This is a genomic window from Vibrio sp. 14N.309.X.WAT.E.F5 (genome assembly GCF_030397615.1).
GTDB lineage: Bacteria > Pseudomonadota > Gammaproteobacteria > Enterobacterales > Vibrionaceae > Vibrio > Vibrio lentus.
In genome coordinates, this window is sequence record NZ_JAPNXR010000003.1 from 1 (window position 1) to 57,671 (window position 57,671).

Annotated in this window: 55 protein-coding genes, 1 pseudogene and 1 riboswitch (1 of these 57 running past the window's edge); of the genes and pseudogenes, 26 read left to right on the forward strand and 30 right to left on the reverse strand. The window is 44.3% G+C overall.

The window, feature by feature from the left end; translation table 11 throughout:
• Window positions 1-492: 492 nt before the first annotated feature.
• Complete coding sequence (locus OW495_RS04355; protein WP_102339923.1) at window positions 493-1,017, reverse strand: DUF3087 family protein; 525 nt, start codon at window positions 1,015-1,017, stop codon at window positions 493-495.
• A 256-nt stretch (window positions 1,018-1,273) separates the two neighbouring features.
• Between OW495_RS04355 and trmY the strand changes: the two genes are divergently transcribed.
• Both trmY and OW495_RS04365 read left to right on the forward strand, forming a co-directional pair.
• Complete coding sequence (trmY, locus tag OW495_RS04360; protein ID WP_017083166.1) at window positions 1,274-1,873, forward strand: tRNA (pseudouridine(54)-N(1))-methyltransferase TrmY; 600 nt, start codon at window positions 1,274-1,276, stop codon at window positions 1,871-1,873.
• Between the two features lie 258 nt (window positions 1,874-2,131).
• On the forward strand, window positions 2,132-3,334 hold the full coding sequence (locus OW495_RS04365) for a hypothetical protein (protein ID WP_289885200.1): 1,203 nt from the start codon (window positions 2,132-2,134) through the stop codon (window positions 3,332-3,334).
• A gap of 100 nt (window positions 3,335-3,434) precedes the next feature.
• Here OW495_RS04365 and OW495_RS04370 read toward each other — a convergent pair whose 3' ends face one another.
• Complete coding sequence (locus tag OW495_RS04370) at window positions 3,435-4,535, reverse strand: permease (RefSeq protein WP_289885202.1); 1,101 nt, start codon at window positions 4,533-4,535, stop codon at window positions 3,435-3,437.
• Between the two features lie 233 nt (window positions 4,536-4,768).
• Here OW495_RS04370 and OW495_RS04375 point away from each other — a divergent pair, with 233 nt between their 5' ends.
• A complete protein-coding gene (locus tag OW495_RS04375; RefSeq protein ID WP_004733042.1) occupies window positions 4,769-5,065 on the forward strand; it encodes a metalloregulator ArsR/SmtB family transcription factor in 297 nt (98 codons plus the stop codon).
• Window positions 5,049-5,663 (forward strand): RNA polymerase sigma factor SigZ, encoded by a 615-nt coding sequence (sigZ, locus tag OW495_RS04380; RefSeq protein ID WP_289885204.1) that lies wholly within the window; start codon window positions 5,049-5,051, stop codon window positions 5,661-5,663. The genes OW495_RS04375 and sigZ overlap by 17 nt, the downstream gene beginning before the upstream one ends.
• 108 nt (window positions 5,664-5,771) lie before the next feature.
• Here sigZ and OW495_RS04385 read toward each other — a convergent pair whose 3' ends face one another.
• Window positions 5,772-6,386, reverse strand: a complete 615-nt coding sequence (locus tag OW495_RS04385) for a YitT family protein (protein ID WP_017065874.1) — start codon at window positions 6,384-6,386, stop codon at window positions 5,772-5,774.
• 397 nt (window positions 6,387-6,783) lie between these two features.
• On the opposite strand from OW495_RS04385, the gene OW495_RS04390 reads away from it, so the two are divergent.
• From OW495_RS04390 to OW495_RS04405, 4 genes are all read left to right on the forward strand, one after another.
• Entirely contained in the window at window positions 6,784-7,011 is a 228-nt protein-coding gene (locus tag OW495_RS04390; RefSeq protein ID WP_198600246.1) for a hypothetical protein, read from the forward strand.
• 15 nt (window positions 7,012-7,026) lie between these two features.
• Complete coding sequence (locus OW495_RS04395) at window positions 7,027-8,232, forward strand: MFS transporter (protein ID WP_102279739.1); 1,206 nt, start codon at window positions 7,027-7,029, stop codon at window positions 8,230-8,232.
• A 223-nt stretch (window positions 8,233-8,455) separates the two neighbouring features.
• Window positions 8,456-9,181 carry a sulfite exporter TauE/SafE family protein gene (locus tag OW495_RS04400; RefSeq protein WP_289885205.1) on the forward strand — a complete coding sequence of 242 codons (726 nt, stop codon included), beginning with the start codon at window positions 8,456-8,458 and terminating at the stop codon, window positions 9,179-9,181.
• Between the two features lie 78 nt (window positions 9,182-9,259).
• A complete protein-coding gene (locus OW495_RS04405; protein WP_065111929.1) occupies window positions 9,260-9,622 on the forward strand; it encodes an MmcQ/YjbR family DNA-binding protein in 363 nt (120 codons plus the stop codon).
• A gap of 90 nt (window positions 9,623-9,712) precedes the next feature.
• Here OW495_RS04405 and OW495_RS04410 read toward each other — a convergent pair whose 3' ends face one another.
• Window positions 9,713-10,456: a phosphatase PAP2 family protein gene (locus tag OW495_RS04410; protein ID WP_102279742.1), complete on the reverse strand. Its 744-nt coding sequence runs from the start codon at window positions 10,454-10,456 to the stop codon at window positions 9,713-9,715.
• A 385-nt stretch (window positions 10,457-10,841) separates the two neighbouring features.
• Window positions 10,842-10,992, forward strand: a riboswitch (FMN riboswitch).
• Window positions 10,993-11,177: 185 nt separating this feature from the next.
• On the opposite strand from OW495_RS04410, the gene ribB reads away from it, so the two are divergent.
• Entirely contained in the window at window positions 11,178-11,834 is a 657-nt protein-coding gene (gene ribB / locus OW495_RS04415) for a 3,4-dihydroxy-2-butanone-4-phosphate synthase (RefSeq protein ID WP_102382843.1), read from the forward strand.
• Between the two features lie 406 nt (window positions 11,835-12,240).
• Complete coding sequence (locus OW495_RS04420) at window positions 12,241-13,104, forward strand: hypothetical protein (RefSeq protein ID WP_289885210.1); 864 nt, start codon at window positions 12,241-12,243, stop codon at window positions 13,102-13,104.
• Window positions 13,105-13,249: 145 nt separating this feature from the next.
• Here the strand turns inward: OW495_RS04420 and OW495_RS04425 are convergent, their stop codons facing one another.
• Complete coding sequence (locus tag OW495_RS04425; protein WP_289885211.1) at window positions 13,250-14,146, reverse strand: LysR family transcriptional regulator; 897 nt, start codon at window positions 14,144-14,146, stop codon at window positions 13,250-13,252.
• A 162-nt stretch (window positions 14,147-14,308) separates the two neighbouring features.
• Between OW495_RS04425 and OW495_RS04430 the strand changes: the two genes are divergently transcribed.
• On the forward strand, window positions 14,309-14,947 hold the full coding sequence (locus OW495_RS04430) for an NAD(P)-dependent oxidoreductase (protein ID WP_289885213.1): 639 nt from the start codon (window positions 14,309-14,311) through the stop codon (window positions 14,945-14,947).
• 77 nt (window positions 14,948-15,024) lie between these two features.
• On the opposite strand, the gene OW495_RS04435 is transcribed toward OW495_RS04430, so the two are convergent.
• Window positions 15,025-15,678, reverse strand: a complete 654-nt coding sequence (locus tag OW495_RS04435) for a cupin domain-containing protein (protein ID WP_289885215.1) — start codon at window positions 15,676-15,678, stop codon at window positions 15,025-15,027.
• 134 nt (window positions 15,679-15,812) lie between these two features.
• Window positions 15,813-16,580 (reverse strand): SDR family oxidoreductase, encoded by a 768-nt coding sequence (locus OW495_RS04440; RefSeq protein ID WP_029222233.1) that lies wholly within the window; start codon window positions 16,578-16,580, stop codon window positions 15,813-15,815.
• Window positions 16,581-16,685: 105 nt separating this feature from the next.
• Here OW495_RS04440 and OW495_RS04445 point away from each other — a divergent pair, with 105 nt between their 5' ends.
• A complete protein-coding gene (locus OW495_RS04445; RefSeq protein WP_004733017.1) occupies window positions 16,686-17,024 on the forward strand; it encodes a helix-turn-helix domain-containing protein in 339 nt (112 codons plus the stop codon).
• Window positions 17,025-17,071: 47 nt separating this feature from the next.
• On the opposite strand, the gene OW495_RS04450 is transcribed toward OW495_RS04445, so the two are convergent.
• Window positions 17,072-17,977, reverse strand: coding sequence for a LysR family transcriptional regulator (locus OW495_RS04450; protein ID WP_017061687.1), 906 nt, complete (start codon window positions 17,975-17,977; stop codon window positions 17,072-17,074).
• Between the two features lie 210 nt (window positions 17,978-18,187).
• Here OW495_RS04450 and OW495_RS04455 point away from each other — a divergent pair, with 210 nt between their 5' ends.
• The gene (locus OW495_RS04455; RefSeq protein ID WP_004733012.1) at window positions 18,188-18,907 is read left to right on the forward strand and encodes an SDR family oxidoreductase; all 720 of its coding nucleotides are present in this window, start codon (window positions 18,188-18,190) and stop codon (window positions 18,905-18,907) included.
• A 107-nt stretch (window positions 18,908-19,014) separates the two neighbouring features.
• On the opposite strand, the gene OW495_RS04460 is transcribed toward OW495_RS04455, so the two are convergent.
• A complete protein-coding gene (locus tag OW495_RS04460; protein ID WP_289885220.1) occupies window positions 19,015-20,823 on the reverse strand; it encodes a choice-of-anchor I family protein in 1,809 nt (602 codons plus the stop codon).
• Between the two features lie 202 nt (window positions 20,824-21,025).
• Window positions 21,026-21,679 carry an outer membrane protein OmpW gene (gene ompW, locus OW495_RS04465; protein ID WP_289885221.1) on the reverse strand — a complete coding sequence of 218 codons (654 nt, stop codon included), beginning with the start codon at window positions 21,677-21,679 and terminating at the stop codon, window positions 21,026-21,028.
• Between the two features lie 402 nt (window positions 21,680-22,081).
• Here ompW and glgC point away from each other — a divergent pair, with 402 nt between their 5' ends.
• Entirely contained in the window at window positions 22,082-23,305 is a 1,224-nt protein-coding gene (gene glgC, locus OW495_RS04470) for a glucose-1-phosphate adenylyltransferase (protein ID WP_289885222.1), read from the forward strand.
• Window positions 23,306-23,403: 98 nt separating this feature from the next.
• On the opposite strand, the gene OW495_RS04475 is transcribed toward glgC, so the two are convergent.
• Window positions 23,404-23,988 (reverse strand): hypothetical protein, encoded by a 585-nt coding sequence (locus tag OW495_RS04475; RefSeq protein WP_289885224.1) that lies wholly within the window; start codon window positions 23,986-23,988, stop codon window positions 23,404-23,406.
• A 418-nt stretch (window positions 23,989-24,406) separates the two neighbouring features.
• Here OW495_RS04475 and raiA point away from each other — a divergent pair, with 418 nt between their 5' ends.
• Both raiA and OW495_RS04485 read left to right on the forward strand, forming a co-directional pair.
• A complete protein-coding gene (gene raiA / locus OW495_RS04480) occupies window positions 24,407-24,763 on the forward strand; it encodes a ribosome-associated translation inhibitor RaiA (RefSeq protein WP_017106206.1) in 357 nt (118 codons plus the stop codon).
• Window positions 24,764-24,993: 230 nt separating this feature from the next.
• Window positions 24,994-25,149, forward strand: coding sequence for a DUF3012 domain-containing protein (locus OW495_RS04485; RefSeq protein ID WP_017111529.1), 156 nt, complete (start codon window positions 24,994-24,996; stop codon window positions 25,147-25,149).
• A 129-nt stretch (window positions 25,150-25,278) separates the two neighbouring features.
• Here OW495_RS04485 and phnE (OW495_RS04490) read toward each other — a convergent pair whose 3' ends face one another.
• The 12 genes from phnE (OW495_RS04490) to OW495_RS04545 form a co-directional block, all read right to left on the reverse strand.
• A complete protein-coding gene (phnE, locus tag OW495_RS04490) occupies window positions 25,279-26,082 on the reverse strand; it encodes a phosphonate ABC transporter, permease protein PhnE (protein ID WP_009846258.1) in 804 nt (267 codons plus the stop codon).
• Window positions 26,082-26,906 (reverse strand): phosphonate ABC transporter, permease protein PhnE, encoded by an 825-nt coding sequence (gene phnE, locus OW495_RS04495; RefSeq protein WP_102559794.1) that lies wholly within the window; start codon window positions 26,904-26,906, stop codon window positions 26,082-26,084. Before phnE (OW495_RS04495) ends, phnE (OW495_RS04490) begins: the two co-directional genes overlap by 1 nt.
• The gene (gene phnC / locus OW495_RS04500; protein ID WP_289885231.1) at window positions 26,894-27,664 is read right to left on the reverse strand and encodes a phosphonate ABC transporter ATP-binding protein; all 771 of its coding nucleotides are present in this window, start codon (window positions 27,662-27,664) and stop codon (window positions 26,894-26,896) included. The genes phnE (OW495_RS04495) and phnC overlap by 13 nt, the downstream gene beginning before the upstream one ends.
• Before the next feature lie 129 nt (window positions 27,665-27,793).
• Window positions 27,794-28,834, reverse strand: a complete 1,041-nt coding sequence (phnD, locus tag OW495_RS04505; protein ID WP_004732989.1) for a phosphate/phosphite/phosphonate ABC transporter substrate-binding protein — start codon at window positions 28,832-28,834, stop codon at window positions 27,794-27,796.
• 299 nt (window positions 28,835-29,133) lie between these two features.
• A complete protein-coding gene (locus OW495_RS04510; protein ID WP_029222231.1) occupies window positions 29,134-30,354 on the reverse strand; it encodes a glycerophosphodiester phosphodiesterase family protein in 1,221 nt (406 codons plus the stop codon).
• Window positions 30,355-30,673: 319 nt separating this feature from the next.
• On the reverse strand, window positions 30,674-32,026 hold the full coding sequence (locus tag OW495_RS04515; RefSeq protein WP_289885235.1) for a sigma-54 dependent transcriptional regulator: 1,353 nt from the start codon (window positions 32,024-32,026) through the stop codon (window positions 30,674-30,676).
• Window positions 32,023-33,996: an ATP-binding protein gene (locus OW495_RS04520; RefSeq protein ID WP_289885237.1), complete on the reverse strand. Its 1,974-nt coding sequence runs from the start codon at window positions 33,994-33,996 to the stop codon at window positions 32,023-32,025. Before OW495_RS04520 ends, OW495_RS04515 begins: the two co-directional genes overlap by 4 nt.
• A 382-nt stretch (window positions 33,997-34,378) precedes the next feature.
• On the reverse strand, window positions 34,379-35,365 hold the full coding sequence (gene dgcA / locus OW495_RS04525) for an N-acetyl-D-Glu racemase DgcA (RefSeq protein WP_289885238.1): 987 nt from the start codon (window positions 35,363-35,365) through the stop codon (window positions 34,379-34,381).
• A gap of 57 nt (window positions 35,366-35,422) precedes the next feature.
• Complete coding sequence (dgcN, locus tag OW495_RS04530) at window positions 35,423-36,430, reverse strand: N-acetyltransferase DgcN (protein ID WP_289885239.1); 1,008 nt, start codon at window positions 36,428-36,430, stop codon at window positions 35,423-35,425.
• Window positions 36,431-36,521: 91 nt separating this feature from the next.
• Complete coding sequence (locus tag OW495_RS04535; RefSeq protein WP_289885241.1) at window positions 36,522-37,412, reverse strand: LysR family transcriptional regulator; 891 nt, start codon at window positions 37,410-37,412, stop codon at window positions 36,522-36,524.
• 103 nt (window positions 37,413-37,515) lie between these two features.
• Entirely contained in the window at window positions 37,516-38,352 is an 837-nt protein-coding gene (locus OW495_RS04540; RefSeq protein WP_289885243.1) for an SGNH/GDSL hydrolase family protein, read from the reverse strand.
• Between the two features lie 87 nt (window positions 38,353-38,439).
• Window positions 38,440-38,952, reverse strand: a complete 513-nt coding sequence (locus tag OW495_RS04545) for an RNA methyltransferase (protein ID WP_102513005.1) — start codon at window positions 38,950-38,952, stop codon at window positions 38,440-38,442.
• A gap of 275 nt (window positions 38,953-39,227) precedes the next feature.
• Here OW495_RS04545 and OW495_RS04550 point away from each other — a divergent pair, with 275 nt between their 5' ends.
• Entirely contained in the window at window positions 39,228-40,889 is a 1,662-nt protein-coding gene (locus OW495_RS04550) for a methyl-accepting chemotaxis protein (protein ID WP_017111518.1), read from the forward strand.
• A gap of 149 nt (window positions 40,890-41,038) precedes the next feature.
• On the opposite strand, the pseudogene OW495_RS04555 reads toward OW495_RS04550, so the two are convergent.
• Window positions 41,039-41,677, reverse strand: a pseudogene (locus tag OW495_RS04555) (endonuclease).
• A 42-nt stretch (window positions 41,678-41,719) separates the two neighbouring features.
• Entirely contained in the window at window positions 41,720-42,589 is an 870-nt protein-coding gene (locus OW495_RS04560; protein ID WP_102513004.1) for a LysR family transcriptional regulator, read from the reverse strand.
• A 262-nt stretch (window positions 42,590-42,851) separates the two neighbouring features.
• Between OW495_RS04560 and OW495_RS04565 the strand changes: the two genes are divergently transcribed.
• A complete protein-coding gene (locus OW495_RS04565) occupies window positions 42,852-43,199 on the forward strand; it encodes a DUF3316 domain-containing protein (RefSeq protein ID WP_102513003.1) in 348 nt (115 codons plus the stop codon).
• A 153-nt stretch (window positions 43,200-43,352) separates the two neighbouring features.
• On the opposite strand, the gene OW495_RS04570 is transcribed toward OW495_RS04565, so the two are convergent.
• Complete coding sequence (locus OW495_RS04570) at window positions 43,353-44,990, reverse strand: methyl-accepting chemotaxis protein (protein WP_102513002.1); 1,638 nt, start codon at window positions 44,988-44,990, stop codon at window positions 43,353-43,355.
• A 260-nt stretch (window positions 44,991-45,250) separates the two neighbouring features.
• On the opposite strand from OW495_RS04570, the gene OW495_RS04575 reads away from it, so the two are divergent.
• The gene (locus OW495_RS04575; protein ID WP_017088295.1) at window positions 45,251-45,676 is read left to right on the forward strand and encodes a DUF3010 family protein; all 426 of its coding nucleotides are present in this window, start codon (window positions 45,251-45,253) and stop codon (window positions 45,674-45,676) included.
• Between the two features lie 79 nt (window positions 45,677-45,755).
• Here the strand turns inward: OW495_RS04575 and OW495_RS04580 are convergent, their stop codons facing one another.
• From OW495_RS04580 to OW495_RS04590, 3 genes are all read right to left on the reverse strand, one after another.
• Window positions 45,756-46,886: a TMEM43 family protein gene (locus OW495_RS04580; RefSeq protein WP_289885245.1), complete on the reverse strand. Its 1,131-nt coding sequence runs from the start codon at window positions 46,884-46,886 to the stop codon at window positions 45,756-45,758.
• A gap of 153 nt (window positions 46,887-47,039) precedes the next feature.
• Window positions 47,040-47,510 carry a TetR family transcriptional regulator gene (locus tag OW495_RS04585; RefSeq protein WP_289885246.1) on the reverse strand — a complete coding sequence of 157 codons (471 nt, stop codon included), beginning with the start codon at window positions 47,508-47,510 and terminating at the stop codon, window positions 47,040-47,042.
• Window positions 47,511-47,584: 74 nt separating this feature from the next.
• Window positions 47,585-48,490, reverse strand: a complete 906-nt coding sequence (locus OW495_RS04590; RefSeq protein ID WP_289885247.1) for a DMT family transporter — start codon at window positions 48,488-48,490, stop codon at window positions 47,585-47,587.
• A gap of 124 nt (window positions 48,491-48,614) precedes the next feature.
• On the opposite strand from OW495_RS04590, the gene OW495_RS04595 reads away from it, so the two are divergent.
• The 4 genes from OW495_RS04595 to OW495_RS04610 all read left to right on the forward strand — a co-directional run bounded on the left by OW495_RS04595 (window position 48,615) and on the right by OW495_RS04610 (window position 53,963).
• Complete coding sequence (locus OW495_RS04595) at window positions 48,615-50,042, forward strand: PLP-dependent aminotransferase family protein (RefSeq protein WP_289885248.1); 1,428 nt, start codon at window positions 48,615-48,617, stop codon at window positions 50,040-50,042.
• A gap of 119 nt (window positions 50,043-50,161) precedes the next feature.
• Window positions 50,162-51,166: a LacI family DNA-binding transcriptional regulator gene (locus OW495_RS04600; protein ID WP_017083131.1), complete on the forward strand. Its 1,005-nt coding sequence runs from the start codon at window positions 50,162-50,164 to the stop codon at window positions 51,164-51,166.
• Window positions 51,167-51,311: 145 nt separating this feature from the next.
• Window positions 51,312-52,775 (forward strand): Na+/H+ antiporter NhaC, encoded by a 1,464-nt coding sequence (gene nhaC / locus OW495_RS04605; protein WP_289885249.1) that lies wholly within the window; start codon window positions 51,312-51,314, stop codon window positions 52,773-52,775.
• Window positions 52,776-52,787: 12 nt separating this feature from the next.
• Entirely contained in the window at window positions 52,788-53,963 is a 1,176-nt protein-coding gene (locus OW495_RS04610; RefSeq protein WP_102512996.1) for a MalY/PatB family protein, read from the forward strand.
• A 94-nt stretch (window positions 53,964-54,057) separates the two neighbouring features.
• On the opposite strand, the gene OW495_RS04615 is transcribed toward OW495_RS04610, so the two are convergent.
• Window positions 54,058-54,606, reverse strand: coding sequence for a carboxymuconolactone decarboxylase family protein (locus OW495_RS04615; RefSeq protein WP_102512995.1), 549 nt, complete (start codon window positions 54,604-54,606; stop codon window positions 54,058-54,060).
• A gap of 462 nt (window positions 54,607-55,068) precedes the next feature.
• Here OW495_RS04615 and OW495_RS04620 point away from each other — a divergent pair, with 462 nt between their 5' ends.
• The 3 genes in view from OW495_RS04620 to OW495_RS04630 are tightly spaced (at most 6 nt apart) and all read left to right on the forward strand, a layout consistent with a single transcriptional unit that may run on beyond the window.
• Entirely contained in the window at window positions 55,069-55,617 is a 549-nt protein-coding gene (locus OW495_RS04620) for an ECF-type riboflavin transporter substrate-binding protein (protein ID WP_029223272.1), read from the forward strand.
• Between the two features lie 6 nt (window positions 55,618-55,623).
• On the forward strand, window positions 55,624-57,318 hold the full coding sequence (locus tag OW495_RS04625; RefSeq protein WP_289885250.1) for an ABC transporter ATP-binding protein: 1,695 nt from the start codon (window positions 55,624-55,626) through the stop codon (window positions 57,316-57,318).
• A protein-coding gene (locus tag OW495_RS04630) for an energy-coupling factor transporter transmembrane component T (RefSeq protein WP_289885252.1) crosses the window boundary here: on the forward strand, window positions 57,315-57,671 show its 5' end (the start). It continues 483 nt past the right edge of the window; 357 of the gene's 840 nt are visible here — the first part of the coding sequence; its start codon is at window positions 57,315-57,317; its stop codon lies off the right edge, out of view. Before OW495_RS04625 ends, OW495_RS04630 begins: the two co-directional genes overlap by 4 nt.

Consider the following 57,671-nt stretch of genomic DNA (forward strand, 5'->3'; position numbering starts at 1 on the left):
TAAAGCTATTACCATTCCAACAGAATGGTAATGAATTGACTGTGCCGAATAACTACAAGTAGTTAAACGTATTGGTCACTCAGTTCATTGAAATCAATTTTGTTACCGAAGTAACGGTTATTACCTAAGTAATAACGTTTTGATATTCATCAACGAGTGCCCACACAGATTGATAGGTTTAAATTGTTAAAGAGCTTTGCTTGTCGAAACTTTCTTTTTACAAAGAAACCTTTGAAAGCGGACGTGAATTCTAGCGATTTAATTTTAAGTGTCAAACACTTTTTAAAATTAATTCCTTTCGAACTTTCCGTCTTACTGGTTACCGCTGAAGCCTTGTAGCGTCTGCCGTGTCAGTGAGGCGGCATTATAGAGATCATCGGAAACATGGCAACCCCTTTTTTGATAAAAATTCAAAAAAATTGCTTAAGCGTCTACTTTTACGTCAAAACCCGCTTTCACAGGCTAAAGCTCATACAATCAAGAGCATATAACTTAGAATTTCGCGACTAGATCTTTCGAGAATGTCTCTATATCCAGTTCTATACTCCACTTTTCACTCAGCGCCACTATGTTATCTAACGATTTCTGAACCGTTTTTATCGTCAATGTATTGTTATCTAGGTCGTATACCTGTTTTTGCGTAGTGTAATAGAAGTAAAGGATAGTTAATGCTTCTCGGTCACCTTGCTCAGCTTTTGGTTGAATACGTTTAAGCTTACGATAGATTTGATTGTGAATTTGTTTCAGGTTCCACACATAAAGCGCTTCTTTAAAGTAATCATGCCCTTTCACACGGCTCGCAATAAACGCATTCAAGGCGACTGATAAAATCACCCCGAGTACATTCAAATGGAAATTACCCGTCGCCTCCCCAGTAACGGAGCCAGCTGAACCAAAAAGTTCAATCAGAATGCTACCGAATACAATGGCAAACAATGCGAGTGACCCAACCAATGAAACCAACAGCAGGTTCATTTTCTTTCTATATTCTTCTTTATTAATCTTCTGTAACTTCATCGACTACTTCCTTATGTAAGTCACCTAATAATTTGCGCATACTATCTATGTAAACCTTGGTTATCTTCAACCTTTACCATCTTGTAATGTGGTCACTCTCTATTTAATACGTTTAGTTCTTCTGGTCAGTACTATACATAACTCCATTTGACTTCATTAATAGAAAAGAGTTACATACCGCCATAATTTTGGTTATTCATCAATTCATGTTGATAAAGTCTGTTTCGCTTTATCACATACTGACAAGGTACATTCCATGCGTTCATTTGTATTACGCGCTCGCGCAGCCCCTACAGAGAGCAAACTTATCTTAGAAGGTGTTGGGCAAGACGCTCATACTGAGATTCTGGCTCATACTCTGATGAACACGATCTTCGTTGCTCAGTCTCACCGTGAGAATGTCACCGTGCACCTTGTGTTAGAAAGTACTAAAGACTTTTCACGTACCATTACATTCGATTCAAACGAGATCACTAACATTGGCGGCTTCCATGAGTCTGCATTGTTATCTGCGGTAGTAAGAGCGGTTGATGCATCTCAAGGTATGACAAAAGAACAGACACGTCAGGTTGAACCGGGCATCACTGTTCGTACTATGAGTTTTGAAAAGCTGGTTAAAGAGCTAGCAGAAGACCACCAGCTGTACATGATGGATAAGAAAGGCGACTTTATCCGTGATGCAGAGATTGCTGAAAACCCATGTTTCCTTCTAACTGACCACATCCCTATGCCAAAGAAAAGCTACAACAGCTTAAAGCGTCTAGGGACAGAGAAAATCAGCTTAGGTCCAAACATGTTGTTTGCTTCTCAGTGTGTTGTGTTGATCAACAATGAGCTTGATTTAAGAGATTTCTGATTCTCTGACACCAACTTATTAAGTGACATCCCTTAAAACCCAGCCTTCCGTTGGGTTTTTTATTGCTTTACCCTCCGCATGCCAGCCCTTTCGTTACTTCTTCTTTACTACATAGTGACCTGTAATCATTTCGCTATTTTCAGCTTTGTTGCATTAAACCTCGGAGCAATGCCTCTCTCTAACTCATTCAATCTTATAAATTTCTCATATCACTTCTATACTGATTCCAATCTTAATTAATCGTGTTAAAGGCAAAGGATGAGCGTATTAACCGTATTCTTCTGTGGCACAGGCTCAAACTCAGAAGACAACAATCACAAAAACTATGTTTCTGGCGAATTGATTTCGACGCTAGCGAAGAATGCAACGGGCAGAGACATGATTGACTACATTCAAGTGGATGGGGTTGGTAGTGGGAATCAGAATGAATGGTTGAAGCAAGGTAAGGACGACACCTATTCTGGAGTTAAGGGAACATTACTAGGCAAAGGCATCGACAGCAATATGCGTCATGTACTGAATATCTTGCGCGGAAGCCAACAAGATAAGAATGACTACATGAAGCGAGCCAAAGGACTGCTTAGTGAATCGCGTCCAGCAAAATCAGCTTGGCCTTTTGCGACCAACCAGAGATATCAAGATTGGTTGAAAGATTCACAAGCACTCGCTGCAGATTTAAAACAAGGGATTGCCGCTCGCCAGCAGAACATCGCGATTGAACGCCAAACTAAACCGATTAGCCAAGTTAACATCGTCGGTTGGAGCCGAGGTGGTGTCAGTTGCTTTGAACTGGCGAACCGAATGCTCAAAGACCCTAAGCTAAGCCATATTCCAGTCAACATTTTTGCGTGTGACCCCGTTCCCGGTGGGATGAACGCATTCAAGGATTACAAATTACTGGGCAAAAACGTCAAACAGATCGTGTGTGTTTTTGCTGAAGACGAACGTTCATTGGCTTTCAAAGCGAGAATGCCACGCTTGTCCCCATCCACTAAATATTACACAACCTACATGCCAGGCCGACACGGTACTTTGGTAGGAAATGCGAATACATCAGGCGGAAGTAAAGGTGCGGGTTTACTTACTGGCCCCGGGCTAGTGACTCGTGATTTCATGGAAAAAGTGTTAACTGGTTGGGGAACGCAACTCAAGGCAAACTCGACGTTGAACTTTTCTAGGCAGCGCATCATCGAGTTATACGAGCAAATGCGCAGTAATGAAGAATACTTCAACAAAATGCACGGCATGACTTACACGGCAAAAAACCGACTGTTATGGACAAGCAAAGATCGAATCGGTCAGCAGAGAGAGCGTCGCTATGGGATTCCAATGTATCGCTTTCAGTTCCCCGGAATCACTAACAATTACGGCGATGCAATTAATCGTCATCACTGTGATGTGTTAGCCACCAATGCTTTCGCTGCATACGGAACTTCGGCTGCGCTGCCAAACCCAGTCTGATATGCATGGTTTGTTAAACACAAAAAGAGCTCAACTAAGTGAGCTCTTTTTTATTATCTATATCTTGCTATCAATGGAGTTATCTAGGAATCAGACCTGATTAACCAAAGATAAAGCTGTATAGGAAGCCTGCACCCATCGCCATGCTTAGGATAACGAATAGGAATGCTGCAATCATTTGGTTCTTGAAGATTGATTTAAGCAGGATAACTTCTGTCAAACTTGCACCTGCACTACCAATGATCAATGCCATTACCGAACCTAACGCCATACCTTTTTGTACCAGAGCTGCACTTAATGGGATTACCGCTTCAGCACGAATGTACAATGGGATACCAATCACAGCTGCTACTGGAATCGCATACCACATACCTTCGCCAGCATACTGTGCAATTAGGTCTGTAGGAATGAAGCCGTAGATGAATGAACCAATCGCAATACCCATCATTAGGTAAGGGAAAACTTGTTTGAAGTCTTTCCAAGTTGAGAACCAAATTCTCATCCAACGGCTAGGCTCTTTCTTCTCTACGATTTCAGCTGTTGCGCTTCCATCCGCTGAACAGCATGAAACGGTCACTTTTGGCTCTTCTTTTTTCAAATCACAGCAAGACGTTTCTTTTGCCATTACTGGTGCAGGTTCACCACATGCACTTGTACCACATGAAGACTCTACCTTCGCTGGCGCTGCTTTCTTAGGAGCAGAATCACCACAGCTAGTGCCACAGTTTGAAGCAGAACCTGTCGATTCATACGCTTCAGGTTTTACGTAACGCTCAAAGCCAAGCTTCTCAAGTGCGTAACCTGCCACTACAGATACTGTCATTGCGACTAGGAAGTAGAACACAGCCACTTGCCAGCCGAACGTAATCACGAACAAACCAATGATCACTGGGTTCAATAGTGGGCTACCGAATAGGAACACCATCATTGGACCAAAACCTGCTCGTGCACGAAGTAACCCTTTAAGGAAAGGAATGGTCGAACATGAACAGAAAGGCGTAATTGCACCCAATAGTGCTGCAACCACATAGCCCTTACCATTACGTGAGCTCAAGATAGATTGAATCTTTTCTGGCGTAAGAAACTCTTGCAGAATCCCAACAATGTAGCTGATCGCTAAGAAAAGGATGATTAGCTCTACTGCTAAGAAGGCGAACATATCAAGTGCGTCTTTTAGCATTGTTAACATTTCATTGCTCATAATTAACTCCAAACTGGATTGAAGGCCGGACTCTATGAGAAAAGTAACCAACCCTTAATTTCGAATATTCTCGAATTATAGAAATATCTCGTAACAGATCAAGTTTTATTTCGATAAAAATCGAAATAATTTTCAAAAAGTTTATTTTTCAATGACTTAATAAATTACGGTCTTTACATTTGTATTTGGGTTACATTTCGACTAATATCGAAATTAAATCTTGAGGAGTTAATATGAACTTAGAAGTCGTTGCGAAAGCACTTAAAGAGTTGGGTCACCCTATTCGCCTAACTATTTATAAGAGTGTCGTTAAAGCTGGCTACCAAGGCATTGCAGTTGGCGGCCTACAAGAAGAACTAGGTATCCCTGGTTCCACCTTGTCTCACCACATTTCAAGCCTAGCGTCTGCAGGCCTCATCAGCCAAAGACGAGAAGGAAGAACCCTATTCTGTGTAGCAGAATATGAGTGCCTAGAAGGTGTGATTGATTTCTTACAAGACGAGTGTTGCGTAAATGAACAGTGTAACTGATGCACCTTTGAACGGGGCTCCTTTGAATAAGGCATCTTTGAACTTAGAACAGGTTTGGGCTGAGTATCAGCAAGCGTTAAAGTCATTCTTGCATTCTAAGGTCAACAACACCGCCGATGTAGACGACCTGCTTCAAGAGATCTTGATTAAGACTTATCAGAACTTAGATAAGGTACAAGATGCGAGCAGCGTAAAGTCGTGGCTATTCCAATTAGCCAATCACACGATCATCGACTTTTACCGTAAGCACGCTCGACAACAACGTGATAGCCAAATTGATGCTGAAGATCTTTGGTTTACCGATTTAGACCACAATTCTGAGTTCAAGCAAAAGCTTTCATTATGTATTGAACCCTTTATTCAGGCGTTACCAGAACAAAGTTCATCATTACTGCTTGCTGTCGATATCAGAGGCCAAAGCCAAAAAGAGATCGCAGAGGCGCAAAATATCAGCTACTCAACTGTTAAGTCTCGTGTTCAGAAAAGTCGCGGGGATCTTAAGAATTTGTTTGAAGAATGCTGTAACCTGTCACTTGATCAACAAGGCAATGTGATTGACTGCGAGCTCAAACCAAACAACGATTGCAGTAAGTGCTAATAGCCATCCAAAAAATAGAACAAAGCCAGCAATTGATGCTGGCTTTGTTGTTTTCGTAATCTGCAAATCACTTTGATTAAGTGAACCTAACTACTCTGCTTCCACTTACTACGCCGCTTCCGCTTTTACGACCGGTTGATAGCGTCCCGGTTTATGGTTCATCGCCAGAATCAAGTTGGTTACTATCGCACCAAGTACAGACAGAAGAACCAGTGACACATCAACGATAAACAGTGAAAGCACAACAATCGTACAATCTAGTGCCATCTGAACCTTGCCCGCACGAATTCCAAAACGTTCTTGTAGGAACAGCGCCAGAATGTTGAAGCCACCTAAACTCATCTTATGACGGAAGATCACCAACATGCCGGTACCAATCAAGCCACCACCAAGTAAAGCTGCATACAATGCATGAATTTCGGCAATTTGAATCACGTGATACAAGTGATCCACGGCGAACGAAACAATCGAAACCGCGATAAACGTATTGATGGTGAAGCGCCAGCCCATGCGAGCAACCGACAAAATATAGAAAGGTAAGTTAAGTGCGAAGAACACTTGGCCAAAGCTCAAATCTGTCACTTTGGTAATGAAGATCGCTAGACCAGCCGTGCCTCCGGTGAGCAAACCGACTTGATTGAAAAAGATAACGCCGAGTGACACTAGCGCACTACCTAAGATCAGTGCCAGTAAGTTTTCGCGAAGGTTATGATCTTTATCCATGTGAATGACTCTCCCTGAATCTTTTAACATCGCGTTTCAGTAGTTTTGAAACGATTTACGCCCAAATTTACGATGTTTGACAGATAAGTCGAGTGAACGAGCAATGTTGCTTAGTGATTAGTTTGTATATTAGTTTTTACAGTTTTGTGAATTCTTCAATTAAACAGATAGTTAAAAACCTGTAGTTAGGCTTTCATTATTAACTGCATGCTTCTATCGCGGAATGAGTGAGCTTCGTGTTTTCCTATTTATTGGTCACATTTCGTCCTTGATTCTAGCGACGCTCAAATCTATGCATGAAACGCATAGACTAAATCACAAAAGGTCATTTGATACATACCCTACTCGTCATTATGATGCGCGACTTCTTACAACATTGAGCGCATGTAAACACCTTATGTTTTCACAATCTCTTTTTGCCCAACTGGCCAGAATGACGCTATTCCTCGTCATTAGCTTGGTTATTGTGCATCACAGTCAGCCATTGATTGATCTCTTGGCTCAGCATGCCGTGAGCAGTGGATGCCACCAGCAGTCAGGGCATGATCATTCTGGGCACGAGCATCACCATGATATGACAGACCAACACATGTCAGCGCAAAACCACTCACATCACCACCATTAATTTAAGAGTATTAGAATGAGCATTTTCCGTTTTCCTTTACTGGTATGGCTTGGGATCGGCACACTTATTATCAGTCTAGGGATCAGACAATCATTCGGCATTTTCATGATGCCAATTTCAGAGCATTTCGGCACTGGCCGTGAGTTTTTCAGCTTCGCCATTGCTCTACAAAACCTGCTGTTCGGTGTGTTCCAGCCTTTTGTTGGTATGGCCGCTGACAAATGGGGAGCAAGACGCATCATTATTGCGGGTGCATGTGCTTACGGTTTGGGTTTACTTCTTACCTCTATTTCTACCGAATCAAGCATGCTTTACGTTTCATTAGGCGCATTAGTTGGTCTTGGGTTGAGTGCGACGAGCTATGTGATCGTGTTGGGCGCGGTAGCAAAAGTTGTACCGGCAGAGCACGCAGCGAAGGCATTTGGTTTAACCACAGCAGCAGGTTCATTTGGTATGTTCGCGGTCATTCCGGGCGCGCAATACATGTTGAACGAATTTGATTGGCAAAGTGCGATGCAAGTATTTGGCGTGCTTTGTTGTTTGATGATCTCATTTGCACTGTTTATGCGAGCACCGAAGTCAGCAACCAATAAACAAGTAGAAGACACCCAGACACTGAAAGAAGCACTGTCTGAAGCATTTTCGAACAAAAGTTATTGGTTGATTCATGCAGGCTTCTTCGTGTGTGGTTTCCACGTGATGTTCATTGCAACGCACTTACCAAGTTACTTAGCAGACAAAAACTTACCGGCGAGTAGTGCTGCGATGGCACTGGCTTATGTGGGTATCTTCAATATCTTCGGATCTTACTTCTGGGGTGTGATGGGCGATAAGTTCAGCAAACGTCATGTAATGTCGGCACTGTACTTAGTGCGTACTGTGGTTATTGGTGCGTTTGTGACTTTGCCAGTGACTGAGTCAACCGCGGCTATCTTCGGTGCGGCGATTGGTTTCTGTTGGTTGGGTACGGTTCCGCTAACGTCTGGTTTAGTTCGTCAGATCTTCGGTGCTCGTTACCTGTCGACGTTGTACGGCTTGGTATTCTTTACTCATCAAGTGGGTAGCTTCTTAGGCGCTTGGGTTGGTGGTCGAATTTACGATTACTACGGATCTTACGAGCCAATCTGGTGGTCAACGGTGGTACTAGCATTTGCAGCAGCACTGATCCATTTGCCTATCAATGACAAGCCGATTGAGCGACTGAAATTGGCAATGGCTTAACGTTTTATGCTGACTCCCCCACTAGCGTAAGCAACAAGTCGTTCCAATACGCGAGTGAGTATTGAAAGGAAGTATCCTGATATGCTCACTCGCTTTTTTGTTGGTCGTTATTATCGAAATGATAATGAACGAAACTTGCATAAACCTCACTGAATAATAAGACTATTCTTTTCGTTTTAATTTATAGTATCCACTCGCTCCTTTAAAACTAATTCGCAGGCTTATGGAATACCTAGATCAGACCGCCCTTATCGCGATGGCACTCATTTTTGTCGGCTCGTTTGTACAAACCGCTATCGGCTTTGGCTTGGCTATTGTGGCAGCCCCGTTGTTGTTTTTAGTCTCACCCGATTATGTACCCGCGCCTATCTGTCTCGTTGGCCTGTTCATTTCTATATTCAATGCGTTTAAACACCGAGCAAATATTTCTATCGGCGGATTAAAAATCGCACTGCTTGGCCGTATTCCAGGTTCGCTCGCAGGTGGTGCTTTATTAGTAATGGTTTCAACGAGCGTGCTGTCTCTGTGGTTAGGCTTGTTGGTGGTGTTTGCGGTGATTGTCAGCTTGCTTCCGTTTAGGTTAGAGCCGACACCAACCAAAATGGGCATTGCGGGATTCTTCTCTGGATTCTTTGGCACCAGTTCAGGTATTGGTGGTCCACCGATGGCACTGCTGCTGCAACACCAAGATGCCAATCAGCTTCGTGGTAACCTTTCTGCGTTTTTCGTGTTTAGTTCCATCATTTCATTACTGGTACAGATCCCAATTGGCTTCTTCACTATGCACCATTTGATCATCACAATCCCGTTGCTGCCTGCGGCTTGGTTGGGTTACAAAGTGGCGTTAATGACGACGCAAAGCATTCCCAAAGAGAAAATACGCATTGGTTCTTTGTTGCTATGTTCTATCAGTGGTTTTACGGCAATCTGGCAGGGTTTAGCTGGCTAGTTATTGGCGATAAAGACGAGAAGAACAAAGACATCTTAGAAAACCAACACAAACACCCAATAGATAAAAGGACGTTCTATGACTTACGACGAATTCAATGCATTCTGCGAGTCACAACCTGCCACCAGCTATGTGATGCAGTGGAATAACTCGCATGTTTGGAAAGTGGGCGGTAAGGTGTTTGCGATTGGTGGCTGGGGGCCGAACGACGAGCCTGCATTTATCTTCAAGGCGTCCGATCAGAATTTCGATTTTCTCAAAGAAGAGCCAGGCTATAAACCTGCGCCCTACTTTGCTTCACGTGGTATGAAGTGGATTCAACTTTTTGAAAGCACACCAGAAAGGGACGAAGAGCTGAGATACTACCTCACTGAATCACACCGAATTGTGTCTTTAGGGCTAACCAAAAAGAAACAAGCAGAACTCGGGCTCAATCAGTAGCCAGAACTTCTGCTTGTTAAACGCTTACTTCAGATTCAAATGCAGCTTAAGAGCTAGGCAGATATTAAAACTAGTACTGCTCTTTGAAACTTAGGTCGATCTTAAGAACTTAGGCAGTAAAGGCTCTATTTTTTGCGTTGGAACCACAGGCACCAATAGATAGATAAGGCCTGCAAAGGCGATAGACGCCGCCAAGTCTTCAGGTCGATGCATGCCAAGCCAAACTCGGCTATAAGCAACGCCACCAGCCCAAACTAGTAAACCGCCGACTAAGTAAAAACGTTTCGCTTCTAGGAACAAGCCGCCAAAGAACGCCAGACACACGCCAACGAAAATCATATGCCCAGATGGGAAAGAATAGTCAGTTTCACCCAACCAGTGACGCGTTCGCCACTCACTCACCTTGTCTTGCACAGATGCAATCGCTGCGTTCTTTTCTACCAATGGCAGTTCGTAAAACAGCTCTGGCATTTCAACCACTTCTTGCGTCACCAAATACTCAGAATAAGGACGGGGGCTTTCTGTAGAATGCTTCAAGAAGGTTTTTGCTGCAAAGCTAAGAACCAACAGCAAGCCGAGCTGCAAACAAAGGCTGACCAGCTTAGCTTTGGAAAATTTCATCATGAGCAAAACTAAAGACAAAACAGCTAGCGTTACCAAGAAACCTTGATTACCTGCTGAGTAAGTCACGAACGTCATAAAGGCGCCATAGAAAGGCAAAACCGCACTTCCAAGGTCGAAGTCGGATCCAAAGATCAAAAATGGTACGAGGGAATACAAGCTTAGAACAAGCAGTAATAAGCCTTTGGATTTGTTAGAGAACAGAGAAGTCATGGCTAAAATCTTTTAGATGAAGTGGTCGGATGCTATCGCAGCTTAGCATCGCCAATATCAATTTTATGTCAAAACGGTCAGTCAGCCGTCATGGTGTAACAATATTCGATTGATGGACCTCTTGAGTATTGATTCGCTGAACAGACGCGCCAACACCAATAACATTCAACATCCACTTATGTTCATAGAAAAAGCAAAGGCCACTTAAACCAGACGAGACAAAGGCATCACCCCACTAAAGACTGACTGACGCGTTCTGCTGATAAAGTGAACACTTACCGGATTATCAGGCCAGAATCTTAAAAACTTTGCTGCCAGTCCTTTAAATCCACAATTGAAAGGATTACCATCTGGTCTGCTTTCAAAAGCAAAACAGATTATTAATTTTTATTCTCAGGGCGGGGCGAAATTCCCCACCGGCGGTATATCCTTAGCAAAATCTAAAGATAAGCCCGCGAGCGCTCGATTCGTCGAGGTCAGCAGATCTGGTGAGATGCCAGAGCCGACGGTCATAGTCCGGATGAGAGAGAATGAAAACACACTCGTTTACGTTGGAAAGGCGCGCCCATTTATTGGGTTCATGCCTCCAGCTTAGACGGGTGCATTTCGTTTTGGATAAAACCATAATGAGCTAAACCCTCTTGTAATGAGTAGGCTTTGTTGTGCTCGGTTGAGATCCCTCATACAGCCCTGATTCTGGTGATATTTTAGGAGTTTAACCATGAATCAGTCTTCACTACTTGCCGAATTTGGCGAACCAATCATTCGCGTTGAAAACGCACTGCAAGCTCTACGCGAAGGTCGTGGCGTACTTTTACTCGATGATGAAGATCGCGAGAACGAAGGCGACATCATCTACTCAGTAGAACACCTAACCAATGCTCAAATGGCGCTTATGATCCGCGAATGCAGCGGTATTGTGTGCCTATGTCTAACTGACGAGCAAGCAAACCAACTTGAACTTCCACCTATGGTTGTTGATAACAACAGCGCAAACCAAACTGCGTTTACTGTCACTATCGAAGCAAAAGTTGGCGTAACGACAGGTGTTTCTGCCGCTGACCGTGTAACAACGATCAAGACAGCTGCAAACCCAACAGCTAAGCCTACTGACCTTGCTCGCCCTGGCCACGTATTCCCACTGCGTGCTCGCAAAGGTGGTGTACTTGCTCGCCGCGGCCACACAGAAGGTACTGTAGATCTGATGCAAATGGCAGGCCTTCAATCGGCTGGTGTACTGTGTGAAGTAACCAACCCAGACGGCACAATGGCAAAAGCGCCAGAGATCGTTGCTTTCGGTAAACTACACAACATGCCAGTACTGACCATTGAAGATATGGTTATGTACCGCACTGAGTTCGACCTTAAGCTTGCATAACGTTTAGTTTATTCCTCAATGCTTAGCATTTAGCATTTAGCATTTAGCATTGAAGGTAACTAAACTTAGAAACGAACATTGAAAGGCTTCACTCTTACTGCTTTTTTTAACTAAAAGTATAAAGGGTGAGGCCTTTTTCATTTCCGTATTTTTAGACGAGCTAGAGATGGATCGCCGAAGTGCCTCTACCTATCGAAACCTCCCCAACCTAATCACAAGAAAAGCGTAACCTCTCAAAAAATCCTGCAAAAGATGAGAAACATTCACTCGAATGGTGAAGTCATGCACCATTATTGGTCATTCATAATTACAGAAAAAACATAACCAACTGAAATATAACACTTATCCATTTTGGCACGGCGTCTGCACTACCACTAAGTAGGTATGCAAATATTAGGAGTTGAATATGTTTGTAGTTATTTCAGTGGGTTTATCGATTGCAGTGCTTGCTGCACTGCTTCATTTTTCAAAAAAGAGACAAACAGCGCTATCACATAGGTTTGAAACCTTGGTTCTGCTCAGAGAGTTATTGTTGTTATCACGTAAACATCGCGCGGCAACGCATTACGCTCTGGCTTATAAATTATCTAGCGACTCGATTCGCAAAGTGAATAAGATTTACGACAACATACTTGAGGTGTCTGAATTACTTCAATCCCATGTGTCGTTCGATAGCCGCCCTATGTATCGCATCTATCACCTCAAGCTCATCGCCATGCACAGCGACTGGCAAAACCGTAGCTTGGTACGTAACCAATCAATTCATGGCAAAACGATTCGTCACAGCATGTTCTTGATGGATGAAGTGATGATCATCTGGCTGATTCAGTCTGAACGAGAAGACATGAGCCGTGAGTACCACATGAACTGGCAACAGATCTTAGACTGCATGGATATTCTGACCAAGCTTAGAATGTCTATCCCTGGAATAGAAAAGGCGGATATGGAGAAGCCTGAGGAGTATGCGAGATTCAAATTCTACGCCTCTCAAACACACAGAAAACTCAACCAATTATCGATTATCTGCCCTATTAGTAGTGGCTCTCCGATTTGTACACGTGCGATGCATGCACTCACAGAGATCGCATCAAGCAACGAAGCGACCCAACCGGCAGATAGTATGTACGAGTTAACCAGTGATATCTCTAGCGTCGTATCGCAAGTCTACGACCAAGTATTATCCGACATTACTAGAAGCTTGTATCAGCCTTTACCAGACACCAACGAAAAGGTGATAAATACCCGATTATCCGTACATCATTACATTTAAAGACTTCGTGAGAGGAGAGCGTGCTGGAACTCTGAATTATTGAGTTCAAATCCGATATCACCTTTGATATCGGATTTTTGTATTTATATGTTTATGCCTTGTGTACTTGTGTACTTGTGTACTTGTGTACTTAAGATATATGACCTCAAACATCCCCAGACTTAATATCGCTAGACCAAGCTTCTGCTGTAAAATCAATGAACTGACGAACAATAGGAAGCTGATAACTGCGAGATAGATACACTGCCCAAAGTACGCTACTCGGTGAAACAAAGTCATCCAAAACTCGTTTCAATTTACCATCCGCAATCAAAGGATTCGCTAAATCACAAGGTAAGCGAACAATCCCTTTTCCATGCTGTGCGGCGCGAGTTAATACCCCAACATCATTGGCCTTTATGGTGCCAGATACCTCAACCGAATAATGCTGGTTATCCCTAACGAAATCCCACTTAGAAACACTCAAATGGCGAAAGCAATTATGCTGTCGAAGTGCTTCGACCGTTTCAGGTTCACCATGTTTGTCTAGGTAGACTTGAGAGGCACACACCACTGAATCAATTTCCATGAGCTTTCGAGCAATCAAGCTATCGTCAGGTTGGTCAGTATAACGAAGCGCAATATCGATTCTTTCATCCACCAGCTGCGCAAAACGGTCTGAGGCAAACAACTCGACCGTGATATTAGGGTGAAGCTCAGTGAATTGCTCAACCACATCCAACAGCATGTTTTGAGTTAAACCAATCGGCGCTGCAATTCGAATTACCCCTGAAAGATCGTCGGTTTGATTGAGTGAAGTGACTTCTAGCTCTGCGGTTTCATGGAGAATTTTTTCGCAACGTTGCAACGCAATCTCTCCTGCCGCAGTCAAACTTACCTTACGAGTGGTCCTGTGCAGTAGCCTTTGTTTTAGCCACCCTTCGATCTCTTGAACATGGCGTGAAACCTGTAATCGGCTCATGTCCAAATGCTCAGCTGCCTGAGTGAAGCTGGCACAATTTGCGACTTCGACAAAACTGCGCATCGCCGTCAACCTATCCATCACACTCTCCTTGAACTGTTTAGCAGCTAATCGAATCTTATTAGATAACTATATAGATACAATCTACATCATTTTGCGATATTTATCGCAACCTAGTGAGCTATTAGACTGCAATGGCTGTCGAGAAAACGACTCAATAAATTAGATAATTGGAGAGACATTATGAAAATTGCAGTATTAGGCGCATCAGGTTGGATTGGTAATCACATTGCTCAAGAAGCTCAATCTCGTGGTCACGACGTGGTTGCTGTCGTAAGAGATGCAAGCCGTGTAGAAATGAACAATGTTGAGGTTCGTTCATTTGATTTACAAGATGAAGCAGCAAGCCTTGCAACCGCACTATCCGGCATTGATGCAGTAATCACTTCGATTGGCGGACGTGCTTTGGGTAATCACGACATCGTAAAAAGCACAGCAACTAAGCTGCTTGAGACACTGCCAAGCATTGGTATCGAGCGCCTACTTTGGGTTGGCGGTGCAGGTTCATTAGAAGTGGCGCCAAACGTACCGTTAGTGACCGTTCCGGACTTTCCAGCAGAACATAAAAACGAAGCGTTAGCACAAGGTGAAGCTCTTGAAGTGTTCAAGCAATCGAACAGCGAGGTTAACTGGACGTTTGTTAGCCCTGCAGCAGAAATTTTCCCGGGCGATAAGCTATCAACGTACCGCACAGGTGGTGACCAACTGCTCACCGACGAAGATGGCAACAGCAAAATATCAGTCAGCGACTACGCGATTGCGATGATTGATGAGCTCGAAGCTGGTAAGTTCCCACGTCAACGTATTGGTGTCGCTTACTAGTCAATTCATATATAAAAACTAAAAAAGCCGCTTGTTCAAAACAATGCGGCTTTCTCATCTTTATATTGAGCATTCCTTTAATCCAATGGCAAGTGACCCGTTTTCACTAGGATAACCGTCTCTTCTTCCACATAAGGGAAATGCTCGCTCATATGAGGGCTACGCATCCAAGTGTGTTTTGGATACACGCCATGTTCATCTTTAAAAGTGCCCGACAACACAAAGATCTCTTCACCACCAAAATGACGATGTGGCTGAAAGCGTTCGCCGACAGGCCACTTCACTAAAGCAACATGTTCGTGCTCAAACTCGTGCAGTGGCATGACTTGTAAGCCACCAATGCCCGGAAGCCATTCAGTTTCTAGAGTATTGATACGAACTTGAGTTAAGTCTCTCGCATCAAACTGATTGAGCTTCACCAAGATCGTGCAGCCATCTTTGCTTGATGGAGAATGCGCACTGCCCGGAGGATTACGGATATAAGTGCCTGCAGGGAAATCTCCAGTTTCATCTGAGAACACACCCTCTAATACGAATATCTCTTCGCCTTGCGGATGCGGGTGCTCAGAAAACGAAGATTCAGGATCGTACTTAACCACGCTAGTCGTGTGACCTGATTCTTTATCTTCTCTTTCAAGCGGCTTGCGCCATACCCCTTTGGCAGGGCTTGCAATCCAATCTAATGATTCGGTTTCAATAACCAGCTTTTTTGAAAAGTCCATGTTGAACATAATGGCGACCTTACTCTTGTTATCGTTTTAACTATTCTTATTATCTTTCTAGCTTTTATTCTACGCGAATACTCATCAAGGAGGCCATCTCGCCGCTATTTTCCTGCGCGACAGCCACCTAAAAAGAATCCTAATTAATTGCGACCAGCAATCACGCCGCCATCAACATCCCAGATTGCACCCGTTACCCAATCAGCACTGTCTGACAGTAAGAAAGAGATGCTATTGGCGATATCTTTCGGTAAACCGACTCGACCAATCGGGTGGAACGCATTGAAACCTTCTAGCGCTTGATCCACTTCTTCCGGTTTAATGAAAGATTCGTAAATCGGCGTTTTAACCACAGCCGGAGACACCGCATTTACACGAATGTTATGTTCAGCCAGTTCCATTGCCATGTGCTGTGTTAATGCGTGCAAGCCAGCTTTAGCCATTGAATAGGCGGAAGATGGCGTCGCTTTGATTGCCTGCTTACCCCACATAGAGCCAACGTTAACCACACTGCCACCGCCGTTCTTGATCATCAATTTACTTATCGCTTGAGTGATGAAGAAGGTTGCTTTATTGAGCTGCATGTATTGCTCGTAATCAGATTCTTGATGCTCGATAAACGCTTTAGGGTTGAAGTAGCCAGCCGCATTAACAAGGTAACCAATACCCTCTTCAAGCGACTCTAGATGCGCAATGAGATTAGCTACACTCGCATCATCATAAAGGTTAGCTTGCCAACCCGAAGCGTGACCGAGCGATTGTAGTTCTGACACCGCTTTATCTAACTTAGTTGGGTTATTGCCGACAACCAACACATGGATGTTTTGAGCGACTAACTGCTTCGCTGTTTCAAAGCCCATACCACTTGTGCCACCGATTACTACTGCAATACCATTTTTAGTGAAGTTCATTTTGTTATCTCCTAAGTCATATGAACGTGGTAATCTTAGGCCTTGAACTAACACTATGAATAGTAAGTACAAATCGGTTAGGTAGGTACTTATTGGTACATCTTTATGAAAAATCAGGAAAACTTTTTTTCAAGAAAATCAGCACCAGAGCGCTCAGCTCGCATGGTCGAAACCATCTACGGCTGTAAATGGTCGCTAACGGTTTACCAATTACTGGCAAATGGCATTAATCGCCCCGGTGAAATGGTGCGGTCAGTAGAAGGATTATCGACTAAGGTATTGAATGAATGTTTGAAGCGAAATGTAGAATTCGGGATTTTAGATAAGCAAATGTTCAACGAACTACCACCAAGAGTTGAATACCAAGTGACGCCGTTCGGCGAAAAGTTCTTGTTGATTCTAGACCAGCTGGAAAACCTACAAAACGAAATCGACGAGATGTAAGCCCACGCGAATTTGCTCTATTCCAAATAATGGCCAGCACGCACTATTTAGCTGACTGGCATTTGCTCAAAGCGACCTTTTACAAAATCAATGAAGGTTCGGATTCGGCTTGGTTGATAGCGATCTCGATGGTAGATCGCTGAAAAGTCCACTTTCGGTACCACCCACTCATCAAACACTTGCAGCAGTTGCCCGTCGTTGAGTTCTTGTAAGCAATAGATAGTTGGAACACGAATAATCCCATTACCCGACTTCGCGCCCTGCACCAACACTCGGCCATTTTTACATTGCAGTCTGCCCGTCACATGCACATCAACCGTTTTCTTGGTGTCGTCCAAAGCTTGAAAGCTCCACTTGCGCACTGACCCCGTTAAGCAGTCATGGTGAATAAGATCTTTGGGGTGATTAGGCTTTCCTTTACGAGCAAAATACTCAGGGCTCGCGAGTGTTCCCATCTCAATGTCTAAAAGCTTTCTTGCGATAAAGCCCGCATCTTCTAAGCTCCCCATGCGAAAGGCAATATCAAACGCATCTTCAATCAAGTCGACTCGGTTGCTACTGAAATCAAGGCTAATACTGATGTCTGGGTAGAGCTGCATAAACTCATTCACCAAATCCGCGATGATCACTTCACCAAGATAACCACCGACACAGTTTACTTTTATGTCGCCACGTACTTCTTCGACATCATCCACAGCAGCAATCAGAGCTTGGTCTATATTATCTAAGGCTTGTTCACATCTCGCGTACAGATCTTGCCCTGCATGCGTCAGTCTTAAGGTTCGAGTGGTGCGGATAAACAACGTCACGCCCATCTGCTTTTCTAGGCTACTCACTTGGCGTGATACGTGGGAGCGCGACACATCAAGCTCCTCTGCCGCTTTAGTGAAGTTACCTAAACGCGCGATAAGCACGAAAGAACGAATATCAGACAGGTTAATTTGATTGAGCATGGTCGCCAGCTTACTAATGAAGTTATGGGATAGACGCTTTTATTGTCGCACCACAGCAACAGTGTTTCAAGTAAAGCGCTATATATCAACAATGCTATTTTCCTTAATATACCTCCATCGCAACGAAGCAAGGCAACAAGCACTTGATTCGAATGCACTTAAACAATACGTCGTAACCACCCGACGCAATAAAAGTACAGAGGAAATAAAATGAAAAAACTAATCGTAATTACAGGTGCAAGCTCTGGTATTGGTGAAGCAATCGCTCGTCGTCTAAGCGATGAAGGTCACCCTCTGCTACTTTTAGCTCGTCGTGTTGACCGCCTTGAAGCGCTTAACCTACCAAACTCTCTATCTGTGAAAGTAGACGTAACAGACAAAGCGTCTTTTGATGCAGCAATCGCACAAGGTGAAGAGAAGTTTGGTCCTGTAGATGCACTTATCAACAACGCTGGTGCAATGCTTCTTGGTCAAATCGATACTCAAGACGCTCAAGAGTGGAAGACAATGTTCGACGTGAACGTGATTGGTCTTCTAAACGGCATGCAATCTGTACTTGCTCCTATGATGGAACGCAACACAGGTACTATCATCAACATCAGCTCTATCGCAGGTAAGAAAACATTCCCAAGCCACGCAGCTTACTGTGGTACTAAGTTCGCGGTACACGCTATCTCTGAAAACGTTCGTGAAGAAGTGGCTGCTTCAAATGTTCGTGTTACTACTATCGCACCGGGTGCTGTTGAGACTGAACTTCTGTCTCACACTACATCTCAAGAGATCAAAGACGGTTACGATTCTTGGAAAGAAGACATGGGCGGCGTATTGGCAGCTGACGATATCGCTCGCGCTGTATCATTCGCTTACCAACAACCACAGAACGTATGTATCCGTGAGATTGCTCTAGCACCAACTAAGCAACAGCCATAGGCCTTTGCTATCGCTACTAAATCAGCGATGAAATAAAAAAGCGCCACTACTGAATAAGTCGTGGCGCTTTTGTTTTGATTCGAGTTAATTGCTAATAATAAGCTTGATTAAAACTCTACGCGGTAAACTGATGTGCTACCACTTACTTCATTGCCGACCGCAATAAAGTGGTTACCTGAACGTGTGAAATACTTAATTGATTCAGGGCCTAAATCACCTGCTTTCGCGTTGTAAGTATCGTTATCGCAATCACCATCTTCATCAACCTTGGTACACACAGGCTGAGTAAAATCGCGGTTATTTAAGTAGCTGATGAAACTTGCGTTCTTAGGCTGTGTTACGTCGTAAACCATGATGCCACCTTGGCGTTCAAGACCAATAAAGGCATAGTGCTTACCGTTAATCTCAGCCACTTCGATAGCCTCAGGTTCTACCCCTTTGTCATCGCTGCGATCGTCACCACTTTGGTTGTTATCGTTGGTGCTGTTGAAGTTCGCAGGATCTTGATCAAGAACGATTCGAGCGAAATCATCACCGCTATCAAACACTAACTCGCCTGACTCATCCCAGATAGAGAAAGAACGGCTACCGAATGCTTGAACTTTTTGGTCAGCAGCAAGTGTTCCTTGTGGCTTAATCACTTTAAGACGAGCAAGTTGCTTATTGTCTTTGAGTGCGCCTGCCAATGGGTGGTTAGCGTCAACATCTAACTTCTTGCCGCGCACTTCATCGATATAAGCGATACAAAAGTCTTTTTCTGTTGTGTAGTTTTCAGTGCCTTTATAATCGTCACCATCCCACTCAAAGCCTTTGTCGTCACACACTTTTTGCGTGGTCTTGATGCCATACTCGCGGCCATCGCCTTCGTTCGCAGTTACGATGTAGGTGTTACCATCAACACTGTAGCTGGTGATGCTGTCTGGCATGTAAAGGCCTTCTAACATTGCGTAGCTTTGTAGGTTACCGATGTTTTTATCTTTGTTTGACGCATCCAACTGAGCGGTATCCCAAGGTTTGCCGCCTAGTCCCAGAATCGCATCGACTTCTGCACTCGCCACGTCAATCGCTGCTAATGCATTGTTCTCTTGAAGGGCTACGTAGAGTTTTCCGTTATCAGCAAACGTCAGGTATTCCGGTTCTAGATCTTGAGCAACAGCTGCATTAGGAGCCGAGATTCGAACCTTGTCGGTTAGCTCTGCGTGGCGAGGTTGACCTTGATTGAACGCCTTGAAATCGATCTGCGTGACTTTCGCTTGCAGAGGACCGTTGGTTAAATCAACCAGTGTGACTGAGCCTTCAGGGTCAATGCTGTAATCCGCATTCGGCTCACCTTCATTTGCAGATGCAATGTAACGGCCATCCTTAGAAAAGCTCACCATGTCTGGCAATGCGCCAGCTGTGTAAGTAGTGATCAGCTCTAATGTATCTGAGCGATAAAGTGCAATGATGCCATTTTGTTGCTTGTCGGCGTTTTCAATTGCGACCGCAACTAGGCCTTCATAGGTCGATACACTGTTTGCTGCACCGATATCAATACCAGAAGCTGTGGCGGCTGATTGAAGATCGATAGAGCCTTCAGATATTGGGGCGCTGTCAGCATCCATCGATAGCACATCAACTTTCTGTGCTTGAGCGTTTACCACATAAAGCTTATCGGTACATGAATCGTAGCTGACGATTTCGGCTGCAGAAGTATCAAACGGGGCATCAGCAATAGTACGACCAACCAGACTAATTCCGGTCACAGCAGCATCTGTTTTGTTCGGTTGTTGGATGGATTGGCATTGAAGGCTAAAAGCATCAAGCGATGTTTGAGATAATGCTGCAGTCGTTGAAGTTGACTGAGAGCATCCAGCCAGAGCAGAGCTTGCCGCGATAGGCAGTAATAAAGTCAGCTTATTAAATTTACGATTCATATATCCTCCATAATTAGAACCGCGATCATAGAGGGCTGTTATGACAGTTATCTTTCTCTTTTATTAACAATAAATGACGACAATCAGTTTGCTTTACCCATAACAACAGTAAGTTAGATTAAGTAATTCATTAACAAGCAAGCAAAAAAAAGCGCCCAAGCTGGCTGGTGCTTGAGCGCCTTTAGTAAACTAATAAGGAGGGTTAGAAGTTATAACCACCACCGATCATGAATACCCATGGGTCGATATCAACATCTGTTGAGTATTGTGTTGTCGTCCCATTAACAGTCTGCTTGTACTTAGCTGTAGTACCAATATCTGCATACCAAACTGATGCGTTTAGGAACCAATCTTCATTGAGCATGTAATCAATACCGATGTTAGCCGCCAAGCCCCAAGAATCGTCAAGAGATAGGTCACTTAAGCCTGCACTTTTACCCGTGCCATTCAAACTTTCATCGAAAAATACCGTGTAGTTGATACCCGCACCTACATAAGGACGGAAGTCGCTGCTCGCTTGACCGAAGTAGTACTGAACCATAAATGTTGGTGGAAGGTGCTTAGTGTCAGCAACTTTGCCTAAGCCATTTACAGAAATATTGTGTGAGAATGGGCTCGCTGCTAATACTTCAAAACTGATGTTGTCAGTAAACATGTAGCCGAAAGTAAGACCAAGTTGAGTATTTGAATCTACTGAAAACTCAAGGTCTGAGTTGTCTAGAACAGCGCCACTGCTATCGTTTGGAGAGACCGTTGCTGCACCTGCACGGATGATGAAATCACCTTCTTTATGAGCAAGAACATTGGTTGACATAAGAGCCGCAATAACCGCAATACCACATACTGTTTTTTTCATTATAATTTCCTTTTGAGGGCTTAATTCTTTATTGGTGAATGAGTAATCATTTCTTATTTTGCGTGCAAGGTAGCATACAATAACCCTACTTTATTGATGGAAATCAATTTGTGAAAAGTTGTGATTATTTATGTAAATTTATACCGACCTGATCACTTTATTCCTTCATTTTATTGACAGTTTTGTAATGCAACTTTTCCGTGCGTCATTTTGTTAAGCTAAGCCCCTCCACTTTGAACCGATCTCTTTGGATCAAAATAGAGCAAGCCAATATCCCGTACGCATCAATTTGGTGCATTCCCACAATAATCACCCTCTCCTCGTTTAATATTCAATGAGTTACATTTGGCTTAGTGCTTGCAAGTCTCTGTTCATAATCATAAATACATTGAGGTTCTGACTATGCAAGACACTCTAACAATCGTTCTGGCCGGCGGTGTTGGCTCTCGGCTTTCTCCCCTCACCGATAACCGTGCAAAACCTGCGGTACCCTTTGGTGGCAAATATCGAATTATCGACTTCACACTCGCGAACTGCCTGCACTCTGGGCTTCGCCAAATTCTGGTACTGACTCAGTACAAGTCGCACTCTTTGCAAAAACATTTACGTGATGGTTGGTCGGTGCTTAACCCCGAGCTCGGCGAATACATCACCAATGTTCCCCCACAAATGCGAACCGGTGATAGCTGGTATAGCGGTACAGCCGATGCGATTTATCAAAACTTGTATCTGCTTTCTCGTAGTGAAGCTAAGCATGTGGTGGTGTTATCAGGCGACCATATCTATCGCATGGATTACGCACCAATGCTCAAGCAACACAAACAGAATGAAGCCGATTTAACGGTAGCGTGCATGGAGGTTTCGATTGATGAAGCCAAAGAGTTTGGTGTGATGGAGATAAACGAAAATCTGCAGATCAATAACTTTACCGAGAAGCCACGTTACCCTGCGTGTGTACCCGGTAGGCCGACTCGAAGCATGGCTTCAATGGGGATTTACATCTTTGATAAAGAAGTACTGACACAGGCACTATTGGCAGACGCAGAAGATCCGGATTCAAGCCACGATTTTGGTAAAGACATTATTCCCAAGTTGGTCGGCAACAACAGCGTTTACGCGCATAAGTTTGGTGATGAAGAAGGACGCGTAACACAAGATGCGTACTGGAGAGATGTGGGTACTATCGACTCATATTACCAATCGAATATGGACTTGTTGAAACCAGCCTCACCTATTGATTTATACCAACCAGATTGGGCGATTCGCACCTATGATCAGCAACTGCCACCAGCACGAACCATCGCTTCAGTAGAAGGTAACCAAGGGATATTCATCAACTCTATGATCGCGAATGGGGTGGTGATTGAAGGCGGTTCAGCGCAAAACTCTATCTTCTTCCCTAAGGTCAAAGTCAGCAATGCCGCGATAGTGATTGATAGTATTCTGTTTGAGGACGTTGAGATTGGACGAAACTGCCATATTCAGAACTGCATCATAGATAAGAACGTTAAGGTGCCTGATGGAACTCAAATCGGCATTGATAGTCTTGCCGATGCCAAACGCTTCCACATATCAAAACAAGGCGTGATTGTGGTGCCATCTTCTTACGAGTTTAATGAGTCTTAACCTCTAATACTGGTCACTCAGTATTCATCAGTAACACCCTCTTTACTTACAAAAAAGCGCCCCATAAAAACAGGGCGCTTTTCTAAAATTGAATCAAATTACTTAGGTGCTAATTCGTAGTTCTCTTGCATTTCATGTGGGGCGATCCCGTATTCATAATCCGCTAAGTAACCATCCTTATAAACCTTCATCCCCTTCTCATCCCAGCTCACTTTGATCATCGCCGTGTTACCATCTTCACTGCCTAACAGCTCAAGCATTTCTGCATCAATCTTAATGGCTTTGATGGTTTTAATGCGCTTAAACGGCTTAAATTCAGTGGTCGACGTTGGCAATGATCCATAGCTGCTGATCCATGTCTCTTTTGGTACCAACCATTGATTGAAAATATCATCAACAATCGCTTTCGGCATGCTCGCAATAACTACATCGCCCGTCATTACGTTGTTTGTTTCTAAGCTGTAACCGCCCTTACCGTCTGAAACATAAGTAGGGAAATCAATGCCAATCTCAGACTCTGCTGGTAAACGACCTAGAGTGACTGACTTCTTAATGTACAGTTCTGCAGTTTCAAATTGCTGCATGATCTCAGGGATCTTCTGAAATTCCACAGGGGCTGCAAAGGCATTAAAAGCAAAAGAAAGGGAAGCTGCAATTGCAGCGAATTTAACAGGCATTTTCATGATAACGGATCCAAATAGAAGATAGCTGTTAGAGTATCCCGTACTAGACCGTATCTCAATCAGTCATTGTTCTTTATATCAGTAATTGTGATAACGAGGTAAAGATTGGAATTTGTAGGGAGTAACAGGCGATTTATAAATTTAAGACTAGAATAAGTCATTGAGGTGCGGCTTGATTAAGGCGATAAAATCTAAGTGAGCGAAGTCAACTGGAGCAATATTTCGAGAATGAGGTTTTTTTAAACACGTTTGAAATTCACGAAACATAATATGCGATCAGTTCATCGGACTTTCAAGGGAGTAACAAGAGAATATTTGATAACACTGAAGTGAATCACACATGTGCTAATTCTCAGTTGGTTAATCTATGCGATGTTTGCTACGTTTAAATGACACAGTCATTGGAAAGGTATGATTTATGAAAATAAATGTTCAAACACATCATGTATCAATTAACGACGAGTCACGCAAAGACATCGAAGGTAAATTCGAGAAGATATCTAACCATTTCCCATCACTGATTAGCTGCGACATCATCATTACTAAAGAACACGGTCAACATCAGGTTGAAGTATTCACAAACTACGAAGGTGTACGAGTAACAGCAAAATCTACAGACGATGTTATGTACCCAGCTATCGCAGCAGCGCTTAAGAAACTTGAAGCAGGCCTAAGTAACCGTAAGGGACAGTTGAAATCCGATCTACACGAGAAGCCAACCAGTACGAAGCCAGAAATCGCTTCAGATATCATCCAAGAGATGAAGTTGGTATAACTCCACAGTAGAAGCTCGCTAACGAATAGCAGCGCACAAGAATTGCAAAGCCAGCACATGTTGCTGGCTTTTTCGATCTTTAGACGGAGCAATCCCCTCTCGCTATCAAACCTCAGATTCGGCTCAAATTCATGTCTTCTTTAAATACCTTAAGTTTCTGGTTGCTATAACAATCACGGATAGTATTTGGTAGAGTTATCCGAAATCTAGACCAAAACGGAATATTTGTTATGAAGAAAGTCGCGTTGATACTTTTCCTAGCCACTCAGTTAATGGCTTGCACAGAAGTTGGCAGTGAAGCTTGGTGTACGGATATGAAAGAGAAGCCTAAAGGCGACTGGACGGCTAATGAAGCCGGTGATTTTGCCAAGCATTGTATTTTCTAAAAAAGCACTCACCACTCCAAGCATTTGTCTTTATAGATAAAAAAACGACCGCTAGGTAGACCGAAGTACCTAGGGTCGTTTGAGCTTCAAAATGCTAGATAAGCTCTTAACTTTCACACAACACATTGTCTATATGAGTTTATTACGGATGTGGATCACCACCGCCTCTGCAACGATAACCACTGCAAAAATACTCACCAACACCATTGATACTTTTTGCCACTCAAAAAGGTTCTGCGCATCGTTGAGCACCACGCCAATACCACCAGCGCCCACTAATCCCAATACCGCAGATTCACGTACATTGATGTCCCAACGGAACAACACAATGGAATAGAACGCGGGCATCACTTGTGGCCAATAACCTTTAAGTAAAACGCTCATCCAAGAAGCGCCTGTCGCGCGTAAAGCTTCAATAGGCCCCATGTTCACTTCGGCAATTGCTTCCGCCAACAGCTTCCCTACAAAGCCGATACTACGAATAGCAATTGCCATAATGCCTGCGAGAACACCGGGGCCAAACAGTGCGATGAACAACAATGCCCAAACCAATGAGTTCACAGAACGTGAAGACACGAGAAAGAATTGAGCAATCCAGTTCAAGGCTTTATTCGGAGTGATATTTGGCGCGTTCATAAGTGCTAAAGGGATCGCAAATACCAAGGTAAACAAGGTACCTAACGTTGCGATATGCAGTGTCTCAATCATCGCTGCGTGAATCGACTCAGGATAGAACGCGTAATCCATTGGCACCATACGCTCGAACATGTCGGCAAACTGGGCTGGCGCGTCGTATAGGAACTCAGGAATCACTTCCACCGTCTGCCAAGACCACACGATGGCGCACACAAGGCTAAGGTAAACAGCAAATCGAGCCACACGTTCGTTGGGTGTAAAACGCTGCCACTCTCTATCAATAGATGCAGTTGTCATTAGAAGATTCTCCTAACAATGTTGGAAAGAAATTCACCCACAAGAATCAATGCGATAATGGTGATCAAAATAGCGGCGACAAAGTCGTAATCAAAACGTTGGAATGCTGAGAAAAGCGTACCGCCAAGACCACCCGCACCCACGATGCCAACCATGGTTGAGTTACGCAAGTTTGAGTCCAATTGGTAGCTAGCAAAGCCAATGAAACGAGTAAATACCTGTGGCATCACCGCGTACAGAATGACGCTGACAAAGCTCGCCCCCGTTGCTTTAATCGCTTCAACTGGTTTAAAAGAGATCTCTTCAATGGCTTCAGCAAAAAGCTTGGCAATAAAACCAATCGATGCAAATACCAAGGTCAGGATCCCCGCAAGGGCACCAAAGCCGACCGCTTTCACGAATAGAATTGCGATGATCACTGGGTGGAAAGAACGACACAGTGCGATGAAGCCACGAATCGGTGTCGATACAATCGAAGGCATCATGTTTCTCGCAGCAAGTAAGCCAAGAAACAATGAGATGACGATGCCGAAGAAACTCGAAATGATCGCTATCTGCAAGCTCTCCGCTAAGCCACTTAGCAGTAGATTAGTACGCGAGAAATCTGGTGGGAACATTCTTGATAGTAACCGCTCACTTTCACCAAAACCGATGACCAAACGATCAAAGGTCAGTCCTAACGTCGCAAAGCTGTAAAACAGGTAGCCAATGATTGCAGCGATAATTGCACGGTTAGTCCATGAGGTTTTGAACGGATTTTCATGCTTCGCTGGCGATGTGCTTGATGAAACGCTTGGCGACGAGCTTGAATTTAATCCAGCCATGACTCACCCCCATAAATAATTTTTAGGTCTTCTTCTGAAATACCTTCAGGGCTGCCATCGTAATGCACCTTGCCATTACACATACCAATGATGCGCTTGGCATAACGCTTGGCTAAGTTCACATCGTGGATATTCACCAACACTGGAATGTTTTTCTGTTCTGCGAATGTCTCCATCAACTCCATGATCTCAACCGCGGTTTTTGGGTCGAGTGATGACGTTGGTTCATCCGCCAATAAGATATATGGGTCTTGCATAACGGCGCGAGCGATACCGACACGCTGTCTTTGGCCACCTGACAAGCTGTCGGCACGTTGGTTAGCAAAGTCTTGTAGGCCAACAAATTCAAGTAACTCGAACGCTTTTGCTAAATCTTGTGGAGAATAGTTACGACGCCACGCATTCCAAGCCGTCATGTAGCCTAAACGGCCACTCAACAGGTTCTCGATAACCGTTAAACGTTCCACGAGGTTATATTCTTGAAACACCATGCCGATGTGTCGACGCTGTTTACGTAGCGCTTGGCCTTTTAATTGAGTCAGGTCTGCGCCATCAAAAATGATTTCGCCTTGGCTTGGATCGTTGAGGCGGTTGATACAGCGCAGAAGCGTACTTTTACCGGTACCAGATGGACCAATGATCGCGATGATGCCTGGCTCATCGATATCAATATTAATGCCTTTAAGGATTGGCTTGCCTGCCACATATTCGTGGAAAAGGTTGTTTATCTTTATTCCTTCATAGCTTGCTACGGCCATACTGCATTTCCTTGTGCGAATTTTAGAATGATCTATGCCCTACCCGCGAGGGCATAGATTTTTAGTTAAGGTAGGTGTTTTTAAAGGGCTAAGTCTTTCTAAAACTTAGCCTTCCAACAGAGTGAAGAACTAGCCGTTGTTAGCTTGTTTTGCTAACTCAGCGGCTTTTTTCTTTGCACGTTTAGCCGCATCTTTTTCAGCTAACTTCTTAAGGCCAGTTTTGGTGTAAGCCGTACCTGTCGCATGAGCGATATCACGAATCACATCCCACTCTTCTTTGTAGCTGATTGGCGAGAAACGGTCGGCACCTTTAAACGATGCGCTCATTTCTGGTGTAAAGCGGTAGCTAAAGAAAGCCTCGTTGATCTTCTCAACTAGCTCTGGTTTTAGGTTGTAAGCATACCCAAATGCAGACGTTGGGAAGCGTGGGCTACGGTAGATGATCTTCAGTTCAGAATCGTCAACACGACCTGCTGCTACCATACGATCGTACACGTCCGATGCCACAGGTGCTGCGTCATAATCTCCATTGAAGACGCCTAGAATCGATTGGTCATGCTTACCTGAGTAAAGCACTTTGTAATCTTCATCTGGCACTAGGCCTTTCGCTGGGAATAACGCACGTGGAGCTAGGTTGCCAGAGTTGGAAGATGCAGAAGTGTGTGCAACCTTTTTACCTTTCAGATCAGACATTTTATTAATGCCGCTGTCTTTACGCACAATCGTGATTAGGTTGTAGCCTTGGAAGCCTGACTCGTCGCCTTTCACTGCGATTGGAACGTAACCCGCGAGGTTAACTGCGTAGCCAGTCGGGCCAGTCGAGAAACCTGCAACATGCAGTCGACCAGAACGCATCGCTTCTACTTGTGCAGAGTTTGAGTGAACCGTGTAGTAAATCACTCGCTTACCTGTAATTTTACTTAGGTGAGCTTGGAAGTCGGCGAATGCATCTTTGTATAACGCAGGGTCTTCTACTGGCGTGTAAGTAAACACAAGCGTACTTGGGTCATTCCACTCGTCTGGGTTCTTTGGTGAATCGGCCACCAAATCTTGGTTTTCATCACAGTATCGATCGTCTAACACACCACGGCTAGAGCAGTCGCTTGCCATAGCCATTGAAGGAAGTAGTAATGAGCTAGCGATTAACAGTCCTTTAACACTGATTTTCATATTCAAACCTTACTTTTACTTATTGTTGAAAGTCACCTTCACTATTGCAGCCTTTGTGCCACCTTTTTATATCTTTAATTTCAGCGACTTAAATAAAACCCCACACTTTCAAATTACTTTTGAGTCATAAGTGTCCAACTAAAAACTCATCATTTGGGTCATTTCTGTCCCGCCAATTTCAGTGGTAAAAAAAGAGCCCGAAGGCCCTTTGGTTCACTGCTTTTTCTCTTATTATTCTTTGGCTAAGTGCTCTCTATACAAACGCTATAATTAGCTATGCAAAGCGAGCTCACAACAGCCTAAGCGTCGCTGTCCATACAGTTAGCGTAGTAAGTTACCGTTGCAGGCCAATCGCTGAATACGCCCATAACACCGACATCTTGCGCCAGTACGTCAAGCATTTTCATCATATCGCCATCATTGTTGATGCCGTCTTTCACGCTCTTGTAATACCAACCACCGCCTTGCGCAAGCGGGCCAGAACGCTCCAGTGTCCATGCGATAATGTCGAGGTCTGCATCCTTAGCCAGTTTCGCGTAGTTAGACGCCACTAATTCGTTGTTCTTATCAAGTTCAACCAAAGCAAACAGAGGTGGTGCGATGATATTCACGCCCGCATCGTGTAGCTCTTTCATGTTTTCAACAGACGCGACAAAGTCCGCTTGCTCATAAACACGGTCATCAAGATAAACCGCTTGTTTGCCGAACTTCGGCGTTTCATTGATCCAATACTTCACATCATCCAAGTTGAATGACTGGAGGTAAGTCTCAGAAGGCTTGAAACCCGCTTCTTTCAGTTCATCCACCAACTTCTGTGCATACATCTCTTGGCTAAATCCATTGAAAGGCATATCTACCGCGGCTGATTTCAATTCAGGAGTCACTTTCACGCCGTGCTCTTTAAACAGTGCTGCACTTTCTGCGTGCGTCATCAGTGTGCCACTTTGGCTGTAAAGATCGGTTCTCCAACCAGGAGTGCCATTCATGTACTCTTCGACAGTGGTTGCTTTTGGGTTCGCACCATCCATTTTACCTTTGAGCGTCTTAAACTCAGCCAGCGTGAAATCAGAAGTACGGCACTCAACCTGAGCATCTTCGCCTGTCGCTGGATTAGCTGGTGTAAACGGGGTTGAGCACTTCTTCGCAAGATCTGGGTGTGCTAATACATCGGTCGTCGTGTGCAGATCACTTTGCGAGTGACGGCATACCAACGCCTTATCTTTGGTGAAGGTCACATCACACTCGACAACGCCTGCGCCCATTTGAATCGCCGCTAAATAAGATTCCTTAGTGTGCTCAGGAAACTGCATCGCAGCTCCGCGATGCCCAATAGAAAAATCACTACGATGAAAAGGTCCTTCGCTGCAACTCAACAGCTTAGTTTTCAAAGGGCTCTCATCCATATTGTTAACTAAAAAGAGGGGACGAGGTCCTAAGTTTGCTGGTTCTGCAGCAGCCCATGCCGTTATTGAACTCATGCCTAATATCAGAGCAATCGAACCTTTCAGTATTTGCTTCATGTTTGTATCTCCTTGCAACAAGCAATTATTTTTCTAATGTCCTTTATTCGATCATTCAATGTTGGATAGCTGTCATATATAGATAGCTGTCATATGTTTTTTGACTCAACATCGAATAACCTCATGTGGGCTGACGCCACAATGTAGGGATTGCACGCTTTATGCCAGATGTTAAAGCTCTTTTATTACAATCACTTGAAACAGCTAGCCATTCGACTAAAAACCAAATGGGTCATTGTTGTCTTGTGCTTTTTCTTTTGGCTTTGGCTTTGGCTTTGGTTTTGATTTTGGGTTTCCATTTAACAAACACCTGAACGAATTAAGCTTTGAAACTCTCTTTATCCAACTGGTGTTTCTTCATTTTTCGATAAAGGGTTTTACGTGGTAAATTCAGCTTACTTGATACCTCGTTAATGTTACCTGCGCTTTCTATTAGCGCTTCCGTCAGTACATTCCTTTCGTACTGCTCCATCTGCTTTTCAAAAGCGAAATCTTCTCCGGACGTTTCACAAATTGGTGATTGAAGATCAAAGCCATCACCAACAATACCGAGCACAAACCGGTCGGCGACATTACGTAATTCGCGCACGTTACCCGGCCATTCGTGTCGACATAATTGCTGTATTTGTTCGGGGTAAATCGTTGACGGACGCGTCTTATATTTGTGGCTCGCTTGAATCACAAAGTGGCGGAACAACACCTGAATGTCCTCTTTGCGTTGACGCAATGCGGGAAGGTTTAAGCTCGCGATATTGAGGCGATAGAAGAGATCAGCTCTGAACTCACCTGTTTCACTCAAGCTCGCGAGATCAGCTTTGCTGGCGGCTACCACCACGATATCGACCGGGATTAACTCGTTACCACCAACGCGCTCAATCATTCTTTCTTGAATGACGCGCAACAGTTTAATTTGCACGGCAATCGGCATGCTTTCGATTTCATCCAGAAACAAAGTACCGCCATTGGCTTGTTCTATTTTGCCAATGCGTTTCTTGTTAGCGCTGGTAAACGAGCCCGCTTCATGACCAAACAACTCACTTTCGATAATGCTCTCAGTCATGCCGCCACAGTTGATCGCGACAAAGGGCTTCGCCTTACGACGGCTAAATTGATGCAACGCGCGAGCAATTACCTCTTTGCCCGTTCCTGTTTCGCCGTTGATGATGGTATCAACACCGGTATGAGACAGTGCGAGCACTTGCTTGCGTATCGTATCCATCGCTTTTGATTGGCCAATAACCACCGTTTCAATCGGTAACTCAGCTTCCTCATCGCCGCCTATAATTGCTGGGCAATTGTGCTGAGATTGTGTCAACGCCAAGTCGAGCTTCTCTACCAACTCGCCCGCACTCAGTGGCTTTTCTAAGAAGTCGAAAGCTCCTAGCTTCATTGCCTCTATCGCCATGGGAATATCGCCATGGCCACTCATCAACAATACAGGGACGTTAGCGGCTCTATGTTGAATTGAACTCAGCAGCGTAAGCCCATCCACCTGTGGCATCCGTACATCACACAATACAACCGCCTGGCTGTTCGCTTTGAGCGACTTAAGGCCAAGGTTAGGATCGGTAAAGGTCGTGACGCTAAACCCTTCTAGTTCTAACATTTCACTCACGGCTTCAACGACATCGATTTCATCATCGATAAGAACTATGTGTTTTTCTGCAGTCATGAGGCTATGCCTTTTGGTAGAGTGACGATAAAAGTAGTGCCTTGGTGTTCAACTGATTCCACGTGAATCGAGCCGCCAAAGTCTTTTATGATGTTGTATGCGATAGACAAACCGAGCCCAAGCCCCTTACCTGTTGTCTTGCGGGTATAAAATGGGTCGAACAGGTACGGAATGTCCTCTTGAGGTATGCCTAATCCGTTGTCCATAACCAAAATCTGAATGGTATTCGAATGCTCTTGAGTGAAGATTCTGAGCTCTGGTTGCTCTCTGTGCTCAACGGCATCCAGAGCATTGCTGATCAAATTCACCAATACCTGTTCTAAGCGAATGCTGTTAGCTCGAACCATCTGGCTACTTTGGGGCGAATACTGAATCGACACTGCGCTCTGTCGGGTTTCAAACAGGTCAATCGCATCACCAATGACCTTATTCAATTCAACGTTATCAATCTTGCCATCACTCTTACGTGAGAAGGCCTTTAGGTGACGAGTAATCGCAGCCACTTTATCTAACAAGACCTCGATTTTTTTCAGATTCTCTTCTGCCCTGTCAGGCCTTTGCTTGCCTAACCATAATTGAGCACTTCGAACGTGACTGTTTACTGCGGTCAGAGGTTGATTGATTTCATGCGTGATCCCGACACTTAATTGCCCTAGCGCGGCCAATTTTCCGGCTTGAATGAGTTCATCTTGAGTAACACGTAATTTGGCTTCGGCTAAGGTGCGCTCTTCAACCTCCGCCTCTAATTTTCGATTGGTTTGCTTAACGGCTTTGGCTGTGGTCTGGAATACCTTTAGGTACTTGGCCATTTGTGTCACTTCGTCTTTGCCCCGAATGGAAACCTCGGTATCTAAATGGCCAGTAGAAATCGCGAACATGTTGTCTTTGAGCTGTAAAAGCCTTTCTAAAATACTCTTACGTACGTAGAACCACGAAATGGCAGCGGCAGCCAACACGCTGAACAGAGAAAGAAAAAGAGAGAGTTGTTGGTTCGATTGTAAAGACAGCTGCGCTTGCTGAATCGATTGGTCAATATTGCTATTCACCTTGCTGGTATTACTTTCGATCTGCACCGTTAACTGATTCAAATGTTCACGGCTGTTTTGTAGGAAGTATCGCTCTTGATAGAGATGATCGAGCGCTTTGTTTTTCATCCCATACAAGCTGCTATCACTTGAGGCAAGGTTATAAATCACCGTGAGTTGATGATCTAATTCAGGAAAATCACTTCTTAAATCACCACTGACCCAGAGCTTCCACCACTCTTCCCCTACCTGCTCTAGACGGTAGCTAGTGTAATCGAGCTCATTAAAGCTTGAGTCGTTATACAGCTTCTCTACTAAGCCTAATTGGTAATAAAGCAGAGATTTCAACTGAGTATATTGGATTTGATCTTTGGCTGACTCAGGCAAACTATCGAGTGAATCACTGGCTTGTTGCAATAGAGGATAAAAGCCTTCAAGCAAATTACGAAGTTCTTGATTGAGTTGTTCTGACTCAATCTCACTTTGATACAATAGACTCAGACTATTGTTAACTTGGGCGATAAGGTCTTTAAAATAGGCGTGATAATCAGGGAATTGAACCATAACGCTATTCATCACTGAAATGGCCTCTTCAATTTTAAGCATCGCCTGCTTACGTTCTATATTCGATTCAGCGTCACTGAGCTGAGATGAGGTCGTAATAATCACACGCACCATATCATTGAGGCGTGCAGCGCTATCTAAGGCGGGGATTTCACTCTCTTTTAATTCAACGAGGCGTTGGTTTAGATCGTCAAAAGTAAAGCTAGAAACAACCGAGAGGAAGATGGTGGTCATTGATAACATGGCCAATGCCAATACCAAGCGCAGTTCAATACCTTTCCAGCCAAACCACTTGCGACGCGGGATTTTGATCGAAAATGGGCGCTCAAAACTGTCTTTGTTTTCTATCACCTCGGAGACATGACTACTCACTCGCTCCACCTTCTTCTCATCATAAAATCAACAGGATCCGTCAATGATTCAATCAGTTAGGTGGTTTACCTATTTAATCTTAGATCTAATAGCTTTAGTGAAACTATTAAATGAAGAGTAATCATTAACATTTCACATAAGATATCATAACAATTATTTTATAAAGCTTGAGCTGTCTGTTTTGCGATAATAGAAAGTGACCTCACCGACAGAAACGTGATTACTTTATCAATACCAGCCGAGTAAAGTGAATTCATCAGTCTCAGTTAAGCAGTAAAACTCAATTAATATTAATCAGTTAAGGTTTATTGACACCAAAAAAATCGCACAAGCTTTCACTCATGCGATTTCATTTGTGGCATGTCCATCTACTAGCTGAGACTAAAGGATCTTAAATAATGATCATTCCATCTCGATAAGTCAGTGCTGGCGAAACATCTTGCCCAAGTAATACAGGACCATCAAGGTCGACGATTTCAGATTGAACCGCAATAGGCAGCGCCGCTCGCATCGCCAATGAGGTGCCTAGCATACAACCAGACATCAGAGCAAAGCCGAGCCTTTGAGCTTCTTCAGCAAGTACCAATGCTTCGGTCAAACCACCCGTTTTATCGAGCTTGATGTTGACCATCTCATACTTGCCCAACAGCGAAGACAGCTGAGAAGTGGTATGACAGCTTTCATCCGCACACAGTGGGATCGGGTGATTGATGTGTGCCAGTGAGGCATCATGTTGTTGCGGCAAAGGTTGCTCGATCATTGCGATATCAAACTCAGTAAGTTGATTGAACAACTCTTCGAGATTCAACCCTGTCCACGCTTCATTAGCATCCAGTACAATCTGAACATCAGGTGCCGCTTCTCGCACAGCACTAACACGCTCTACTACCTGCTCGCCATCAAGCTTCACTTTTAGGAGCTTAGCGCCATTCGCCACATAATCTCGTGCTTGGGTCGCCATCGCTTCCGGTGTGCCAATGGAGACTGTCATTGCAGTAACGATTTGAGCAGGTAACTCAAACAAGCTATTTGGAAACGTCTGTTCGTTCTGCTTCGCTTCGAAATCCCAAAGCGCACAATCGACCGCATTTCGCGCTGCGCCTCCAGTCAATAAGGACTGAAGATGATCTCTTAGCTCTGCGGGATCGGTAACGCCTCGTTCAAACATAGCTTCAAGGGCACTAGACGCTTGTTGAATTTGCGCTAACACAGACTCCGATGACTCGCCGTATCGTGGGTAAGGCGTGCATTCACCTTGAGCTTGTTTGCCACCATGTTCAATGTAAACACGAACAACGTGACACTCTGTTCGGCTGCCTCGAGAGATGCGAAAAGGCGTTTGCATCGCGATAGTAATAGGTTCTGCAGTAATCTTCATAATTTCACTCGGTTGATGTTCGCTTTAACAAATGGAAACGTAGAAATGATGAAATCGTTAAAGTGAATGTCGCAAATGATCAGTAATATGTTGTACACCAAATCGCACGGGATCCGTCACGGGTACTTGATAGCGAGTAGTCCATTCTTGGCACAATGTCTCAGCCTCTTCAATGCTAATCGCCGATGTATTCAGGCAGATACCCACCAGTTTCACGTCTGGATTTGTCAATCGCGCGGCTTGCAAGTTCGCTTCAATGGTATGTTCAATCGTTGGCAATTGCGCATGAGGAAGGTTGCGAATATGTGGTCGCCCGACTTCATGACATAGCACCAAAGCATCAGCTTGTGCGCCATGCAACAACCCTAAACTCACGCCTGCAAAAGACGGATTGAACAACGAACCTTGGCCTTCAATAATGTCCCAATCGTGGTCAGTAAAATCGGGGCTAATCGCTTCAACCGCGCCGGAAATGAAATCCGCCACCACAGCATCAATCGAAATCCCGCTACCTTCAATCAAGATACCCGTCTGCCCTGTCGCTTTAAACTGAGCTGATGTGCCCGCTTCTTTAAGCGACTTTTCAATGGCCAACGCCGAGAACATTTTACCGACTGAGCAATCCGTTCCTACAGTTAGAAGACGCTTACCTTGACGTGGCTTACCATTACCAACGTTTAGATCACCATCAAAATGGCGTACATCATGAAGCTTAGTCAATCCTCGCTGTTGCATGTCAACAAGCGGTGAAAATTCACTCAAGCGTTGGTGCATGCCAGATGCAATCTGAAATCCCATTTCTGCAGCCGCCATTATGGTTGGTTGCCAAGAGTCAGGAATAACACCACCTGGGTTTGCCGTGCCAATCACTAGCGTTTTCGCGCCCCGTGCTTGCGCCTCTTGTAAGGTCATGTCCGTTAAGCCAAGTGAAACAGTATCGTCTGTTAAACGAAGCTGACCTAGGCAAATTTCTGGTCGCCATTGATGAATACCACGAGCTGTTTTTGCTGCAAGTGGGTCGGTAACATCCCCAAGAAAAAGAAGGTAAGGTTGAGCGATAGACATGAGCATTCCTAATTAATAAATCCTTGTATAGGTTTACTTTAATTAAGAACTTAGAAGCTGCCGAATACCAATTTATGGCGAGCCTATAACCTTAAGTTATAGGCTGAGTATGGCTCTTCAATGAAGCGATAAATTGCTTAACAGAAATAGACTGAGGGGTGTGCTCTGCACAAAGCGTCGATACCGAGAATTGGATATCCGGCTGCAGTGAAAGCACACAAACCGAGTCGTCATGTTGATACTGCTCTGCTGTCCACGGATCGACAATCGCAAAGCCTGCTTGGTGCTTCACCAATTCCGCCGCCGCGCTATATCCACGCACAGATATCGGATGGTGATAATGCTCATCTCGTGCAATAAGGCTTTGATGTAACAGGAGGCCTAATGGATCGCGGCTATCAAGCCCGATGATTGGTAAGGGATAATTGATCAGGTCATCAAGGGTTAATTCCGTCGGTAACTGTTCAACGGTGTGAGATGGAACCAGAACCTTGAGGGATTCAGTTAAGAGTGTTTCACTTAATATGGCAGGCGGTGTTTCGTCGCCAAACGCGATAGCAATATCAAGCTCATGCTTTAATAATCCAGCACACAGTTCATCACGGTTTGCAGTCAGCAACTCAAAAGAGATCTCTTGTTCGCGAGACATTTGGGCTATTACCGGAGTCAGTAACTTAGTCGCCAGAATCGGCGGCGCACCAATACGTAAATGCTGATGGCCTTGCTTCACTTTGTTGGTCAGAGATCGAAATTGCCCCAGCTGTTGATAGACCTTTTCTGCTTCTGGTAATAAGGTTTTTGCTTCGACCGTTGGCACCAACCGACCTTTGACACGCTCGAACAATCCAAACCCAAGTTGTTGCTCTGTATGCGCCAAAATACGAGTCACATTAGGTTGTGACACATGCAGATTACGAGCGGCTCCAGATACGGTTCCGGTCTGCATAATGGCGTAGAAGACTTCCAACTGTCTTAGGTTCACATTGATGTCCTTATGGTTCGCGAAACAAATCTAGGGTTTGGCTTTTCTTGTATTAGTTAAGCTGTTTATCGGTCTAGCTGTCTATTTAGCTTTTTTCGTGAGTCTATTTCAGTAGCTCAGTTACCGTAGGTTGAAGAACCTCAGCCCAAGCTTGATAAGCCTTCGCATTCAAGTGTAAGTCATCACACGAGTACTCATTCGACAAAAGCTTATTAGGTGACAATACTGAGTTCACATCTAAGAACGCAATGCCTTGCTGAGAACAGTACTCGGTTAACTTGCTATTGAGTAGTTCAACCGACAAATTCAAACCTTGCAGTTTAGAGCCAACATAAAGCGTTGATTGCACCAAGATTCGAATATCGTTTCCTTGCCACACTTCAAGCATATCAATGTAGTTACGGTAGATATGTTCGACATCATAACCCTGAGCCAAATCGTTTATCCCAGCCATAAAGCACACCAGCTTGGGGTTCACGTTTAATGTGGTATCAATACGGCGCAACATGCCAGTTGTGGTATCGCCCGCTAGGCCGCGGTTGACCATCGAAACATCCCGAAAAATATCCGCCCAAGGTGCCCATTCGGTGATCGAGTCACCAAACATCACTAAGTCTGCATTCGGGGAGAAATGACGATGATTGTCTGATGTCATGATGTAACGACTCATGCTGTGGCCTCGTTGTTGAATCTCAGACTGAACAGCAACTGCCTTGAGGATCTCGTCATTCGGTGTGGTGTTATCGAATTGAGAAAGTACACCTTCGATATGCGGTCTTAATGGGCTGAGTTGGGTTTCGAGGTGATGTTGCTCTTTCAAATCGACGAGCTTCTCTAACAAAACATAAAGAGAGCGATTTTGTCCGTATTGCTGGAACAATTTGTACAGATCGAGGACAGGAGCCTCTTGCAGCGCAGCAAGCAATTGCTTGTCATCCATGGTGTTATCTAGCCCTTCAATTATCTGGTGATGAACTCAAGATAATATCCGATTGCGTAGAGGATAGATAACACTAGAAATCGAGAATTACTTTTCTTTAATCAACAAATGATTACGGTTATCGCGGCTTTTCTTAATCAACTCGTTGCTCTCGTCCATTTCATCTGACTTTGCAAGGCGATCGTAAAGCAGCACGTTAACGGTCGCGGCTAAATTCATGCAACCAACCGTTGGTACGTACACAACGTGATCCGCTCTATCGGCAACATCTTGAGAAATGGAACCGTCTTCAGGGCCAAAAATATAAATAGCGTTTTCTGGGTGTTTAAAACGCGGCAGTGGTGTTGCCCCTTCAGCCAACTCCACACAGACAATTTTGGTTTCTGAATCAAGGTTATCCAAAAACGACTCAACACCAGTTAGTGGAATTGTACGAGTTGCACTCTTGGTGTCGGTATGGAACTTAGCCGCTTTTTCGTAGCGTTTCCCTGTGTATTTAACTTCGTCGACTTGATAACAGCCAGCCGCGCGCATAACAGCACCAACGTTAGTCGGGCTTTTTGGGTTAGTTAAACCAATAGTCACATGGCTTTTGTTCATGAATCTTCTCACTTAACGAATAGACATAGCAGGGTGCTACAAAGCGTCGCATTCTAACAAAGCAGCGTCGAATTCAAAAGCACGGAAACAGAGTTACCGATCTCTCGCCATACCTGCAATTACATAGGCTCAACAGCCTTAAAACCTAACCACCATCATATTTACAAAACAAAAGTGTTTTAGGGTAACAATTAAACAACAAGTCCATTTACATTTTGAAACCACATTAATAATGTGTTGAGAATTGCATTAGACAATCGCACAGGAAGCGTGACATGACCCTAACCATCAAAAACCGCCTTTATATACTCTCTTTCATTCCCTTGTTACTAATGGCAATTGGGATGATGAGCGTGACTTATATGAAGAGCACCGAGCTAACCGCACAACAAGTAGAATCGACGCGTAGCAATATGATGGCGATGAAAGAAAAGGAACTCAAAGCGTACCTACAAATGGCCTACTCCTCGATCAGTCCATTTTTAGATAAAGGGGCAACACTAGAAGAAGCCTTACCAACACTCAAAACTCTAGAATATGGTGAGTCTGGTTATATTTTCGGTTATGACTCGAAAGGCGTTCGAGTTGTTGTTGGCCAAAACAGTGATGGTATTGGTAAAAACTACTACGACCTTCAAGATAAAAAAGGCAACTATCTAATCCGCGACCTTATTAAGAACTCAAAGCTTGGTGAATTCACTACCTACTACTTTCCAAAACTTGGCCAATCGGAAGCTCTACCTAAGCTCAGCTATTCGATTTTCATTCCGCAGTGGGATTTAATGCTCGGTACGGGTTTTTATACCGATGATATCGACGCGGTGATTGCTGAAATGAAAGAGAGCTCAAATGTCGCACTGCAAAGCTCGCTCACTGCCATCGCTATTTTCTGTGGTTTGATTGCACTTGTAGTGGCGGTTTTCGCTGTCGCCGTGAACCGTACTATCATGCAACCACTCGAACAATTTGATCGCTCGATTAGCGCTTTTGCTAGCGGTGAGGCCGATTTAACGGCTCGTATGGAACATTTCAAAGCGCCAGAGTTCACCAAACTCAGTGAAAACTTCAATGCCTTTGTTGCCAGCCTGCAAACCATCATTCGAAGTGTTAGTGATGTTGGCCAGCAAGTTGTATCCGAGACCACCAGTATGTCTTCTCGTGCCGCACAAGTTGATGAAATTGCAACAGGTCAGCGCGAAGAAACGGAGCAAGTGGCAACCGCTATGACGGAGATGACCACGACAGCGCAGGAGATCTCAAGCAATGCTAGCCAAGCGGCTGATTCAGCTAAACAGGCAGAAACTAACGCTAAAGAAGCTCAACAGATTGTTAATGCTGCTGCAAACTCGGTTGCAGGCCTTGCTAGTGAAGTATCAGAAGCGAACACCGTGGTATCAAGACTCGAAGGTGATGTACAAAATATCTCGTCTTCATTGACAGTCATTCAAGACATTGCAGAACAAACGAACTTATTGGCACTGAATGCGGCAATTGAAGCCGCACGTGCAGGTGAACAAGGACGTGGATTTGCGGTGGTAGCCGATGAGGTTCGTAAACTGGCAAGCCGTACTCAAGAAAGTACGGGTGACATTCACAAGATGATTCAGCAATTAAAAGCAGCTTCAGATGCCGCCGTAAAAGCCATGGATTCGAGCCAAAATCGAAGTGCTCAAACCGTGGAAGAAGCGAATGCCGCAGCCGCTGCACTGGCGAAGATCCAAGCATCGATTGATACCATCATGGACATGAACTCGTTAATTGCTACTGCGACGGAGCAACAAAATATTGTTGGGCAAGAGATCTCGCAACGCATTGTAGTTATATCCGATCAAAGCTCGCAATCGGCATCACTCGCAAATCAAAACCGTACAGGCAGCCAAAACCTAAACAGTCGCGCCAATGAGCTATACCACTTGGTAGATCGCTTCACGGTTTAGTGCATTTACGGTCGATTAAATAGCAAGTAAACGCTACAAAACGTTCAAAGCTTTTCTAATCAAATGCAATCGGGCTTCAGAATCATCATTCTGAAGCCCGATTTTTTATCTAACGGTGCTTGAATAAAAGGAACGACACTGAGTAGAACCTAAGGCCCAACCCCAGCCTTAACGCAATCTTGATTCAGCGGGCAATGTTCACACTTTGGTTTAGGGTTACAAAACTGCTGGCCATGTTCGACGAGTAAGCCATGATAATAACCGTACCTTTTTGTATCCAGAGGAATCACGTTTTCCATTAAAGCTCGAAACTTTTCATACGATTTCGGGACATCCAACCCATTGCGAATGAAGATTCTTCTCGCGTACGCATCAATCACAAAAGATGGCTTACCTATCGCATACACCAGAATCGCGTCGGCGGTTTCGCCACCAATTCCTTTGACTTCCAGTAGCTCTTTACGCAGTTGATCCTTATCCTGTTCTCGCACCACAGACATATCGTATTGATACTTCGAAAACCACTCAGTTACTGCTTTTAACTTAATGGCTTTCTGATTGTAGTAACCACTAGAACGAATCTTTTGAGCAAGCTCATCGATCTCCATATCTGCAACTGACCTTGGATTACACTTATCGCCTAAGTTAGTCAGTGCTTTCTCTGCATTCTTCCAATTAGTGTTTTGAACCAAAATAGCGCCTAAAACGATCTCGTAAGGATCGTTCCTTTACCACCATTCAAAATAGCCATAGTGCTGCTCAAGGGAGTCGAACACACTGAGTATCAGTTCATTTTGGCTGACTAAATTATGTGACTTGACGTCATAGAACTAATCCAATTGCTCAGATAGAAAATCGACTAACAAGCGAACCTTTGAAGACAGGTTACGGTTCTGAGGGTATAGCGCCCAGATCCCCTCCTTGTCGTCTCGGTAATCAGACAGCACCTCAACCAACTCTCCCGAATCAAGATCTTCACTCACGTAATACTCTGGTAATTGCACCAAGCCAATGCTCTGTTTTGCTGCATCTAGTAAAGCTAGGCCACTATTACACTTGATTCGTCCATTAACACGAACTGAGCGAGGGCGACCATTTTCTTTAAAACGCCAATGCTCAAAGCCACCCACTAAGCATTGGTGATTAGTCAGCTCAGACAGCGTATGTGGCTCACCATAACGTTCAATGTATTCAGGGCTTGCACATACGTAGAGTTGTCGTTGAGAAAGCTTTTTTGCCACAAGACTTGAATCTTCTAAGCGACCAAGACGAATCGCCACATCAACACCGGAATCAATAAGGTCGAGCTTTTGGTTAGTCAGCATTAGCTCTAACTCTACTTGCGGATGGAGCTTTAAGAATTGATGAAGTATTGGGGCGAGTTGACGCTCGCCATAAGTCACGGGGGCCGTCACTTTCAACAAACCTTTCGGTGTGGATTGCATCTGCGTGACCGCAAGCTCAGCAATTTCTAAGCCCTCAACCAGCAACTTACACTGTTGATAATAGAGTTGCCCCGCCTCTGTTAGAGAAACCTTACGAGTCGTTCGATTGAGTAGTTTCACTGCAAGACGCTCTTCGAGGTTTGCGACTCTGCGACTGATTTGAGCCACCGACGTAGTGAGCTTCTGCGCCGCGCCAGTAAAGCTTTCACGCTCTGCCACTGCAACAAACTCACTTACCCCTTCCCAATTGGCCATGCCTTTACCTTATGCTGAACTTTGGTTACCCATACAGTGTATTGAAGATAGATATCAGTGTCACCTTGCTTGATATGCGCTGCGCATAAATATTCGCCACCTACAATCGGCCAAAATCATTCCAACCAACTGCTGACATTTCTCATTATTCCTTACCGAACACTAACAAAATCGTCGTCTCCCCTGACACTCCTCCTACCACTTCATTGATATGTTGGTTCTGTACCGGAACACAGGTACTTCAACAAAGTAAGGTACTCCTATGAAAAAATTAATCATACTTGCATCAACTCTTGTACTCAGCACCACGGCGTTTGCAGCAACCAAAACAACGATTCAAGAAACAACGCTAAAATCTGATACATTTGTTACTGAAGCGGAAGCATACGATGCAGGAACAAACCTTATGGATGAGCTAAGCGCAAAGACACCTTTTGAGCTTTCTAGAGAACTGCCACAGTTCCAACAAACAACAAAATACGATTCGTTCAAGATTGATGACGCAAATATGGAAGTGAAAAAAATCACTAACATGAGCGGCGACATCCATTACCAAGCGAACGTAAAAGTTGATTACCGTTACACATACAAAGACGGTCGTAACAGCTAACACCGAATGATTGATCAGTTCGCAAACCGATCACGCATCCAAAAAAAAAGCCCGTACTCATTGAGTACGGGCTTTTTTGTCGTTCAGTGCTAGTTAATAGAATCCAGAACGAACAACCATTATCAGATCATATTTATCTGCTTATTTTAAAAATCAAACTTCAAATTGAGAAACAAGGCTATCAAGCGCTTCACATTGCTCCGCCAATGCCATACAAGCATTCTCAGCGCTGCTCGCCATTTCAACCATTTGCATCGTGCTTTCTGCTATGCGTTGAACATTCTTATTCACTTCTTCAGACACTTGAGACTGTTGAGAAGCCGCAGTCGCGATTTGAGTATTCATTTCGTTCATCATGCCAATAGAATTACGAATCTCGCTCAAAGAAGACGCCGCGGTACCCGCCTGAACAATGGTTTTCTCACCGCTAATTTTGCTTTCGTTCATCACGCCAACCGCTTGCTTTGCGCCCACTTCAAGACGCTCGATCATCGATTGAATTTCACCCGTACTGTCTTGCGTTTTACTGGCTAAGGCTCTTACTTCATCCGCAACAACCGCAAAGCCACGACCTTGTTCGCCCGCACGCGCAGCTTCAATAGCCGCATTCAATGCCAATAAGTTAGTTTGCTCGGCAATACCTCGGATTACGCCTAAGATTGACGCTATGTTCTTCACATCACTATCGAGTTCATGAACCACACCACTCGCGTTTTCAATGTCATGTGCTAGACGTTCAATTGAGCTTACTGTTAAGCCCAAGGTTTTATCCGCTGATTCCACTTCACGATTAGCCGTGTTGCTCGCTGAAGCCGCTTCTAATGCATTGCCACTTACCGCTTCACTGGTCGCTTGCATTTCATGAACAGCCGCAGCCACCACCTCGCTCTCTTTCTGTTGGTTCGATGAAAACTCAGCAACGCCTTGTGTTAGAGATTTGATGTTTTCCATCTCTGCACGTACAGCATTAGAGGTGATAATAACCTGCTCGATTGTCACATGGATTTTGCCAACGAATTGGTTAAATGCAGAGCTAAGACGCGCAATTTCATCACTGCCTTCCACGTTCATACGCTGAGAAAGATCGCCATCACCAGATGCAATTTCAGCCATGGCTTTTTCTACATTTTGAATCGGCTTAACGATAAAACGATTCGACAACCACAGCGCGAAAATAGCCGCTAAGATCGCAACACCCATGCCTATTTCGATGATCACCTTGCTTGATTCAATCGACTCGTTGGCTTGCTTGCGTAACTCAACTTGCTTAGCTTCAATCAAGCTACGTACTGAACGAAGCTGTTCACGAATGATCGCAAATTCTGCATCCAAAGCTGGCGAATAGTCGATATTGTATTGGTGAGCATTCTCTGGGTCAGCAAACAGTGGTTCGTGTAACGCAACCCACTTGCTCATCGCATCCACTAACTTAGTAACCTCTCCTCGTGAAGAAGGATCGAGCACTCCTGCAGAATAAAGCGTTAACACACTTTCAAAACGAGGAACGGCTTTGTAAGCGTTATCTTTAAACTCAAACTTTTGGTAATCAATCGCGGCTTGGTCTTTTGCCAACAACAGGCCTTGAGCAGACGAAATGACTTGGTAGATATCGCGATAACCATCTTCCAGATTATCCAATACCGGCTGAACCACATTATTCAGCTCGTGGTTGATAGCAGCTTGAGCGTTAGATTTGATAACGTTCAAAACCGTAACTGTAGAAAACACAATAACAATCACCATTAGCGGGATCGCAATTTTACTCTTAATAGAAAGGTTGTTGATACTCATAGGGGTTAATAACCACACAATAGATAGGGACTCCCGCATAATATACCGTACAAATATTAAGACACGCTATGAATTTGTGAAGCCTCTCTCAAAGCAAACGATGTCGCCCAATTGGTTGACGTTTACTTAACGAACAACCAACGATGTGGATACAGTACACGCGTTTTTTATGTACTTATTTGCTACTTAGGAACGCTATTACTGGAGAAGTGTGAGAAATAGCACCATAATGTACGGCTCAAAAGTAAATAGGTATAAACATGAAAATTTGTGGCGTTGAAATCAAAGGTAATGATGCAATCATTTGTCTACTTTCTCTTTCTGATGGCGTATTTAACATTCCTGATTGTCGCGTTTCAAAAGTCGCAATTGGCGATGCAAACGACACGCAAAACATGAAAGATTTTCAATTCTCTTTCGCAAAACTGATGGAAGATTACCAAGTAGATAAAGTAGTAATTCGTCAGCGCCAAACTAAAGGCAAATTTGCTGGCGGCGGCTTCGGCTTCAAACTAGAAGCAGCAATTCAGTTGATCGATGGCCTAGACGTAACGGTTGTATCACCTGCTGACATCAAAGAGAGCCTTAAGCGCAACCCTCTTATGATGAAGTTTAAAGAGACTGGCCTTAAGCAATACCAAGAAGCACCGTTTACAACGGCATACGCTTGCTTGATGCAACGCTAATCCATAGTCGCTAAAACGCTATTGATAGAGAAAGAGCCTGTTATTACAGGCTCTTTTTTATATTCTGTTTCGGTAAGCGTTACACAATGATAACCGTAATTAAGGTGCCTAAAGCCGCTAGGCTAAACGAAATCAGAGCCATTCCACCACCTATCACGGTACCGATGACAGGAATGACGCTAGCTACTACAATAATGGGGCGCAGTAATAGAAAAAAGCCCGCCCACATAAACACAAACCCTCCAAAACGCAGCGCCCAAGTCGCAAACGTGTTTTCGCTATGAGCCTTTTCAAACATCTCATCTTTAGTTTTCACACCATATTGCAGCAAACTCAGTGGGCCATTTTTAGTATTCCAAGCACGAAACCCTTCCTCAATCTGCTGAGCCACAATGGAGACAACCGCAGGCTCAACAATATGAAAAGTGACCTTCATATCTCCGATATTTGGTGCATCCGGATCACTACCTATGTAGTACCCTTGTTTATCTTTAGTTACGTGACCATATACTTGCTCACCAACCAACAAGTCTGAATCAGCCTTAATTTCCACGTATCGACTCATCATACGAGAGAGCTCATACGGAAACTCGAAACCACCAAAACGCATATTCTCAGCATTATAAATTGTGGTTTTGAAAGCTACTGATTCAGGATTACGATACTGTTTTTGCTTAAAAACCGTCGAGTCTCGCAAACGTTCTGACCAAACTTTGCGATAAGTGTAAGTTGTTACCTCTTTCTCTGTCCCATCAGACAATTTTTGCATGTAAGTTCGACGAGACTCTTTCCATTGATACACCTGAACTCTTCGTTTTAGATGGATACCAACGGCTTTAATACCGAATTCGGGGTCCACCAAGGTGTCCTTTGTAGTAGCTAAACCATGAGTATGAACCAACTTCTGATTGTTGTTCCAATCACGCTGATCAGATGCAATAGAAATAGCGGCTTTCTCTCCTTGCTTAAGCACTTTTTCACGATGGTCAGAACGATGCTCATTGGCATATAGAATAAATAGAGCAAAAGAAATCAGAAATACACCAAAACCTAAATCACCAATAGCAGCCTTCACTCTTTGGCTCCAGGTTCGTTCTTTGATTACCGAATACTCTTGTCCATTACCGTCGTAGCATTGTGATTCGGAATACATATCCTCATTAGTGTCAAAGCTTGGCTCTTCGCTATTGGAGCTATCATGGTCAGTCATTGGTTCCCCTAGTCATTAATGCAAAACATTATTGAGTACCAGTACTCAATAATGTCAAAAAAATGCCCATATCAACATCCTAGATATGGGCACCCATTCGCATTATAGAGTATTAACACATAAGAACAAGGTTAAATAACGAACAAATTATTACTATAACTTATTGTTCATATACGAAATAAGACTACGACCTAAGGCTAGATCCACCGTATCTTGTGCTTCCACTTTACCGATATTATTCGCGAGTACACCAGTTAGACGAGTCACCGCTTTTGTAGTCGCCGCGGCAGAAACAGGTGCTAATGCATTGGTCATAATAATATGCAGGCATTCACGGAAAATCTGATTATCATTCAGCGACTGCTTCCATGAATCGAGAAAAGAATCCCTGCCAGTAAAGTCCAACAACTTAGTTGCCTGCTGGAATACTTGCCCTTCTAACGCATAGGCAAATTGCATCTTATTAGCGTAATAACGTTGCAGAGATGACTTGGTTATCCCCATTTTTTTGGCAATTCGATCATAGGTCACGGCATCCCAACCTTCTGTCAAAAACAGGTTGAGGATGCATTCATCGTACATCTTTCGCTTACGTTGTATCTCTTCAGCACTGACCCTTGCCATATGTCCTCTTGATATTAATTAGCTCGCTAGCGCTACTTTACACCGGATCTTATCCACACTGTCAACCTTGGTGATTAGCGCGATCTATTTAAAGCCGTTTGTTGTCGAAACTTAATCAGTTCTGGCTTCTTCACCACCAGATAAACAGCAGCGGCAGACAAAGCGAAGCCCATTGCACCATAGATGTCGAACGACTCACCAAAGATAAGCCAAGCTTGAATTGCAGTCGTCGGTGGAACCAAATAAAACACCGAGGCCACACTTGAAGAAGCGCCGTGCTCTACCATGTAAAGCAACAATAAGATGGCGATACACGACAAAACAATCACTAACCAAGCAAGAGTTAACGTGAATTCGAGAGTCCAGTTCACTTGCATGGTTTCGTAACGCATAGCAAAAGGAAGGAACAATGCCGCCGATGCTAAATATTGAACCATCGCGCCACCTACCATATCTGTGCCTTTACAAAAGCGCTTCTGATACAAAGTACCGACCGTAATACCCACCAAAGAAACCAAACACAATAACGTTGCCAAGCCTTTTTGGTCGTCAGACTGCCATTCAATATTGCCCATCAATACCAAGCTAATTCCAGCAAAACCAAGCGCTAAGCCCAGCCATTGTGCGAAGTTAAAACGCTGTGAAGTACAGCTAATCATAATCAAGGCAGTCAGGATCGGTTGTAAGCCAACAAGTAGCGAACTCAACCCAGCGGGCATCCCCATATCAATCGCGAGATAAGTACCACCAAGGTAGAAACCATGAATCAAGACTCCGACCACACAAGCATGAAAGAATGCGCGACCACGAGGAATACGACGTTTAAGAATGGCAATCAAAACTAAGAACAGCGCCACGTTGGCTACCATCCTAAGTGAAAGCAACGTTGCGGGTTCGGCGTATTCCACGCCAAGACGTGCGCCAACAAAGCCTGACGACCACAATATTACAAACACGAACGGAATCATTTTAATCAGCATTACAAACCTCTGGTCAACTCTTCATCAATGCTGTTACCTTAGTTGGGTACAGATAACTAATAAAGATACAGATATAACACTTTAAATGGTTACAGATTAAAAATGAGCAACGAGGGAAAACAACGTGGAAGCAGAACTCAGCGGCAATAAATATCTTGCTACCGAACAACATATTAAGACTCAGATCGATAAAGGACTCTTTCATCCAGACGACCGCCTTCCCTCAATTCGTCAACTAAGCGAACAGCTTGGCGTGAGCAAAAATACCGTGATTCGCGCCTATCAAGAATTGGAAGCGACAGGCTGGGTGTACTCGGTTCCCAAGTCGGGTTATCGCGTCAAAGCACCGAACACCACAAGTTGGGATACGCCCAGCCAGCCTCAAAAAGTCGACCTCTTGTCTGTCACCAAATCTGTACTCTCTCGTCCGAAAGGTCGCTTGAAGCTACTTGCTGGTTCTGCACACCCGAACATCAACAATCCTGCAATTCGTAGCTTGTACGCTGAAATCGGTCGCCATAGCCGTTTGCAAACTCAACTTCCGGGCTACTATCAACTCCCTCCCGGTGACGAGCAATTAGTAAAGCAATTGTTAAAGATCACCCATGATCTAGGTGTTCCCGCGGGATCGAAAGAGATTGCGATTACTCACGGTGCTCAACAGGCGATCAGTTTGGCTTTACGTGCACTCACCAAACCGGGTGACATCGTGGCCGTAGAGTCACCGTGTTACTTTGGCAATTTATTGTTACTCGAATCACTTGGCTTACAAGCCCTAGAAATACCAAGCAGTGTTAGCCACGGAATCGACATCCCTTCACTGCAAAGTGCACTGGACAAATGGGAAGTCAAAACGCTGCTGCTGACACCAAACTTTACCAACCCGGCTGGCTCAAGAATGCCTCTGGCTAATCGAAAAGCCTTGTTGGAGATCACCGGATCTTTGCCGATTATCGAAGATGATGTATTCGGTAGCTTGGCGTTTGACGCACCGATTGCGAGCCTCAAAGAGCTAGATCATCAAGACAGAGTCATCTACGTCAACTCGCTATCCAAGACCTTAGACTCACGATTACGAATCGGTTGGTTACTGTCGGGGCGCTATCAGCCCTTGGTCGAGAAGTATCTACTATGCGATAACATGGGCAGTTCCAATCTGATGCAATCGGCGGTCGGACAGTTTCTCACGACAGGCAAATACCGCAGCCATTTATCTAAGATGAAACGGCTCTATCAAACCAATCAAAAACAATTCCAAAGTCTATTAGTACAAGCTCTGGATAGCTACCCGCACCTTGTTGGTCGCTACCATTTGTCAAAGCCGGAAGGTTCATTTCTCAACTGGATAACACTGCCAGAATCAGTCGACAGCTATGCCGTCTATCAAGATTGCTTGAAACACAAATTAGGCATCTTACCCGGCACCGTGTTTGGCACACACGACCAATACAAACACTGCTTGCGTTTCACCGTAGCAAACATTGAAGAGAGTAAAGAGTGGAAAGAAGGCGTGGTGATGTTGGCTCGGATAATCGCCAAACATACGTGCTAAATATCGCCAGACCTAGCTAAACTCATAGAATTGGTGTTAACAAGCTTTGACCTTATTAACATTTTCAACAGCAAAGATTCGTTACACTCGCAGCCTTTCTATGCCTAGCGGAGTTCGACGTGGCAACTATCAAAGATGTAGCGGCACTTGCCGGAGTTTCAACAGCAACCGTTTCACGAGTAATGAACCGTACCTGCTATGTCGAACCTATCACGTTGGAGCGCGTAGAACGTGCAATCAAAGAACTCAACTACCACCGAGATGCACGTGCCACGGCTTTAGCAAGTCGAAGTAGCAACACGTTAGGCTTATTGACGGGCAACTTAGCTGACCCTTTCTTTGCGCTTGTTGCCAAGAGCGTTGAAGAAGTCGCGAGAACAAACGGATACCAGCTGGTTGTGGTGAGTGGCGGACACAATGCTCAGCGAGAGAAAGAAGGCCTCGACTTCCTAATCAGCCAAGGCTGTGAGGCAATGGTAGTTCACTCGAAAATGCTCGATGACGTGACCTTACTTCGCTACTCCTCTCAACTGCCAGCAATGGTGCTACTCAATCGCACTATTGCTCAGATATCAAATCGCTCAGTGTGGGTAGACAACAAACTCGGCTCTCAAGTCTCGGTGCAACATTTGATTGCACTCGGACATCGAAAAATTGCCTATGTCTCGAGCGACCTTCCAATCCAAGATAGAACAGACCGTTTGCAAGGCTACCAAGAAGCCATGAAAGCGGCCAATATCGAAATACAATCAAACTGGATCATCAACCAAAATTTTAGTGAATCGGGTGGTGAAGCGGCAGGTGATATCTTGGTAAGCCAATGCCCAGAGGTCACAGCCGCCGTCACCTTTAATGATGTTATGGCAGCCGGATTAATGACCAGCTTACAAGATCAAGGTATCTCGGTTCCCAACGATATTTCAGTCATCGGCTTTGATGATGTTTTACTCGCTCGCTACCTTTACCCTAGGTTAACCACCATGCACAACCCTATCGACGAGATGTCGACTTATGCGGCTAACCTTGCCATAAAACTAAAAGCTGCAGGATACGCGCCTCCCAAACAACATAAATTCGAAGCGACACTGGTTGAAAGGCAGACAGTTAAGTCAATCAAGCACTAAAATGAGACAAAATGTGACCAAAATCTCATGTATACACCTCATGTAACCGCTTACATGAAAACAGTGTTGAAGTCGCACTTTCGATTTCAGAGCACGCTTATTATGCATTCCGAACAAACCCTACATTCATCTGAGGACAACAAATATGAATAACTCAAAGCCTCTACCATCGTTCGGATTAGCATTAGCACCTATAGCCGTTATGTTTGCGCTGCTTGCTATTGGATACGGTGTTTTAGGACTTCGCATTGAAGTTCTGCTGCTCATTTCTGCGACTTTCACTGCATGTATTGCTTGGAAGATGGGCTACAACTGGGATGACATTATCAACGCGATTGTTGAGAAACTCGCAAAAGCGATGCCTGTTATCTTGATATTGGTTTCAGTGGGCGGCCTTATCGCAAGCTGGATGATCAGTGGCACTATCCCTTACATGGTTTACTGGGGACTAAAAGTCATCAGTGCTGAATACATACTCATTGCTGCCTTTTTTGTTACTTCTGTTGTCTCTGTATGTACTGGTACTTCTTGGGGATCTGCGGGTACCGTTGGTGTTGCACTGATGGGTGTTGCGGCAGGTTTAGATGTATCACTGGCTGCTGCTGCCGGCGCCGTTGTTTCTGGCGCATATTTTGGCGATAAGATCTCGCCTCTTTCAGACTCAACCAACTTTGCACCTGTCGTTTCAGGCACTACCTTATACGAACACATTCAACACATGCTTTACACAACGCTACCAGGCTTTGTGATTGCTTCTGTTGTCTTTTTCTTCGCAGGCCAAAGTGCCGATATCAGCACGGTTGGCGAGCCAGAAAAAGTGACTCAAATTCTTGCTGGGCTAGATAGCCTTTATAACTTCAACATTCTTCTGATTATCCCACCAGTAATGATTCTTTGGGGGGCATTAACCAAAAAGCCTGTTCTGCCACTGATGCTAGGTGCGTCTGCCCTTGCGATTGTATTAGGTATGGTTCTACAAGGTTTCTCTCTACAACAAGGTTTCCAAGCTTATGTCGACGGCTTCAATGTCGCTCTGTTTGAAGCGAAAGGTACAGCGATTGACGGCCTAATCCCTGATGTGTCTAAGCTGCTAAACCGTGGTGGTTTGTTCTCAATGATGAGCACCATCCTACTGGTTTTCTGTGCGTTCTCTTTTGCAGGTGTTTTAAGCCTAACCGGTGCATTGAATGTGGTACTAGGTCGTTTCTTGCATATGATTCACTCAACAGGACAGCTTATCGCATCAACAGTGATCGCGACGATTACCGTAGTTTTCACGACATCAGATGGCAAACTGGCGCTTCTTATTCCAGGTGAATTGTTCCAAAACGCTTACCGTAAAATGGGGCTAGATACTAAAAACCTATCAAGAACCATCGAAGACGCAGGCACGATTATTGAGCCACTGGTTCCTTGGACAGCTGCGGGTATTTACATGGCAAGCACACTAGGTGTCGCGACGCTAGATTACCTACCTTGGGCAATTCAATGTTACACCGGTGTCGTTTTCGCTCTTATTTATGGTTTCACTGGATTTGGTATCGCCCCTGCAAAACCAGAGCAGTCAGAAGACTCCGCAGAAACTTCTCTAGCTCACAGCATTAAGTAAGGCTCACATCATATGAATTCTTTCGACAATACGATTAACCGCCGAAATACAGGGTCGGTAAAGTGGGACTTTATGGAGCAGAAGCTCGGACTGGAAGGCTCTGACTTATTGCCAATGTGGGTATCAGACTACGATTTCCAAGCTCCTCAGCAAGTGCTCGACCGTTTAGCTCAAGATATCGCTCATGGTATTTTTGGGTACTCGGAACGTCAGGATGACTATTACAAAGCTGTGATTAATTGGTTTAAAAACCAACATAACACTGAAATAAAAAAAGAGTGGATAACCACGATACATGGTGTGTTACCGGGTATCGCAATGGCGCTGCAAATGCTCACTCAAGAGAATGACCAGATCGTTATTCAAAGCCCAGGCTACGGTTCATTTCGTAAGATCATCGAACTGAATGACCGCAGAGTTTTGAACAATCCGTTGATTGAATCTGATGGTCACTACCAGCTTGATTTTGCTCACTTGGAAGACTGCTTTGCCAGTGGTGCAAAGGCATTGGTCTTCTGTAACCCTCACAACCCAACAGGCAGAGCATGGAACGAGCAAGAGCTAACGCAAGTTGCCGAGCTGTGTAGAAAACACGATGTGTGGCTGATCAGTGATGAAATTTGGAGTGACCTAACGCTAACACCTAATGTATTTCATTCGACGTTAAACTTACCAAGCTTGCTAACCGACAAACTTATTGTGGCGACCGCGGCCAGTAAAACGTTTGGTTTGTCATCATTGAGAATCTCAAACTTCATCATTCCAAATTCGGTGTTGAAGGAGCAGTTTGTTCGCCGCTTGGATGCGCATGGCATGGATTGCTTCAATAGCCTATCAATGTCAGCGACAACCACTGCGTACCAAGAGTGTGAAACTTGGTTAGCGGACTTAAAACACTATCTGCAAGACAACATAGAAACGCTGAACGGATTCATAAAAGCTGAATTGCCTCATATTCGCTTCACGAAACCCGAAGCGACATATCTTGCATGGCTAGACTGCCGTTCAATGAAACTAAGCGATGCAGAGCTTGAGCGCAAACTCATTGCAGCCGGTATTGTACCGAGTATGGGTTGTGCCTTTGGCGAGGAAGGTTCAGGATTTATTCGTTTGAATCTAGGGTGCCCTGCAGAAATATTAGCAGACGCTTTGGTACGACTAAAAGTAGCATTAGCTGTAGATAAGTAAGTAACTAGAAAACGTCACCCACTCCAAACAACAAAGCCCCACTCAACTGAGCGGGGCTTTCATCATTCTTACTATTTACTTATTTAAAGGTAAATTAACCTTGCCAAGCAAACTGTTCGAATACCTTGTCTACTGGCGTTTCAGCAACACGGTTTACATAGTTACTGATCACTTTCTGAGACAGGCCAAGAATCACTTCTAACACTTGTTGTTGACCGTAGCCCGCTTCGAAAAATGCTGCCATTTCACTTTCAGACACATTACCGCGGTTGCGTACCATACTCAGCGTGAAGTCATGCAGTGCTTGCAGCTTTTCAGTGGGTAGAGCCGTGCGATTACGCAATGCTTCGGTGATTGCAGGATCAACCTTCATTGAATGTGCAATACCTGTGTGCGCCGGTACGCAGTAATGACATTCGTGTTCAACGTTGATGGTTTGCCAAACAACCGTCAGCTCTTCAGCATCAAAAGACGAGTCATTAAAAAGCTGATGAAGCTCTCTGTAGGCTTTCAGTGTGTTCGGGGATTCAGCTAACACGCCAAACAACCCAGGAACTCTGCCCATCTGCTTTTTAGCACCTTCAAGAATAGGTTGGCTTTTCTCTGGCGCTGATTCTACTGAGTGAATTTTGAAGTTGCTCATTGTTTTATCCCTATCAATTTATGATTCTAAAGTTATTCAATCACGGAGCAATTAATGACTGTTCTCCGTTGGTGTGAAAACAATATAGATCGAACCAGAACGATCGTTCAAGTTAATTTTGAACAAATGTTCAAAATTAACTTGAAAAAGATAGGAAAGTAAACCTAAAGCAATACTTTTTCATCACTCGATATATTCTGACAACATGTATGTCAGAGAGTGATCTACGTACTTTAGGGCAAACTATTGATTAACTATAAATTGCGCTTTTTCATGACATTTCCACGTTCAGATGGAATTTTAGACATCTAGACACTTACCTTCCCTTATGGAAGGGTTCTGCTATATAATGCGCGCCTTATTTTTATATTTGCCCAAAAAACGATCTCATTGAGACACATATTAATAGTGGCGAATATTGGTTCTTTATTATGCTTTATCTTTCAGTATTCGAGGTTATCTATGAACTTTTCAGCTAAAACAGTCGTCGTTATCGCTATTGGCGCGGCACTGTACGGCATTGGTGGTTTACCTATGTTTGGTGTGCCAGTGTTTGCTAACACGACATTAAAACCAGCAATGGCAGTTCTAGCACTGTTCTCTGTTCTATTTGGCCCGATTGTTGGCTTCTTAGTTGGCTTTATCGGCCACTGGGTAACTGACCTGTTCGCAGGTTGGGGCGTATGGTTAACTTGGGTATTAGGCTCAGGTATTGTCGGTATGGTTATCGGCTTATTCCCAATGATGACTAAGAACCGCCTGCAACAAGGCGAACTGCCAATGAAAGATTTTGCACTGTTCGTGATACTTGCCCTCGCGGGTAACGTCGTGGGATACGGCTGCTCTGCGTTCCTAGACACCATCCTATACGCAGAACCGTTTACTAAAGTCTTCACACAACTGTCTATCATCGCAGCGGGTAACACCGTTCTGATCGCTGTTGTAGGCTTCCTGATCCTCAAATCAGTCGCTAAGCGTAACAAACAAAGCCGCAACCTAACTGAGGCATAAGCGCTAATGACTATAGCATTTTCGAACTTCTCTTTTAGATATGAGTCGCTGGATAAACCGACGCTAAAAAATATCAATCTAAGGATAGAGAAAGGAGAGAAAATCGTCATTATTGGACCAAGTGGTAGTGGTAAATCTACCCTAGGTCAATGCCTCAATGGCCTGATACCTCATGCCATTAAAGGTGAGGTAACGGGCACTTTAGAGATCAACGGTAAGAATATCTCTGAGTTTTCAATGCACGACTACACCGAGCAAGTAGGCACAGTATTGCAAGATACTGACAGCCAATTTGTGGGGTTAAGTATCGGTGAAGATATCGCGTTCGCATTGGAAAACCAGTTGATATCGAACATTGATATGTACCCGTTAGTTAAATCGACCGCAAAAATGGTCGACCTAGCGGGTATGCTTGACCGCTCTCCTCATGATCTATCTGGTGGCCAGAAACAGCGTGTATCATTAGCGGGTATCTTAGTCGATGATGTCGATATCTTGTTGTTTGATGAACCTTTAGCAAGCCTTGACCCTAAAACTGGCAAGGCGACTATTGACATCATCGACCAACTGCATAAAGAGACCAACAAGACCATCGTGATCATCGAGCACCGTCTTGAAGATGTTCTGCATCGCGATATTGATCGTGTGATCTTAATGGAGCGCGGCGAAATCGTTGCAGACACGACACCCGATGAAATCTTAGCTTCAAAATTACTTGAGACGCACGGTATTCGTGAACCTCTTTATCTATCAGCGCTTAAAGCAGCAAAAGCTCCTTTGACTAACGAAGATAAGCTGTCAAACCTCAAAGCGTTGGATTACAAAAGATTCCGCCCTGCTATGCAAGCTTGGTTTGCCGAGCGTCCTGCCCCGGTAGCAGAGAAGCAGTACACGCCTTTACTCGAAGTACATGGCCTAACTTATTCTTACGACGGCGAAAAGAATGCACTCGAAGATGTCAGCTTCAAGATTGGCAAGGGTGAGTTTGTTTCAATACTGGGTAAAAACGGATCGGGTAAGTCCACCATCACCAAGATTATTATGGGTGTGATTGACGCAGATTCAGGCTCTTCATACCTCAATGGTGAAGACCTGTCTGAGCTTTCTATCTTTGAAAGAAGCCAAAAAGTCGGCGTGGTCATGCAAAACCCGAATCATATGATCTCGCATCATATGATTTTTGATGAAATTGCTTTCGGTCTTCGTAACCGTGGTGTTGCAGAAGAACTGATCACAGAAAAAGTTGAGAACGTTCTTGAGTTATGTGGGTTGAGCAAGTTCCGCCATTGGCCTATTGAAGCATTGAGCTACGGTCAGAAAAAGCGCGTGACGATCGCCTCTATCTTGGTGTTGGAGCCTGAGCTTCTGATCTTAGATGAGCCAACAGCAGGACAAGACTACCGTAACTACACATCTATGTTGGCGTTCATCCAAAAACTCAACCGTGATTTAGGTATTACTGTCGTGATTATCTCCCATGATATGCACTTGGTTCTAGAGTACACCACACGTTCAATCGTCATTGCAGACAGTAAACTGATTGCCAATGCCGCCATGACCGAAGTGTTTAGTCAGCCATCGCTTTTAGAGCGTGCCAACCTATGCACTACCAGCATTTATGAACTTGCAACTATGATGAAAATCGACGATACCAATGCATTTATGCAATACTTCATCGACTACGAGAGAAGTGCTAAATGAACGCATCAAAAGTAAAATTCGGCATCAACTACATTGACACGAAATCGCCGCTGCACGCCCTCAATGGCATCACGAAATTTGCACTCTTCTTAGCTTGGGTAACCGTAGTATTGACTACGTTTGACCTGAGGTTGATTACGCTGCTTATCGTGACCGGTTTATACCTACTAAAGCTCACCAACGTGCCTTTACGCGTCTATAAGCCTTTGTTATTGGGTACCGCAAGTGTGCTGAGCTTAAACGCATTGTTCATGTACCTGCTTGCTCCACAGCAAGGCACTGAACTCATCGGCAGCGAAACCATATTGCTAACGCTTCCTGGTAATTACTCATTGAGCCAAGAGACGCTGTTT

Excerpts from the sequence above, each read along its gene's own strand:
- OW495_RS04355 (WP_102339923.1), bottom strand. The coding sequence starts at position 1,017 with ATGAAGTTACAGAAGATTAATAAAGAAGAATATAGAAAGAAAATGAAC.
- trmY (WP_017083166.1), top strand. The coding sequence starts at position 1,274 with ATGCGTTCATTTGTATTACGCGCTCGCGCAGCCCCTACAGAGAGCAAA.
- OW495_RS04365 (WP_289885200.1), top strand. The coding sequence starts at position 2,132 with ATGAGCGTATTAACCGTATTCTTCTGTGGCACAGGCTCAAACTCAGAA.
- OW495_RS04370 (WP_289885202.1), bottom strand. The coding sequence starts at position 4,535 with ATGAGCAATGAAATGTTAACAATGCTAAAAGACGCACTTGATATGTTC.
- OW495_RS04375 (WP_004733042.1), top strand. The coding sequence starts at position 4,769 with ATGAACTTAGAAGTCGTTGCGAAAGCACTTAAAGAGTTGGGTCACCCT.
- sigZ (WP_289885204.1), top strand. The coding sequence starts at position 5,049 with ATGAACAGTGTAACTGATGCACCTTTGAACGGGGCTCCTTTGAATAAG.
- OW495_RS04385 (WP_017065874.1), bottom strand. The coding sequence starts at position 6,386 with ATGGATAAAGATCATAACCTTCGCGAAAACTTACTGGCACTGATCTTA.
- OW495_RS04390 (WP_198600246.1), top strand. The coding sequence starts at position 6,784 with ATGTTTTCACAATCTCTTTTTGCCCAACTGGCCAGAATGACGCTATTC.
- OW495_RS04395 (WP_102279739.1), top strand. The coding sequence starts at position 7,027 with ATGAGCATTTTCCGTTTTCCTTTACTGGTATGGCTTGGGATCGGCACA.
- OW495_RS04400 (WP_289885205.1), top strand. The coding sequence starts at position 8,456 with ATGGAATACCTAGATCAGACCGCCCTTATCGCGATGGCACTCATTTTT.
- OW495_RS04405 (WP_065111929.1), top strand. The coding sequence starts at position 9,260 with ATGACTTACGACGAATTCAATGCATTCTGCGAGTCACAACCTGCCACC.
- OW495_RS04410 (WP_102279742.1), bottom strand. The coding sequence starts at position 10,456 with ATGACTTCTCTGTTCTCTAACAAATCCAAAGGCTTATTACTGCTTGTT.
- ribB (WP_102382843.1), top strand. The coding sequence starts at position 11,178 with ATGAATCAGTCTTCACTACTTGCCGAATTTGGCGAACCAATCATTCGC.
- OW495_RS04420 (WP_289885210.1), top strand. The coding sequence starts at position 12,241 with ATGTTTGTAGTTATTTCAGTGGGTTTATCGATTGCAGTGCTTGCTGCA.
- OW495_RS04425 (WP_289885211.1), bottom strand. The coding sequence starts at position 14,146 with ATGGATAGGTTGACGGCGATGCGCAGTTTTGTCGAAGTCGCAAATTGT.
- OW495_RS04430 (WP_289885213.1), top strand. The coding sequence starts at position 14,309 with ATGAAAATTGCAGTATTAGGCGCATCAGGTTGGATTGGTAATCACATT.
- OW495_RS04435 (WP_289885215.1), bottom strand. The coding sequence starts at position 15,678 with ATGTTCAACATGGACTTTTCAAAAAAGCTGGTTATTGAAACCGAATCA.
- OW495_RS04440 (WP_029222233.1), bottom strand. The coding sequence starts at position 16,580 with ATGAACTTCACTAAAAATGGTATTGCAGTAGTAATCGGTGGCACAAGT.
- OW495_RS04445 (WP_004733017.1), top strand. The coding sequence starts at position 16,686 with ATGAAAAATCAGGAAAACTTTTTTTCAAGAAAATCAGCACCAGAGCGC.
- OW495_RS04450 (WP_017061687.1), bottom strand. The coding sequence starts at position 17,977 with ATGCTCAATCAAATTAACCTGTCTGATATTCGTTCTTTCGTGCTTATC.
- OW495_RS04455 (WP_004733012.1), top strand. The coding sequence starts at position 18,188 with ATGAAAAAACTAATCGTAATTACAGGTGCAAGCTCTGGTATTGGTGAA.
- OW495_RS04460 (WP_289885220.1), bottom strand. The coding sequence starts at position 20,823 with ATGAATCGTAAATTTAATAAGCTGACTTTATTACTGCCTATCGCGGCA.
- ompW (WP_289885221.1), bottom strand. The coding sequence starts at position 21,679 with ATGAAAAAAACAGTATGTGGTATTGCGGTTATTGCGGCTCTTATGTCA.
- glgC (WP_289885222.1), top strand. The coding sequence starts at position 22,082 with ATGCAAGACACTCTAACAATCGTTCTGGCCGGCGGTGTTGGCTCTCGG.
- OW495_RS04475 (WP_289885224.1), bottom strand. The coding sequence starts at position 23,988 with ATGAAAATGCCTGTTAAATTCGCTGCAATTGCAGCTTCCCTTTCTTTT.
- raiA (WP_017106206.1), top strand. The coding sequence starts at position 24,407 with ATGAAAATAAATGTTCAAACACATCATGTATCAATTAACGACGAGTCA.
- OW495_RS04485 (WP_017111529.1), top strand. The coding sequence starts at position 24,994 with ATGAAGAAAGTCGCGTTGATACTTTTCCTAGCCACTCAGTTAATGGCT.
- phnE (WP_009846258.1), bottom strand. The coding sequence starts at position 26,082 with ATGACAACTGCATCTATTGATAGAGAGTGGCAGCGTTTTACACCCAAC.
- phnE (WP_102559794.1), bottom strand. The coding sequence starts at position 26,906 with ATGGCTGGATTAAATTCAAGCTCGTCGCCAAGCGTTTCATCAAGCACA.
- phnC (WP_289885231.1), bottom strand. The coding sequence starts at position 27,664 with ATGGCCGTAGCAAGCTATGAAGGAATAAAGATAAACAACCTTTTCCAC.
- phnD (WP_004732989.1), bottom strand. The coding sequence starts at position 28,834 with ATGAAAATCAGTGTTAAAGGACTGTTAATCGCTAGCTCATTACTACTT.
- OW495_RS04510 (WP_029222231.1), bottom strand. The coding sequence starts at position 30,354 with ATGAAGCAAATACTGAAAGGTTCGATTGCTCTGATATTAGGCATGAGT.
- OW495_RS04515 (WP_289885235.1), bottom strand. The coding sequence starts at position 32,026 with ATGACTGCAGAAAAACACATAGTTCTTATCGATGATGAAATCGATGTC.
- dgcA (WP_289885238.1), bottom strand. The coding sequence starts at position 35,365 with ATGAAGATTACTGCAGAACCTATTACTATCGCGATGCAAACGCCTTTT.
- dgcN (WP_289885239.1), bottom strand. The coding sequence starts at position 36,430 with ATGTCTATCGCTCAACCTTACCTTCTTTTTCTTGGGGATGTTACCGAC.
- OW495_RS04540 (WP_289885243.1), bottom strand. The coding sequence starts at position 38,352 with ATGGATGACAAGCAATTGCTTGCTGCGCTGCAAGAGGCTCCTGTCCTC.
- OW495_RS04545 (WP_102513005.1), bottom strand. The coding sequence starts at position 38,952 with ATGAACAAAAGCCATGTGACTATTGGTTTAACTAACCCAAAAAGCCCG.
- OW495_RS04550 (WP_017111518.1), top strand. The coding sequence starts at position 39,228 with ATGACCCTAACCATCAAAAACCGCCTTTATATACTCTCTTTCATTCCC.
- OW495_RS04560 (WP_102513004.1), bottom strand. The coding sequence starts at position 42,589 with ATGGCCAATTGGGAAGGGGTAAGTGAGTTTGTTGCAGTGGCAGAGCGT.
- OW495_RS04565 (WP_102513003.1), top strand. The coding sequence starts at position 42,852 with ATGAAAAAATTAATCATACTTGCATCAACTCTTGTACTCAGCACCACG.
- OW495_RS04570 (WP_102513002.1), bottom strand. The coding sequence starts at position 44,990 with ATGAGTATCAACAACCTTTCTATTAAGAGTAAAATTGCGATCCCGCTA.
- OW495_RS04575 (WP_017088295.1), top strand. The coding sequence starts at position 45,251 with ATGAAAATTTGTGGCGTTGAAATCAAAGGTAATGATGCAATCATTTGT.
- OW495_RS04580 (WP_289885245.1), bottom strand. The coding sequence starts at position 46,886 with ATGACTGACCATGATAGCTCCAATAGCGAAGAGCCAAGCTTTGACACT.
- OW495_RS04585 (WP_289885246.1), bottom strand. The coding sequence starts at position 47,510 with ATGGCAAGGGTCAGTGCTGAAGAGATACAACGTAAGCGAAAGATGTAC.
- OW495_RS04590 (WP_289885247.1), bottom strand. The coding sequence starts at position 48,490 with ATGCTGATTAAAATGATTCCGTTCGTGTTTGTAATATTGTGGTCGTCA.
- nhaC (WP_289885249.1), top strand. The coding sequence starts at position 51,312 with ATGAATAACTCAAAGCCTCTACCATCGTTCGGATTAGCATTAGCACCT.
- OW495_RS04610 (WP_102512996.1), top strand. The coding sequence starts at position 52,788 with ATGAATTCTTTCGACAATACGATTAACCGCCGAAATACAGGGTCGGTA.
- OW495_RS04615 (WP_102512995.1), bottom strand. The coding sequence starts at position 54,606 with ATGAGCAACTTCAAAATTCACTCAGTAGAATCAGCGCCAGAGAAAAGC.
- OW495_RS04620 (WP_029223272.1), top strand. The coding sequence starts at position 55,069 with ATGAACTTTTCAGCTAAAACAGTCGTCGTTATCGCTATTGGCGCGGCA.
- OW495_RS04625 (WP_289885250.1), top strand. The coding sequence starts at position 55,624 with ATGACTATAGCATTTTCGAACTTCTCTTTTAGATATGAGTCGCTGGAT.